The organism is Curtobacterium sp. MCLR17_034 (assembly GCF_003234485.1).
In the GTDB taxonomy this organism is placed as follows: domain Bacteria; phylum Actinomycetota; class Actinomycetes; order Actinomycetales; family Microbacteriaceae; genus Curtobacterium; species Curtobacterium flaccumfaciens.
Window position 1 is genome coordinate 114,812 of record NZ_QKTH01000004.1, and the last position, 57,479, is coordinate 172,290.

Consider the following 57,479-nt stretch of genomic DNA (forward strand, 5'->3'; position numbering starts at 1 on the left):
CTCGTCCGCGAAGGCCTGCGCAACGTCGCCGCCGGTGCCGACCCCGTGTCGCTCAAGCGCGGCATCGAGAAGGCCGTCGCCGCCGTCTCCGACCAGCTCCTCGCCAACGCGAAGGACATCGAGACCAAGGACCAGATCGCCGCGACCGCGTCGATCTCGGCCGCTGACCCGACCATCGGCGCGCTCATCGCCGAGGCCATCGACAAGGTCGGCAAGGAAGGCGTCGTCACCGTCGAGGAGTCGAACACCTTCGGCACCGAGCTCGAGCTCACCGAGGGCATGCGCTTCGACAAGGGCTACCTGTCGCAGTACTTCGTCACCGACCCCGAGCGTCAGGAAGCCGTCTTCGAGGACGCCTACATCCTGATCGTCAACTCGAAGATCTCGAACATCAAGGACCTCCTGCCGGTCGTCGACAAGGTGATCCAGGCGGGCAAGCAGCTCCTGATCATCGCCGAGGACGTCGACGGCGAGGCCCTGGCCACGCTCGTCGTGAACAAGATCCGTGGCATCTTCAAGTCCGTCGCCGTCAAGGCTCCGGGCTTCGGCGACCGCCGCAAGGCCATGCTGCAGGACATCGCGATCCTCACCGGTGGCCAGGTCATCTCGGAAGAGGTCGGCCTCAAGCTCGAGAACGCGACGCTCGACCTGCTCGGTCGTGCCCGCAAGGTCGTCATCACCAAGGACGAGACCACGATCGTCGAGGGTGCCGGCGACGCCGAGCAGATCGCCGGCCGTGTCCGCCAGATCCGTGCCGAGATCGAGGCGACCGACTCCGACTACGACCGTGAGAAGCTCCAGGAGCGCCTCGCGAAGCTCGCCGGTGGCGTCGCCGTCATCAAGGCGGGTGCCGCGACCGAGGTCGAGCTCAAGGAGCGCAAGCACCGCATCGAGGACGCCGTCCGCAACGCGAAGGCTGCCGTCGAAGAGGGCATCGTCGCCGGTGGTGGCGTCGCCCTCATCCAGGCCGGTGCCGTCGCACTCGAGGCCCTCGAGCTCGAGGGTGACGAGGCGACCGGTGCGAACATCGTCCGCGTGGCCATCGACGCGCCGCTCAAGCAGATCGCGCTGAACGCCGGTCTCGAGCCGGGTGTCGTCGCCGCCAAGGTCCGCGAGCTCGAGTCGGGTTGGGGCCTCAACGCCGCGACCGGCGAGTACGTCGACCTGATCGCTGCTGGCATCATCGACCCCGCCAAGGTCACGCGTTCGGCGCTGCAGAACGCTGCGTCGATCGCCGGTCTGTTCCTGACCACCGAGGTCGTCGTCGCCGAGAAGCCCGAGCGCACCCCTGCTGCTCCGGCTGGCGACCCGACGGGTGGCATGGACTTCTAAGTCCGCCTGACGGAAGGGCCCCGCACGCTGCGCGTGTGGGGCCCTTCTGCGTGCGCGGGGGTGGGGTGAGCGGGCGGGGTCGGGGTCGGGGTCGGGAGGTCACAACACCCCGCTCAGGTTCGCCGAGCGGTCACGAACCGTCGGTTGTGCCCGTTCCCGTCGACACATCGTGACCGTTGGCCGGCGCAGGAGCGGGGAGTCGTGGCCGGCTCCCGCGTGCGGCTTGCGCGTGTCCTGGGTCTTCTCTCCCGCACAGGAGGCCGGGCTCACCTCGTTCTCCACAGGTCCCGAGTGCGCGTGGCCGGCTCGCGTGCCCTGCAACGACCATGACGGCATGCCAGCTGCCCGTCGTCTCCCTGCCCCGTTCGACCGAACCACCTTCCGCGTGGCCGATGCGGTCGGTCACGGCATCGATCCGGAACGGCTCCGACGCACCGACCTGGCAGCCCCGGTCCACGGTGTGCGTGCTCCGAGCGACTCGGTGGACTTCATCGACGCCGTCGCCCTGGTCATGCGTCCCGACCAGTTCTTCAGCCACACGACCGCCGCCGCGATCTGGGGTGCGCCACTGCCGCAGTCGGTGCGCTCGGTCGGCCCGGTGCACGTCTCGACCGCGAGGGACGGGAGCCGGATGCGTCGGCCCGGCGTGGTCGCGCACCGGCTGGACCGGCCGAGGACCGTCGAACACCGCGGGTTCCCGGTCAGTGTCCCCGCGCAGATGTGGTTCGAGTGCGCCGGCGTGCTCGCACGTGACGCGCTGGTCGCGATCGGGGACCACCTCGTCGGACCAGCCGGGCTGGCGACGGCGGACGACCTCCGTGCGTCGATCCGCCCCGGCACGCGCTTCGCGCTCGCTGCTCGGCGCGCGCTGGACCTCGTCCGGGCCGGGGCGGAGTCGCCGCAGGAGACCTGGCTCCGTCTGGCCGTGGTCGATGCGGGGTTCCCCGAGCCGGAGCTGAACGTCGACGTGCACGATGCTGCGGGGCGGTTCCTCGGCCGCGTCGACATGGCGTGGCCGGAGTTCGGCATCGCGTTGGAGTACGACGGCGATCACCACCGGGAGCGCGATACCTTCCGACACGATCAGCGTCGGGACAACGGGTTCGTGGTGAACGACTGGCTCGTGATCCACGCGACCGCATCGGACGCGCACCGACCCGCGGTGTTGTTCGAGCGACTCCGCCAGGCGTTCGAGGTCCGAGCGGTCGGAAGTCGTCGGCGGTCAGCGTGACGGCCGTGATCGCCACGCGGAAGAGCACTTCGCCGGGCGGTCACGACATGCCGTCGGCTGTGCGCCAGCCGGTCACGAACTGTCGGTCAGCGGGCGCGCAGACGACAGATCGTGACCACTCGGCGGCGTCGGATGGGGTGTTGTGACCGCCCGGGACGCGGGACGCGGGACGCCCGCGGGACGCGAGCGCCCGGGCCGCACGGCCCGCGCGGGTCAGGCGGAGAAGTCGCGGGGGAGCAGGGGGAGCCAGACGCGGAAGGTGGCGCCGCCGCCCTCGGTGTCGAAGACCTCGACGGAGCCGTGGTGCGCCGCGACGATGCCGGACACGATGGCGAGCCCGAGGCCCGAACCGCCGGTGTCCCGGGCGCGGGAGGTGTCCGCACGCCAGAAGCGCTGGAAGATCTTCTCGCGCAGCTGCGGCGGGATGCCCTCACCGTGGTCGATCACGTCGAGGTGTGCCATGCCGCGCTCGTCGTCCACGCCGATGCCGATCTCGATCGGGTCGTCGTTCGCCGTGAACCGCATGGCGTTGCCCATCAGGTTCGTGACGATCTGGCGGATCTTGTTCTCTTCCGCCAGGACGATCGGCGGCCGCTTCGGCAGCACGACCGTGGGCAGCGGGGTGGTCTCGTCGGTCGGTGCGGCACCGGCGTCGATGTTCATGGCGCGGGTCCGACGGGCCCGCAGACGCGCGATGGTCTGGCGCGAGAACGCGATCGGCCCGGTGGTGTTCGCCGAGGTGGGCGACACGGGCGGTGCTTCGCCGGAGTCCGGAGAGCCGATGGACGACGACGCCGACGGGCGGACGGCCTGGGGCACGCTCTCGCCGGTCAGGGAGTCCTCGACGAGGACCTGGATCTCGCGGTCGGGGTTGGAGGCCATCGTGTCGAGCGCCGAGTCGCGGGCGATGGCGACGAGGTCGACCGGGCCGAGCTCGAGGGGCTTCGACTCGTCGATGCGGGCGAGCTGCAGCAGGTCCTGCACGAGCAGGCCCATCCGCTGCGCTTCCTTCTCGATGCGCTCCATCGCCTGGGCGACGTCCTCTTCCTTGCGCAGGGCACCCATCCGGTACAGCTCGGCGTACCCGCGCAGGGACACCAGCGGCGTGCGGAGCTCGTGCGAGGCGTCCCCGACGAACCGGCGCATCTGGGCGATGGTGCGCTCGCGGTCCTCGAACGCGGAGTCGATCCGCTCGAGCATGACGTTGAGGGAGCGGTTGAGTCGGCCGACCTCGGTGTTCGGGGTGTCGGCCTCGAGGCGCTGGTTGAAGTCACCCGCGGCGAACCGTGCGGCAGTGTCCTCGACGTCGCGCAGCGGGTCGAAGGTCGCGGTGACGAGCAGCCGGGTGAGCATGGCGCCGAGCAGGATGACCGAGGCACCGAACCCGAGGAAGATCGCGGTGAACTTGCCGATCGTCTCGTCGGTACCGGCACTGGAGACCGCGATGAGCACGTAGCCGGTCTCGGTGGTGCCGTCGGACTGGTTCTGCAGCGACGCCGGGATGATCTGCGCACGCCACTCGTGGTTGTGCTGGCTGTCGTAGAGCGAGATGCGCTGGTTCGCCTGCGAGGCTTCGACCAGGGTGGCTTCGCGGACGTCGGGCCGGCTCGACGCCTTCGTCTGGCAGATCCGGTCGCCGTCGGCATCGTACGCGGCGACGTAGGCGCTCTGCGACACCACGACGGACAGCTTGCAGTACTGCTCGCCGTCGCTGATGTTCTGGCCCTCGAGCTGTTCGGTCGTCTGCTTGACCGTGTTGTCGAGCTGCTGCATGAGGTAGGTGGACAGCACGGTCATCGTGCCGAGTCCGGCGACGAGCAATCCGAGCGCGACGAGCAGCACCGTGATCCCGGTGATCTTGGTGCGCAGGGAGATCCCGTCCCACCAGTGGTTCATTCGCGTGTGCATGCTGCCCCAACGATAGACAGCGGCCGCCCGGTGAAACCGGACGACCGCCGTGAAGTCGAGCCCCGCGGGACTCCTGCTCCTACGAAGCCTTGGACGCCTTCAGCATGTAGCCGAAGCCGCGCTTGGTCTGGATGATCGGCTCGGCGGAGTACTGGTCGAGCTTGCGGCGCAGGTACGAGATGTAGCTCTCGACGATGCCGGCGTCGCCGTTGAAGTCGTACTCCCACACGTGGTCGAGGATCTGCGCCTTCGACAGCACGCGGTTCGGGTTGAGCATGAGGTACCGGAGCAGCTTGAACTCGGTGGGCGAGAGCTCGATCTGGGCATCGCCGATCGTGACCTCGTGCGTGTCCTGGTCCATCGTGAGCTCGCCGGCGCGGATGATCGCGTCTTCCTCGTCGTTCATGGTGCGACGGAGGATGGCCTTGATGCGGGCGACGATCTCGTCGAGCGAGAACGGCTTGGTGACGTAGTCGTCGCCGCCGACGGTGAGGCCGGTGATCTTGTCCTCGGTGTCGTCCTTCGCCGTCAGGAACAGGATCGGCGAGGTGTAGCCCGAGGAACGCAGGCGCTTGGTCACGCCGAAGCCGTTCATGTCGGGCAGCATCACGTCGAGGATGATGAGGTCCGGCTCTTCTTCCAGCACGGCGGAGATCGCCTGTGCTCCGTTGCCCACCGCACGCACGGCGAAGCCGGCGAAGCGCAACGAGGTCGTCAGGAGGTCGCGGATGTTCGGCTCGTCGTCGACGATCAGGATCTTGGGGCCATCGCTCATGGTCTTATCTTCTGACTGTTCCCTCGGGGTTTCCTGAGAGCGGTTCGTACGTCAGCCCACGGGCGTCTGGACCTGGTCGGCGTCGAGGATCGTGTACGAGTACCCCTGCTCCGCCAGGAACCGCTGCCGGTTCTGCGCGAAGTCCTGGTCGACGGTGTCCCGGGCCACGAGCGTGTAGAACGACGCGGGCAGGCCGTCCTTGTTCGGGCGGAGGAGCCGGCCGAGCCGCTGCGCCTCTTCCTGCCGGGACCCGAACGAGCCGGAGACCTGGATGGCGACGGTCGCATCGGGCAGGTCGATCGAGAAGTTCGCGACCTTCGAGACGACGAGCACGTCGACCTCGCCGGACCGGAACGCGTCGTACAGCCGCTCCCGTTCGTCGACCGGGGTCGCCCCCGTGATCTCCGCGGCGTCGAGCGACGCGGCCAGTTCGTCGAGCTGGTCGATGTACTGCCCGATCACCAGGATCTGCTCACCGCGGTGCTTCTCGATGAGTTCCCGCACCACGGGGGTCTTGGCCGGGGACGTCGCGGCGAGCCGGTAGCGCTCGTCGTCGCTCGACGCCGCGTACTCCAGGCGGTCCTGGTGCGGCAGGTCGATGCGGACCTCGTAGCAGGAGGCCGGCGAGATGTAGCCCTGCGCCTCGATCTCCTTCCACGGGGCGTCGTACCGCTTCGGCCCGATGAGCGAGAAGACGTCGCCCTCGCGGCCGTCCTCGCGCACGAGCGTCGCGGTGAGGCCCAGGCGTCGGCGCGCCTGCAGGTCGGCGGTCAGCTTGAACACCGGCGCGGGCAGCAGGTGCACCTCGTCGTAGACGATGAGTCCCCAGTCGAGGGCGTCGAGGAGCGACAGGTGCGTGTACTCGCCCTTCCGGCGGGCGGTGAGGATCTGGTAGGTCGCGATCGTGACCGGCCGGATCTCCTTGACGCTGCCCGAGTACTCGCCGATGTCCTCCGGCGTCAGGGTCGTGCGCTTGAGGAGCTCGGTGCGCCACTGCCGCGCGGAGACGGTGTTCGTCACGAGGATGAGCGTGGTCGCCTTGACGGTCGCCATCGCGCCCGCGCCGACGAGCGTCTTGCCCGCACCACAGGGCAGCACGACGACGCCGGAGCCCTGGGCGAAGAACGTGTCGACCGCCTGCTCCTGGTACGGCCGCATGTGCCACTCGGTGGTGTCCAGGTCGATCGGGTGCGGCTGGCCCGGGGTGTAGCCCGCCAGGTCCTCCGCCGGCCAGCCGAGCTTCACGAGCTCCTGCTTGATCTGCCCCCGCGCCCACGGCTGCAGTTCGACCTCGGTCGAGGACCGCATGTCACCGAGCAACGGCTTGATGCGCTTGGACCGGATGACCTCGGCCAGCACCGACGGGTCCTCGGCGGTGAGGAGCAGGAGCGGCAGGCGCTCGAGTTCCTCGGTCGGGGAGTTCGCGATCACGGGCGCGTCGGGCCGTTCCTCGCGACGGATCACGAGCCGGCCGTAGCGCGAGACCGTGTCGCGGATGTCGACCGTGACGCTCTGCGGCACGGGGAACTTCGCGAAGCGTTCCAGGGTGTCGATCATCGCCTCGGCGTCGTGGCCCGCGGCGCGCGCGTTCCAGAGTCCGAGGCGGGTGATCCGGTAGGTGTGCACGTGCTCGGGAGCGCGTTCGAGCTCGGCGAAGGCCGCGAGCTCGTGGCGTGCGTCCTCGGCATCGGGGTGCGCGACCTCGAGGAGCACGGTGCGGTCGCTCTGCACGATCAGCGGTCCGTTCATGACCTGCCAGCCTAGCCGTCGGCACCTGCGTGCGGGTGACCGCGCGGCTCAGGCGTCGCTCTCGACCGACACGACGAGTGACAGCGGCAGGGTGCGCTCGACGTCGACGGCCGTGTCCCGCCCGCGGACGCGTCCGGCCGCGACCGAGGTCGGCACGATCGAGAACGGCCGCTCCGAGCCGTCCGGCATCCGGACGGTCACACGGATCGGCGTGCGTCCGCGCACGGCCAGGTCGATCTGCCGACCGAGCCACTCCTGCTCCGGCTCCGCGTCGCCGCGCTGCGTCGTCAGGCGGAGCCGTTCGACGAGTGCGTGCGCCGACTGCTCCGGCGAGCGTCCGGTGGGGCTGCGCCGGCCGGGAGGCCCGTGGTGCGCCTCGGGGCGGGCTGCGGTCGTCAGGACGGCCGGGTAGCGCTGGTCCTCGAGCGCGGTGTGCACGACGTGCGGCGGGTAGCGCGTGGTCAGCGTCGTCAGGTCGGGCCGCTCCCACGCCAGCTGTCGGAGCTCGGCGTCCACCCCGACGAGGTCGAGCTGGTCGGCGGTGCCGCGGACCTCGGTCCCGACGCCGCCCGGCCCCCGGTCGACGACGATGCTGCCGTCGCGTCCGGCCACCTGGTCGATCAGGTAGGCGAGGGGCTGCGGGATCCCGGTCGCCGACAGTCGTCCGAGCAGGGACAGCAGGTCGTCGCGGGAGTGTCCGGCCCGGAACGCCGCGCGCAGGGTGTCCTCGGAGATGCGGTAGCGCGCCGCGAGGCCCGGTGCCTCGAGCACGGCGACGGTGCGCAGGGCGTCGTCGTCCACCGGCGCGAGCGGCCCCGGTGCGATGACGGTGAGGTCGTGCTGCAGGTAGACCCGCTCGACGGTGCCCGGCAGGTCGTCGGCGGCCTGCTCGGCGTCGCCGTCGAGGAGTGCCCGACCCGTGCTCGTCACGATGCCGTCGACCGCCAGGCCGAGCGACGCCGCGGTGCCGGCGACGTCGAGCAGCAGGGCGTCGAGCCAGCGGGACCCCGCCGGGTACGCCCAGCGCCCGAGCGGCACGAGGTCGCGCAGGTCCCCGTCGGCCAGCTCGAGCACCTGGTGCACGGCGGGCGGGAGCGTGTCCGACCACGCGGCCACCAGCGACACCCAGCGTTCCGGCCAGCTCGCGAGCAACCACGCGTGCCCGGGATCGGTGACGATCCAGCGTCCGGTGTCGGGGTCGGCGAACCCGATGCCGTCGAGCAGCGCCAGGCGACCGGCGACGAGCTCGGCATCGGTGCCGATGCGCTCGGCCAGGGTGCGGGCGAGCGGCATGCCGATCCCGCCCTTGACGAGTTCGCGGACCGCGCCGGCGTCGACCGCCCGCAGCAGCTCGGCGAGCACCGTCATCGTCGCGAACGCCTGCTCCGCGCCGGTGGTGCGCGCACGCTCGAGTGCCGCGGCGTCGAGGGCGGGAGCAGCGGGGCGGACCTGCTCCGGGCCTCCAGGCTGCTCGTCGAGTGAGGTGAGGTCGGGGTGGGCGGCCACGCGCGCGGCGACCGCGTCGTCGACCGCGCCGTCCTCGTCGGCGAGTCCGAGCTCGATCGCGGGGCCGAGCGCGTCGACGGCGCCGCCGTCGCGCAGCGCCAGGATCGTCGCGCGCGGCAGGTGCTCGACGGCGGCGTCCACGGCGTCGTCGCCGCGGAGCGCCTCGGCGAGGTCGAAGAAGTCGGTGATGCGCTGCGGGCCGGTCTCGGCGAGTGCAGCGGTGGGGAGTCGCCTCGCCGCGACGAGGCGCTCGAGCGCATCGTCCGGCATCGCCCGGAGTCGGGCGGCGAGGTCGGCGGTGGTCGTCATCGTCCGGTGCCAGCGTCCGGGGCGGACGTCAGCGAGCCGTCCGGTTCGCTCGTGCGCGACGTGTCCAGGTGATGCCGAGGAGCGTGAAGACCAGCACCATGGCGATCGGGAAGCCGTAGAGCGGGATCGCCATGACCACCGGCCACGGCATCGCACCCTGGGCGCTGGGAGCGGTGAGCCACATGATGATCATCGCGACGAAGCAGAGCAGGCCGAGGATGATGATCCCACCGATCATGAACGCCAGAGCGCGTTCGGTACGATTGAACGTCACCGGGGGTTCTGCGGAGTCCTGCGGGTTCCCGGTTGATCGGGTCGGCTTGGCCATCGACCCAGGATATCCGACGCACCACGGCCGTACCACGACCTCGAGGAGTCCACGCATGCCCACCGGCAAGGTCAAGTTCTACGACGACGACAAGGGCTTCGGCTTCATCACCGGAGACGACGGCGACCAGGTGTTCCTGCACGCGTCCTCGCTGCCCGACGGCGTCGTGACCGTCAAGGCCGGCACGCGGCTCGAGTACGGCGTCGTCCAGGGCAAGAAGGGGTCGCAGGCGTTGTCCGTGCGGCTGCTCGAGCCCCAGCCGTCGCTGTCGCGGATGACCCGTCGCTCCGCGGACGACATGGCCGTGATCGTCGAGGACCTGGTGAAGGAACTCGACCGGATCAGCGGAGACCTCCGCCACGGCCGCTACCCGAAGAACGGCGATCGCATCGCCGCCATCCTGCGGCACGTCGCAGACCAGTTGGAGGCGTGACCCCATGACCGAGTCCGAGACAGCAGGGGCCGAGACGGCTCCCGACGCAGCGTCCACCGACGTAGCGTCCGTCGACGCAGCGTCCATCAACTACACCGACCTGGCGCGCGAGGCGTTGCTCGAGGTCACCCCCGAGTCGACCGTCGGCGCACCCGTCGGCACCGTGGACGAAGGGGACGGCGTCGTGTCCGTCCTGTTCGCCAACCGCCTGCCCGGGTACCCCGGGTGGCGCTGGACCGTCAGCGTTGCGAAGATCGGCGACGACGAACCCACCGTGCTCGAGGTCGAGCTGATGCCCGGCGACGGCTCGCTCGTCGCGCCCGAGTGGGTGCCGTGGTCCGAGCGACTGGCCGAGTACCGGGCCGCGCAGGAGCACGAGGGCGAGGACGCGTCGGACGAGGACTCGGACGACGAGGACTACGACGACGAGTCGGATGAGGACGACGACGAGGACTCGGACGAGGACTCGGACGAGGACGACGACTACGACGACTCGGATGACGACGAGGACGACGACGAGTCGGACGACGACGATGACGACGAGTTCGACGCCGACGAGGACGACCTCGACGAGTCGGACGACGACGACATCGAGCGCGTGGACGTCGATGCGCTCGCCGATGTGAGCGACAGCGACACTGACACCTCCGCCGCCTCGGCCGCCGGCGACGAGGCCCCGCAGCCGCCCCGTCGCCGCCGTGCCCGCCGCGTGCAGCCGTTCGAGCCCGACGCCGATCTCGAGGTCGACCAGCTCGACGCCGGCGAGGCCGATCCGGGCTTCCACCGCGCCTGACCCGGACCGACGAACGGGCCCGGCACCACCGATCGGGTGGTGCCGGGCCCGTCTTCGTTCCGGTGGGTATCCCGACGTCAGCGCAGGGCGTCGATCGTGAAGTCGATCGCGCGCACGAGCTTCGCGACGTCGTCCGGGTCGATCGCGGTGAACGTCGCGACGCGCAGCTGGTTGCGGCCGAGCTTCCGGTACGGCTCGGTGTCGACGATGCCGTTCGCACGAAGGGTCGCGGCCACGGCCTTGGCGTCGATCGAGTCGTCGAGGTCGATCGTGGCGACGACCTGGGACCGAGCGGCGGCGTCGGAGACGAACGGGGTCGCGGAGTCGCTGGCCTCGGCCCAGTCGTAGATCGTCGACGACGAGGTCTTCGTGCGGAGGTCCGCCCACGCCAGGCCGCCGGACTCGTTCATCCACCGCACCTGCTCGTCCAGGAGCAGCAGCGTGGAGATGGCCGGGGTGTTCAGGGTCTGGTTCAGGCGCGAGTTGTCGACGGCGTTCTTGAGCGACAGGAACTCCGGGATGTACCGGTCGGAGGCGGCGATCCGCTCGATCCGCTCGATCGCGGCGGGGGAGAGCAGCGCGAGCCAGAGCCCGCCGTCCGAGGCGAAGTTCTTCTGCGGGGCGAAGTAGTAGACGTCGGTGGCGCTGACGTCGAACAGGGCACCACCGGCGGCGCTGGTCGCGTCGACGACGGTGAGGGCGCCGGCGTCACCGGTCGCGCGGACGACCGGGGCCATGACGCCCGTCGAGGTCTCGTTGTGCGGGTAGGCGTAGACGTCCACGCCCTCCACCGGCTCGAGTGCGGCGAGGGAGCCACCCGGCGCCTCGACGACGTGCGGCGCCTCGAGCCACGGGGCCGCTGCGGCCTTGGCGAACTTCGACCCGAACTCGCCGAAGGACAGGTTCTCGGCACGGCGCTCGATGAGGCCGAAGGCGGCGGCGTCCCAGAACGCGGTCGAGCCGCCGTTGCCGAGGACGACCTCGTAGCCCTCGGGGAACTGGAACAGGTCTGCGAGGCCGGAGCGGACGCTGCCGACCAGGTCCTTCACGGGCTTCTGGCGGTGCGAGGTGCCGAGGATCGTGGCGCCGCGCGTCACGAGGGACTCGAGCTGGGCGCCGCGGATCTTCGACGGACCGCAGCCGAAGCGACCGTCGGTGGGGAGGAGTTCGGCCGGGATGACGATGTCTGCCATGCACCGATCCTACCGACGACGATCCGCCCGCCCGAGCCCGTGTACCGGCCGGACGGGGAGGGTTCGGCCCACCTGTCCACCGCGTCGGATGACCCTTTCTCACGTGCACCCGGGCGCCGGTCGGTGTTCGTCGGTGCGAACAAGTAGTGTGGTCGGCGCTGGGCCCAGACATGAGAGGCGGACCGTGACCGATCTCGTCGACACCACGGAGATGTACCTTCGCACCATCCTCGACCTCGAGGAAGAGGCGATCGTGCCGCTGCGCGCGCGCATCTCCGAGCGCCTCGGACACTCGGGCCCGACGGTCTCGCAGACCATCGCCCGCATGGAGCGCGACGGCCTGGTCGTCGTCTCCGGCGACCGGCACCTGGAGCTCACCGACGAGGGTCGTTCCCGCGCCACGCACGTGATGCGCAAGCACCGTCTGGCCGAACGCCTGCTGGCCGACGTCATCGGACTCGACTGGGCCTTCGTGCACGACGAGGCCTGCCGGTGGGAGCACGTCATGAGCGAGCAGGTCGAGGTCCGCCTGCTCGAGATGCTCGGCAACCCGACGGAGTCGCCGTACGGCAACCCGATCCCCGGACTGGCCGAGATCGGTGGCCCCGCGGCCGCCGGGTTCCTCGACGGCGTCCAGAACATCGTCGCCGCGACCGAGGGCACCGACGCCGTCACGACCGGGGTCGTCCGACGCCTGGGCGAGCCCGTGCAGTTCGAACCGGAACTCCTGCACCAGCTCCGCACCGCCGGCGTCATGCCCGGGCGCGTGGCGAGCGTGCAGCGTGCTGGCGCCTACGTCGCGGTCCGCGTCGAGGGTGAGGACTCGGGCATCGAGCTGCCGATCGAGGTCGCCCAGCACGTCTACATCGAACGCGGCTGACCGTTCCTGGTCGTTCCTGAGAGTCTTTACCGTTTCGTTACCTGCGGGGCGTTTGGTCTCGACTCGGTAACGACGCTTCCGTACACTCGTCCGAGTCGCCGCGCTGCCCCTGAGCCGGAGACCCGTGGCAGGACGTCTCGAACCCGTCTCCTGCCTCGATCGGAAACGATGACGAACGGATGGGGTTGCACACCGCCGGACACCCACGGCGGCGTGATGACGAGACGTTGGAGACACACCTCTTGACGCAGACCGGTACCGCCGCGGACGACCAGACGCCCGCGAACCCGACGAACACCGAGAACGCCACCACCGCCCCGCTCACCCGGCGGGCCGTGCGCGAGACCGAGGGCCGCCCGGTCCGCAAGGTCGTGCCGGTGCGCTCCGCCCCGCTGCCCGGTGGTCGTCGTGCCGCGCAGGCCGCGGCAGCCGCGAGCACCGCGAAGGCCAGCTCCTCGTCGCGCAAGCGCAAGTTCCTCGCGCCGGTCGTCCTCACCGTGGCCGCCGGCATGTTCGGCACGGTCGCGGTCGCCCCGGCCTTCGCGGCGACGACCTCGAGCAACTCGACCGCCGCCGCCGACGCCCAGCGTCAGGTCCGGGCCACGCAGAGCCAGGAACTGTCGGTCTCCGACGCCGTGGCGCTCGCCGACACGAGCCGTGACGGCTTCGGCGCGACGTCCACCGCGACGCTCGACGCCGAGAAGGCCGCGAAGCAGGCCGCCGCCGACCAGGCCGCCGCGGCGAAGGAAGCCGCCGAGCAGGCCGAGCAGACCCAGAGCGCCCGTGCCGCGACCGCGAAGCAGTACTCCTCGTACACCGGGCCCACCGCCGCCGAGTACGCGGCCAGCTCGTCCGCCGCAGACACCCCGTTCTCGCTGCCGGCCGTGGTCGCCACCGGCAAGCAGTACATCGGCACCCCGTACGTCTTCGGTGGCGCGGACCCGTCGGGCTTCGACTGCTCGGGCTTCATCATGTTCGTGTACGCCCAGTACGGCATCAACCTCGCGCACTCCGTGCCGCTGCAGGACCAGGCCGGCACCACGATCCCCGAGTCCGAGGCGCAGCCCGGTGACGTCGTCATCTTCAACAACGAAGCCCACGACGGCTTCTACATGGGGAACGGCATGATCATGGACGCCCCGAAGCCCGGCGGCACCGTGCAGATCCGTCCGATCTGGACCAGCGACTACCACATCGTCCGTTTCGGCATCTAGCGAACACTGCCCCGGGGGAGTGTGAACTTCTCCAGAACCGGCCCGCACACCCTCGTGCCGGGCCGGTTTCTGGGTTAACCTGACGCTGCACCGGTCCGCACCGGCGCGAACAGGAGACCCTCATGTCGATGTTCCGCACGACCCGCACCATGGGTCGGCGCGCGCGCGTCGACATATGGTCGAGCACAGCCTGCGTGCACGAGCACGCCCCTGCATGACGAGAGCACTGCCCATCCGGGTGGTGCTCTTCGTGGTTCCAGGGGTGTGAACAGGTCGTCCTCACCCGTTCGCGTCGTCGGTCCGACGCACCCGCAGCGCCTGGAAGCCGTCCAGGCACGTCGGAAGGGAACCCATGCGCACTCTCGTCCTCAACGCCGGTTACGAGCCCCTCGCGGTGATCTCGTTCCGACGAGCCCTCGTGCTGGTCATGAACCAGAAGGCCGCCATCGTCGCCGCCGACGTCGAACACCCGGTGACCGGGTCGACGTCGAGCTACGACCGTCCGTCCGTCATCATCCTCACCCGCTACGTGCGCATCCCGCACTCCAGGCTCGTGCCGGTGTCCCGTCGCGGTGTGCTGCGTCGAGACGGCAACCACTGTGCCTACTGCGGCCGGCACGCCACCACCATCGACCACGTGCAGCCGCGGTCGCGCGGTGGGCAGGACTCGTGGGAGAACCTCGTCGCCTGCTGCCTGGCCTGCAACAACACCAAGGGCGACCGCACCCCGCAGGAGATGGGGTGGCGCCTCCGGTTCCCGCCGAAGGTGCCGCACGGGTCCTCGTGGGTCGTGCGCGGCATCGAACGTCCGCAGGCGGAGTGGGACGAGTACCTCGTGGCCGCGTAGCGGCCGTCGGTCCGCACCAGGAGACGGACTGGAGGCCCGTGGCGACGCCGCCACGGGCCTCCAGTCCGACGGTCGCACCGCGACTCCCGGCACCGCCGCGGGCGTCCTCGCCTGTCCGGGCAGGTGCCCGCCGAGTTCACGCGCCGTCCACGCCGCGTGCACCGGGACGGAACCCCGGCCCACCGCTGACCTGCGACAGTTGCGGCATCCGCACCGGACCGGCACTCCGCGCCGCCCGAAAGGTCTTCATGCCCCGCTCCGCACGCACCGCACTCGACACCGAGACGGACCACCAGCCGCTGACCGAACGGTACGACGTCGTCGTGGTCGGCGCGGGCATCGTCGGGCTCGGCATGGCCTACGAGGCGCTCCTGCAGGGCGCCCGGGTCGCGGTGGTCGATCGTGCAGGCGCGGTCGTGGGGGCGAGCGTCCGGAACTTCGGTCACGCCTGCGTCACCCCGCAGACCGGCGACGCAGCCGGGTACGCCCAGGAAGCACGCCGCCGCTGGCTCGCACTCGCGCAGCTCGCCGGGTTCACGGCCCGCGAACGCGGTGCCCACGTCGTCGCCCGTCGTCCCGAGGAGCTGGCGGTGCTCGAGGAGTACCGCGACTCCGGCGCGGACCTGCGGCTGGCCGACGCGGCCGAGATCACAGCGGCGGTGCCGGTCGACCCCGGCTCGGCCCTCGGCGGCGCGCACCTCGCGCACGACCTGCAGGTCGACCCCCGGGAGGCGGCACCCGCGATCGCGCGCTGGCTCGCCGGGCAGGGGGTCACCTTCCACTGGCGCACCCCCGTGCTCGAGGTCACCACCGGCGCCGTCCGCACCGGTCGCGGCATCGTGGAGGGGACCCGGATCGTCGTCTGCACCAACCACGACCTCGACCAGCTCTTCCCGGCGCTCGCCGAGTCGATCGGCCTGGTCCGCTGCCGGCTCCACATGCTGCGTGCGACGATCCCGCTCGCCTTCCCGCTCGCCACACCGCTGCTGACCGGGTGGTCGCTGCTGCGCTACTCGGGGTTCGCCGCGATGCCCGGAGCGGGTGCCCTGCGGGACCGGCTCGCCGCCGACCTGCCCGAGGGGATCCGCTGGGACCTCAACCAGATGTACACGTCGCCGGCGGACGGCAGCGTCATCGTCGGGGACACCCACGAGCGCGGGGTCGATGCGCCGCCGTTCCAGGACGAGGACGGCTTCCGGCTGCTCGTCACCGAGACCGAGCGGCTGTTCGGTGCGCCGGTCTCCGTCGTCGACCGGTGGCAGGGCGTCTACGCCTCGGCCCCGGGGCGGGAGTTCCTCATCGACCGACCGGTCCCCGGGGTCGACGTCGTGACGGTCACCACGGGCATCGGCATGACGACCGGCCTCGGCATCGCGCCGACGGTCCTCGGCTGAGGGAGACCGTCAGTCGCGGAGCATGCCACCACGCCGGCGAACGGTGCGACCCCGGCGGCCTCCGGCACCGGTGAGGTCGTCACGCGGTCGTCACGCCCTGGCGGCGGCGTCGTCGACCTCGGCGAGCACCGACGGCAGCTCGGCGACCGAGTCGAGGACGTGGGTGTGCTGGACGGTCGCGAAGTCGGCGTCCTGATGCGTGCCGGTCCGCACGCCCGCCACGACGGAGGCGCCGGCGCGGTGTCCCGTGAGCAGGTCGGCGACGGTGTCCCCGACGACTGCCACGTCACGGACGTCGTCCGTGCCGGTCCGGAGCACGGCGGTGAGCACCATGTCCGGGTACGGGCGCCCGCGTCCGGCGTCGGCGGGCGAGAGCGTGAGGTCGACCAGCGGCCGCCAGCCGAGCAGGTCGAGCACCGCGTCGCGCGTCGCCGGCGAGAAACCGGTGGTCAGCGCGATCCGTCGCCCCGCTGCGCGGAGGGCGACGAGCGTCTCGACGGCCCCGTCCACCGGCCGCACGCCGCGGTCCAGGGTTCGTGCGTAGGCGCGCTCGAAGGCGGTGTTCGCGGCCTCGGCGCGGACACCGTCACCGTCGAACAGCGCCGTGAACACGGCGATCTTCGACTGGCCCATGGTGTCGACCGCGTACTGCACGGCGCGGTCGTGCTCAGTGCTCCCGCGCTCGAGGCCGACGTCGGTGAGCGCGGTGCGGAAGGCGTCGAGGACGACGCCGCCGTCGTCGACGGTGGTTCCTGCCATGTCGAGGCAGACGAGCGAGATCATGGGACTCCTGGGTACGTGCCGTCGCGCCGGGACCGGCGCGGTCCGACCAGCGTCGACGCACCCCGTTGCGGGCAGAGGATGCGCGGGTGTCCGCCAGGTGAACGCCGCCGGGAGGCTCGTCACGGCCTGTGCGGACATGCAGTCGGTCCGCCAGGGGAGCGGCTCCAGTCCGCGCTCGCCGATCTGCGTCGGTGGCGCTGAGTAGCGTCGGCCGCATGGGCGAGACACCGCACATCGACGACGCGACCATCGACGACCTGCGCGCGCGGCTGCGCGCCACGCGCTGGCCGGACGCACCCGCCGGGGTCGGCTGGTCGCTCGGCGTGGACCTCGACGTCCTGCGCCCGCTCGTCGAGTACTGGGCCGACGGGTTCGACTTCGACGCGCACCGCGCCGAGCTCGCCGCGCTGCCCTCGCGCCGCGTCGTCGTCGACGGCATCGGCATCCACGTCCTGCACGCCCGTGCTCCGCAGCCCGACGCCCTGCCGGTCCTGCTCGCGCACGGCTGGCCGGACTCCGGCTGGCGGTACCGCAAGGTGCTGCCGATGCTCGTCGCCGCCGGGTACGACGTCGTCGTGCCGGACATGCCCGGCTACGGATTCTCGGATGCGCCGCCCCAGGTGCTCGACGCCCGGCAGGTGGCCGGCATGTGGGCGACGCTGATGACGGACCTCGGGTACGAGCGGTTCGCGGTGTCCGGTGGCGACATCGGAACACACGTCGCCCGCTACCTGGCGCTCGACCACCCCGACCGGGTCGTCGCCGTGCACCGCATCGACGGCGGGCTCGCCTGGCCGGGGCTGGATGCGTCGACGTTGTCCGCCGCCGAGCGGGAGTTCGTCGCCGCGACCGATCGGTGGCGCACCGCCGAGGGCGCCTACGCGATGCTGCACCGGACGAAGCCGCAGACCGCGGCCGTCGGGCTGAACGACTCACCCGCGGGTCTCGCGGCCTGGATCGTCGAGAAGCTCCGGGCGTGGAGCGACTGCGGCGGGGACCTGTGGTCGGTCTACACGCGCGACGAGGTCCTGGCGCTGCTGACCGAGTACTGGGCCACCGCCACGATCGGGTCGGCGATGCGGATGTACCACGCGAACGCGGCGATCCCGGCGGAGCAGCTGGAACGACGGGTCGAGGTGCCGTCCGGGTTCTCGATCTTCCCCGGCGACATCGTGCGGGCGCCGCGCGAGTGGCTCGAGCGCACCACGAACCTCGTGTTCCACCACGAACTCGACCGCGGTGGGCACTTCGCGCCGTTCGAGCAGCCCGACCTGTTCGTGGATGAACTGCACGCGTTCCTGCAGGGCTTCCGCCGCTAGAGTGGTCGGGCCAGCCTCTGTAGCTCAATGGAAGAGCAGTTCCGTCCTAAGGAAACGGTTGGGGGTTCGAGTCCCTCCAGGGGCACCAGCAGGTGGTCAGCCGTTGCGCCGAGCATCTATGTCAGATGCGTCTGCCTTAGTTGCCCGGCTGGAGTCCTCTCCGGTCGGACCGTCCACGACGGTCTTCACACGCCAGAACGGTACGAAGGTGTCCGTGTATAGCTTGTGCAGCCGGCGAATGCTCAGCAGAAAGTAGACCACCACAAGGGAGCTCAGCGCGACCGTGACGGCAGTGGCGAACGCCGACACGACGTAGCCCTCCTCCGGGATCGACACAGAGACGCCAGCTAGCCAGATGGCGTCCACCCCGGATAGCAGGCCAGCTGCAAGGAGAGTCAGGGCGCTCTCGTCCATGAGTCGAGCGGTACGACGTTCAACGACTCTTGTGGGCCGCGCCGCAAGGTTGATGCGAAGCGAGAACACGAGCGCGAACGCAGAGATGAAGACGCCGGCTAGAAGCCCGAGCGCGCCGACCAGGTCTCCAACGGATTGCATGTGGAGGTCAAGCAGCAACGACAGAACGAAGGCGCCCGGCGCGATCAGGATGACTAAGGCCCGCACGAGCCGTTCTGGTCGATTCGAAGATATATTAGTCAGGTACTTGAACTGGTCTGCGAGGACGCTGAACACGTTCAGGCGCGACAGCCCCTGTAACACTCTCCGGACACGCATGCCTGACCTCCTCTAGTTCGCTACGCGGACTGCCCAATCGTCGTCCAGATCGACCTGGTTCGTGGCCGCCAGGCCTCTCACCACATCGGCAACGTGTGCAACGAAAGTATCGTCGTCGGGTCGGACATTCCCAAGGTCATAGGTGAAGCCGGACGCCATGTCCAGGGGCTTCAGTCTCTTCCGGTGGGTCCCTTCCACAACGACTTCGGCTGTCTCGAACTTCCCGGTGTCGGCGATCTTCGGCCAGAGGAACGTGGCGAGGGCCTTCGCCTCGTCAGCGGCGACAGGCTTTTGCTTCTTGGCCTTGTTCTCCTTGGTGGGAAGCCATCCGGTCAGGCGATCCTTCAAGGACTTCTCTTCGGCCGACCCTGCTCCGATCGAGAACGTGATCTTCGCCGGGATCGTCTTGCTCTGGCTTGAGTCGGTGCTGGGAAGAGTCTGGTAAAGGTTCACCTCGCGGATGCGCCCACCTTTCATGAGGTTGCGCACCGATTCCTCGTCGGCAACGGCACCGAACGTCCGGATCTTGAAATTATGCCCACGCGCGCCCGCATGCAGGCGGCTCGGCAACCGGCTCCCGGCGTGCGAGCGTGAGACCACTTCGACGGCGAGCAACCCGTTCTTTCCGGAAGACGGAGCGATGACGAGAGCGCGGTAATGACGTGTGGTGGCGAGTCTCGTCAGGTCTGTGTCCTCACGCTCTCCCGCGGGATCGATCGCGAGAGCGTGGTCGCCGACGATGCCGTAGACGGTGTCTAGGAGGACCGCCTCTTGGTACCGAATTGCTGACTTGATACGGACGACCGCGAGCTCGCGGTTGCCCTCATCCTCCTCAGGAATCCCGGACTCGGCGTCCTGCGCGACAACGTCCTCCGAGCCGAGCTTTACTTCTTCGACGACGGCGCCGTTGTCCCGAGCAGTGCCAGCTCCAGCGGGCGGCGTCGCCGCATCTTCCCTTGTTCTGCCAGCGAAGTCATCGACGAGCAGATCTAGGTAGCTCTTGGACGGCGTCGACTTGCCGTCTGGTCCACCGAACTCGAGTGCTGTTTGGCCACGCCCTCGAAAGAGCTTAATCTCGAGCAACTTGAAACCGTAGCTTGGCACTGGTTCTCCTGATCATTCCTCAGTCACGGGTTCGGTCATCGTGGCAGATCTGCGAGCAGTGTGCACCTAGCCTCCAGCGTGTCGGTGCGTAGTGGCTCGTGCAGACCGCGGCCCCTAACGGCACTTGTGCATGCCGCGGCTCCTAGCGGCAACTGAACCGGCGGACCGGACGGTAAGCCTCGTCCGGCACACCGTACGATTGACCCCGTGTCCAAGGTCCTGAGCAGTCTCCCCGTCGGCGAACGAGTCGGCATCGCGTTCTCAGGGGGTCTCGACACCTCCTGCGCCGTTGCCTGGATGCGCGAGAAGGGAGCGATCCCCTGCACGTACACGGCCGACATCGGCCAGTACGACGAGCCGGACATCGACGCCGTCCCGAGCCGCGCCCACGAGTACGGCGCGGAGATCGCCCGACTGGTCGACGCGAAGAGCGCCCTGGTCGAAGAAGGCCTGGTCGCCCTGCAGACCGGCGCGTTCCACATCCGCTCCGGCGGCAAGACGTACTTCAACACGACGCCGCTCGGCCGCGCGGTGACGGGCACGATGCTCGTCCGCGCGATGAAGGAAGACGGTGTCGACATCTGGGGCGACGGCTCCACCTACAAGGGCAACGACATCGAGCGGTTCTACCGCTACGGCCTGATGGCCAACCCGCGCCTGCGCGTCTACAAGCCGTGGCTCGACTCCGAGTTCGTCGAGGAGCTCGGCGGCCGCAAGGAGATGAGCGAGTGGCTCGTCGCCCGCGGGTTCCCGTACCGCGACTCCACCGAGAAGGCGTACTCGACCGACGCGAACATCTGGGGCGCGACGCACGAGGCGAAGAGCCTCGAAGAGCTGTCGAGCGGCCTGGACATCGTCGAGCCGATCATGGGTGTCGCCGCCTGGCGTGACGACGTCGAGGTCGCGACCGAGATCGTCAGCGTCCGGTTCGAAGCCGGTCGCCCCGTCGCGATCAACGGCGTCGAGTACACCGACGCGGTCGCCCTGGTCTACGAGGCGAACGCCATCGGTGGCCGCCACGGCCTGGGTGCGTCCGACCAGATCGAGAACCGCATCATCGAAGCGAAGAGCCGTGGCATCTACGAGGCTCCGGGCATGGCGCTGCTGCACATCGCCTACGAGCGCCTGCTCAACGCGATCCACAACGAGGACACGGTCGCCTCGTACCACAACGAGGGTCGCCGTCTCGGTCGCCTGATGTACGAGGGCCGCTGGCTCGACCCGCAGTCCCTCATGCTCCGCGAGTCGCTGCAGCGCTGGGTCGCCTCCGCCGTCACCGGCGAGGTCACGCTGCGCCTGCGTCGCGGCGACGACTACACGATCCTCGACACCACGGGCCCCGCGCTGTCGTACCACCCGGACAAGCTGTCGATGGAGCGCGTCGGCGACGCCGCCTTCGGCCCGGACGACCGCATCGGCCAGCTCACCATGCGCAACCTCGACATCGCGGACTCCCGTTCGCGGCTCGAGCAGTACGCGGCCGCGGGCCTCATCGGTGGCGCGACGGCCGAGCTCGTCGGCGAGCTCGAGGCGGGCGAGGCCGAGGAGATCCTCGGCGGTGCGATCGTCGCCTCCGACGCCGAGGACGCGATGGGTCGTCGCACCGACCTCGCTTCTGAGGGCGCGGCCTTCGACTCCGGCACCGACTGATCGAGCGGATCCGCGCCCTGGGCGCGACCCCCTGATGACGGGAGGCCCGGTGCCAGCTGGCACCGGGCCTCCCGTCCGCCGTCGACCGGTCGGCCGAGAAGCGCACTGCGTTCGACGCGACGCCTTCCAACACCTAGCGTGGAGGTACCGGGTCAGTCATCAGGGACTCGTCGTCACGATGCTCCTCACGATCTGTGAGGTCTGGCACAGCGGGTCGACCCGGACGGATCCGAGATGCGCATCATCTCGACGAAGGGCTGGTCACCATGACCGCCACCATCCAGAACGCCTGGCACCGCCACGGCCTCCGCTCGCCCGAAGACCTCGCCGCCCTCGTCGCCGAACGCCTCGAAGGAACCGGCCACCAGCTCGTCAGCGTCAGCGAAGCGCGCTACGAGCCCACCTACGCGGACTTCCTCGGCGAGCAGCTCTGACCCCCAGCGGGCTGCCGCTCGACCGTCGGTAGAGTCTGCGCATGCGCACAGCTCGAACCACGGCGGCGGCACTGGCGATCGTCGCGGCGGGACTGCTGACGCTCGTCGGTGTCCAGCCCGCGTCGGCCCACTCGGCCCTGACCAGCAGTACCCCGGCGGACGGGGCGGTCGTCACCGAACCGCTCGAGTCCGTCGACCTGACCTTCTCCGAGGCACCGCTCGCCGGCCTCGACGCCGGACTCCGGATCCAGGTGACGGACGCTTCCGGTGCCGACGTCGCCAGGGGTGACGTGACGGTCTCCGGAACGACCATGCGCCGCGCGGTCGACCTCGACCAGGGCCGCTACACGGTGCTCTGGCGGTACGTGTCGCCGGACGGCCACCCGATCGAGGGCACGCTCGCGTTCGAGTACCGGGCCGCAGCGCCCGTGTCGACCCCGAGCGCGAGCGTCACCCCGACCCCGACGGCGAGCACCGCTCCGACGTCGAGTGCCACCGCGACGGCCACCGGAGCCTCGGACGGTGCTCCGTCCTCGTCGCCGGGCATCGCGCCGGGCGTGTGGATCGGCCTCGGCGCCGGGGCCGTCCTGGTGGCCGGCGCGGTCGTCGTGTTGCTGCTGCGGCGCAGCCGCAGCGCGTAGCGCGCGGGCGGCGCCGCGTCGCGCACTTCGTGAGCAGGAACGGTCGGGTCGCACGCACGCACCCGACCGTTCCTGCTCACGAAGCGCACACACGCAGCGAGCCCACGAAGCGCACGCGGCGCACGGAACGTGACCACGCGACGGACGGGAGGCCCGGTGCCGGACCGGCACCGGGCCTCCCGTCCGCACGTGGTGCGTGACGCCGGGGGCGACGCGCCTCACGCCACCGGGGCGGCCTCCAGCGCGGCGTCGGCGCGTGCCGCGCTGCCCTCGGCCAGGCCTCGGGCGATGCGGCCCCGCGTCGCCAGCCAGAGGACGACCGCGGCGACGAACACGATGCCCTCGGTGACGGTGAGCGCCCAGATGATCCCGGCGAGCCCGAACCACACGTTGCCGGCGATCACGATCGGGATGAACAGCACGCCCTGCGCCATCGACAGCACCATCGCGGGCATGACCATCCCGGTCGCCTGGAACAGCGAGGTGAGCAGTCCCGTGAACCCGTTGACGACGGCGGCGACGAGCTGTGCCGTCAGGATCGTCATGCCGATCGCGAGCACGGAGTGGTCACCGGAGAAGATCGTGAAGACCTGCTCGCGGAACACGAACACGGTGCCGGAGAAGACGAGCACGATGCCGCCGACGGTCAGGGCCGCGGCGCGCAGGCCGGAACGCAGCCGAGCTGCGTCACCCGCTCCGAACGCGTAGGCCAGCAGCGGCAGCACACCGATGGTCACCCCCATCACCAGGAACTCCGGCACCTGGGCGATGCGGACCGCGACGCCCATCGCTGCCAGCGGGTCGTCACCGTAGGCGGCGGCGAGGTTGTTGAGGACGAGTGTCGTGACGATGAGGAACGCGGACTGCAGCAGTTCGCCGACGCCGATGCCGAACACGGGCTTCAGGATGTCGGTACGCAGGGTGAACCACTTCGGCGCGAAGCTGACGTTCTCGCTGTTCCGCTGCAGCCACGTCACCCAGTAGGCGATCGAGACCACGTTGGCCAGGCCCACCGCGAGTGCGGCGCCGCCGACACCCCAGTGCAGCCCCAGGATGAACAGGACGTCGAACACCAGGTTGCCGACCGTGGACAGGACCAGGCCGATCATCGCCTGCCTCGCGGCGCCCTCCGAGCGGACGATCTGCTCGAGCGCGAAGGACGCGGCGAGGACGGGGACGAACGCGAGCATCACGGCGACGTACTCGCTCGTGGCGGGGACCGCTGCCGCGTCGGCACCGAGGACGGCGACGAGCGGGCGGAGCAGCAGGAGTCCGACGATGCCGAGCACGGCTCCGGTCACGACGGCTCCCCACAGGGCGAACGAGGCGACGTGCTTGATGTCCCGCGCCTTGTCGGGATCGTGTTCCGAGGCGCCGAGCAGCCGGGACATCAACGCGCTGCCGCCGACGCCGAACACCCCGCCCACGGCCATCACGAGGCCGAGCAGCGGCGTGCCGAAGGTGATCGCGGCGAGCAGGGACGTGTCGTGCTGGGCACCGATGAAGCCCGCGTTGATGACGTTGTACAGGGCGCTGACGACCATCGCGGCGGCCATCGGCACGCACAGGTGCACCAGGGCTCGGGCGATCGGGGCAGCGGAGAGGTACCAGCGGTTCGTCGCCGCAGCGGTGGTGGTGGTGGAGGACATGACGGTTCCCTTCCGGGCATGACGGTGGGCGCGCCGACGGACGCCGGCACGGCAGGGGGGAGCGCGCGACTGGTGGGGTCGCGGGATCGCAGGGTCGCGGGTCGGGAAGGCGCGGGATCGCGGGGTCGCGAGGGCGCGCCGGCGGATCCGGCCGGGAGGCGCGTGGTGCGTGAGCGGGTCGGTGCGGTGGCGCGCGTGGCGCCGGTGGTGCGGTGGTTCGGCTAGCGGGTCGGCGGCGCGAGTTCCGCGGTCACCTTCTGCAGCAGTCGCCGCAGGGTTTCGCGTTCGTCCTCGTCGAGGGGTGCGAGCAGGGAGTCGTCGAGGGCGACCATCGCGTCGGTGAACCCGGCGATGAGGTCGATGCCCGCCTGGGTGGCGTGCACCGTCTTCGTCCGCCCGTTCGTGGCGTCCGGTCGTCGTTCGATCAGGCCACGCCGCTCGAGCCCCTGCAGGAGACTCGAGACGCTGGCCGCGCTGGTCCGGGTGGCCTCGGCGACGTCCCGCTGGATGGCGCCGGGGTGTTCCTGCAGGTACCCGAGCACGAAGGACTGCTCGTGGGTGAGGTCGCGTTCACGGACCCACTCCTCGGCGCCCTTGCGCTGTGCCCATCCGATCCACCGCATGAGCTGGAGCGGTGTCGTGAAGTCCGGTGCCTGCATGATCAGGACTCTAACTGTTAGCCATCGAACTGTCAACGAAGGCAGTCCGAGTCGTGACCCCACAACGGGGGCGTCGAGTGCTGCTCGCATCCTGGTACCTTCCACAGCAAGCGGCCTCACCAGCCGCCCTCAGCCCGTTCGACGGGCCCCACATCCCCTGGCTCACCACCGGGGTCGGATCAGCGGCGGAGACCCCGTCGGGGGAGGAGGCACCGTGCCACACCACGGACCACCCACCGCGATCCCGGCGCGACGGGTTCGTCGCGCCTGACCAGGACGGGCGCCGGCGGGTACCGGCGTCCGCCTCACCGGGTCCGCGACGCGTTCGGGTCGTCGCGGATCCCCGGGGCGGTGGTGATCGGGTCACCGCCGCCCCGGGACCTCCCGGTCGATCCGATCGACGTCTTCGGGAACCCGCCGGTCCACGGAGCCGGATCGGCGTGATACTGGGGTGGTGCGTGAACTCCAAGCCGCCATCGCAGCGGACCTCAACGTCCAGCCGACCATCGACCCGGAGCAGGAGGTCGCCCGTCGTGTCGGGTTCCTGCGCGACTACCTGCTGACGACCGGGGCGAAGGGGTACCTCCTCGCCATCAGCGGCGGGCAGGACTCCACCCTGGCCGGCCGTCTGACCCAGCTCGCGGTCGAGTCGCTCCGCGCCGAGGGGCACCCCGCCGAGTTCACGACCGTGCGCATGCCCTACCGCGTGCAGGCTGACGAGGACGACGCCCAGCTCGCCCTGCAGTTCATCGCGGCCGACCCGGGCGTCACCGTGAACATCGAGCACGGGGTCGACGGGGTCATGCAGGACACCGCGGCCTCGGGCGTCGAGCTGAGCGACTTCGTCAAGGGCAACGTCAAGGCGCGCATGCGCATGGTCGCCCAGTACGCGATCGCCGGGCAGCGCGGCCTGCTGGTGGTCGGCACGGACCACGCTGCCGAGGCCGTCACGGGCTTCTTCACCAAGTACGGCGACGGCGGCGTCGACCTCACCCCGCTCACCGGGCTCTCGAAGAGCCAGGGGCGGCAGCTGCTCGAGCACCTCGGAGCACCGGCCCGCCTGTACGAGAAGGCGCCCACCGCCGACCTGCTCGACGAGCTGCCCGGGCAGACCGACGAGGCAAACCTCGGACTCACCTACGCCGAGATCGACGCCTACCTGCAGGGCCACGACGTGCCGGTCGAGGTCGCCGAGGCGATCGAGTCGCGCTACCGCGCGACGGAGCACAAGCGCCAGGTGCCGGCGACGCCCTTCGACGACTGGTGGCGTGCGGGCGCGTAGGCGCTGACGCAACCCCGGCCTGGAGGCGCGGTGCAGGTGATCCTGCACCGCACCTCCCGTCTGTTGTCCCCAACCCTCCCCAGCGCGGCCCCGCTGTCCGCGCGCGCTCCTAGGATGGGAGCCAACGGAACAACAGATGCGGAATCCAGGCTGGCGCCTGGTCCGGAGGGGGAGTCATGGAAGTCCTGTTCGCGCTCGGAGCCGTCCCGCTGATCATCGTGGGGATCATCGTCCTCGCCGTGATCGCGCTGATCTACGCCAAGGTCGTGTACCGCAACGCCGGTGCCGACGAAGCGCTCATCATCACCGGCAAGCGCTCCCGCAAGGTCAAGAACGCCGACGGCACTGAGACCGTCGAGTCCGGCATCAAGGTCGTGCTCGGCGCCGGCGTGCTCGTCCGCCCCTTCTTCGAGAAGGTCGCGAAGCTGTCGCTCAGCTCGCGTGCGATCGACATCAACGTCAACGCGCAGGACTCCCGCGGCGTCACCATCGACGTCGAGGCCGTGGCGCTCGTCAAGGTGGGCGAGGCCGACGCGTCCATCCGGGCGGCCGCACAGCGGTTCCTCGGCCAGGAGAAGAAGATCGACGACTTCGCGCGCGAGGTCCTGTCCGGCTCGCTCCGTGCCTCGATCGGCGCGACCGACGTCTCGACGATCATCCGGAACCGCGACCAGCTCACCGTCGCGGTCCTCACCGTCGCGCAGGACGCCCTGCACAGCCAGGGGCTCGACGTCGACTCATTCGAGATCAAGGGCATCTCGGACCGCAACGAGTACATCAGCGACCTCGGCCGTGCCGAGCGTGCACGCGTGCGGCTCGAGGCCGAGAACGCCGAGGCCCAGGCCGACCGTGAAGCGCGAGAAGCCCGCGCGACCGCCGACCAGGCGATCGCCGAGGCCGAGAACACCCTGGCCATCCGTCGTGCCGCGCTGCAGCTCGACGCCGACCGTGCGTCCGCCGAAGCCGCTGCCGCCGGCCCGCTCGCCCAGGCGCGTGCGTCCCAGGGCGTCGTCGAGCAGGAGCAGATCACCGCGCAGAAGCGTGCCGAGCTGCGCCGTGCCGAGCTCGAGTCCGAGGTCTCCGCCGTCGCCGAGGCCCAGGCGCGCAAGACCCGCGTCGAGGCCGAAGCCGCTGCTGGGGCCCAGGTCGAGACCGCCCGCGCCCAGGCCGAGGCCCGCCGGATCTCCGCCGAGGCCGTCGCGGCCGAGGCGAAGGCCGAGGCGGATGCCCGCAAGCTCGCCGCCGACGCCTCACGCGCCGAGGGTGAAGCCGCCGCCGACGCGATCCGTGCGAAGGGTCAGGCCGAGGCCGATGCGACCAAGGCGCAGGCCGACGCGCTCGCACAGCACTCCGAGGCCGTCCTGCGGGTCAAGGCCATCGAGACACTGCCGAGCATCGCCCGCGAACTCGCTGCTCCGATGAGCAACATCGACACGCTCACCGTGGTGTCCTCCGACGGTGCCGGTGCACTGTCGAAGAGCGTCGTCAGCCAGTTCAGCGAGGTCGATGCGCTGCTCGGTGCCACCGCCGGGTTCACCCTGAGCGACATCGTGAAGAGCACCACGACGGGACAGGCGGCTGCCCGTGCCGTCGTGCGCGAGCAGTCCGTGCCACAGGTCGAGCCCACCGAGTAACCGATCGGGTGCCTGCAGCGGGCGCGACGGGGGATCAGCCCTCGTCGTGCCCGTTCTCGTTCTGCGGGTCGCGCTGCTGAGCACCGGCGTCCTCACGCTCGTCCGCGAGCCGCTGCTGCCACACGACACTGCGGGCCGCACCCTCGAGCACGTCGTCGACGCTGCGACCGCTCTGGGCGGCGAGGGCACCGCTGAGTCCGGCGGTCAGGGTGCCGCCTGCAGCGGCGAGTCGCTCGACGACCTCCTCCTGCCGCGGGGTCAGGGGCTCGTCGACCAGCTCGTCGATCGTGTCGCGGATGTTCTGCTCGCTCGCGTCCAGTGCCGCCTCGTCGCCGGACTGCAGGGCTGCTGCTTCTCCGACGACGACGAGACCGAGGCGCGCGGCGTCGTCTTCGGGACGCGGGGTGCGGTGCTCATCAGTCATGCGGTGGACCGTACGCTCCGGTGCGCTGCGCTCCCTGGACAGACGCGTCCCCCGCTCGGGCGGGCGCGCTGTCAGGTGGCCCAGCGGCGGAGCAGCCACTCGGCGGCGGCCACGCCCTCGCGCCGCTGGAAGTCGCGGATCGTGGGCATGTTCGGCGGCGCCGGAGGCAGGGCGTGCTCGAAGAACAGCCCGGCGAGCCCGGCCAGCACGGCGTCGATCGTGGTGGCGGACACCCCGGCGAAGACCGGGTGCGTGGCGAGGTGGTGTTCGACGTCGGCGTCCTCGCCGCGGACGAGCGTGTCGAGCAGGTAGGTCAGCGGGTCGAGCCAGTGCGCGCCCACGCTCGCCCAGGGCCAGTCGACCACCCAGACGAGCCCGGCGTCGTCGACGAGCAGGTTGTCCGCGCGGCAGTCGGCGTGCACGAGGTGTTCGCCGTCGACGAGTGCCGCTGCCCCGGATGCCGCGCGGGCGATCGCGGGGCCGGCGTCGAGGACGTGCGAGGGAACGACCTCGGCGACGCGGGCGGCGACCGCGTCGTCGGCCAGCATCCGGTCCCAGGCGCCGAACTCACCGCGCAGGTCCTCGGCGATGCGGGGGAGCGTCGCCAGTCCACCGGTCGCGGGCGGCAGCGTGTGGAGTGCGTCGAGCACGGCCGGCGTGTCCGATCCGTCGAGGTGCCGGCCCGGGTGCTGGCCCGCGACGTCGTCGAGCACGAGCGCGACCCAGTCGTCGCCGTCGACCGTGGCGTGCAGCGCGTCGAGCAGCCGTGGCGCCTGCGCGGTGGTCGGCAGCTGGGCCATGACCGCGGCCTCGCGGCGGTGCAGCTCGAGGGCTGCCTCGTTGCGCGAGCGTGACACGGTCTTCACGAACGCCCGTCGTCCCGCCGCGGTCGTCACCCGGTCGGCGCTGCCGGGAGACCACCCGCTCGCCTGGGACTCGGCGGTCACGACCGGGCCGCCCAGCACCCCCTCCACCTGGTGCCGCAGCGTCGTCGGTACATCGGTCCAGGTGGTTCGCCCCATGCGCCGACGCTACCTGAGAACCCGTACACGAACGTGCATGCTCGGCAACTTTGCGTTGGAAGCAAAGGTGCTGACGGTGTAAAGTTGCAGAGCCTGCAAGGTTGACACCCGTTCGGGGTCCCGACCAGGCCGACGACCACCACGCCACATCCCCTGTGAGGAACTCCGCATGTCCACTGCCACCGCACCCGTCGAGGTGTCGCGCGGACGACAGGACTCCCCGGCGAGCACGCCGGGCAAGCCGATCATGTCGCACCGCCAGATCCTGCTCGTCATCTACGGCCTGATGGCGGGCATGTTCCTGTCGTCGCTCGACCAGACCATCGTCGGCACGGCGATCCGCACGATCGGTGACGACCTGCACGGCCTCGACCAGCAGGCCTGGGTCACGACGGCCTACCTGATCGCGTCGACCATCACCACGCCCATCTACGGCAAGCTCTCCGACGTCTTCGGACGTCGCCCGCTCTACATCTTCGGCATCGCGGTCTTCATCCTCGGATCGCTGCTCTCGACCCTGTCGACGTCGATGACCATGCTCGCCGCCTTCCGCGCGTTCCAGGGCATCGGTGCCGGTGCGCTGATGTCGCTGCCGCTGGCGATCATGGGCGACATCCTCGCGCCCCGTGAGCGTGCGAAGTACCAGGGGTACTTTCTGGCGGTCTTCGGCATCTCGTCCGTGATCGGCCCGCTGATCGGCGGCCTGTTCGCCGGTGCGAGCTCGATCGTCGGCATCACCGGGTGGCGCTGGGTCTTCCTGATCAACGTGCCGATCGGCGTCGCCGCGCTCCTCATGGTGATCGCGTTCCTGCACCTGCCGAAGTTCGGCGAGGCCAAGGCCAAGCCGCGCATCGACTGGTGGGGCGCGACCTCGGTCATCGTCACGCTCGCGCCGCTGCTCCTCGTCGCGGAGCAGGGCCGCACGTGGGGCTGGGGTTCGGCCAGCGCGATCGCCTGCTACGTCATCGGTGCGCTCGGCCTCGTCGCCTTCCTGGTGATCGAGACCCGCATGCAGGACGACGCGATCATCCCGCTCAAGCTCTTCCGCTCGAGCACGTTCTCGATGGCGACCATCCTGGGCTTCCTGGTCGGTTTCGCGATGTTCGGCGCGATGCTCACCATCCCGCTCTACCTGCAGATCGTCACCGGCCTGACGCCGACCGAGTCCGGGTTCGCGACGCTGCCGATGATCGGTGGCCTGATGATCGCCTCGATCGCTTCGGGGCAGATCGTGGCCCGCACCGGCCGCTACCGGATCTTCCCGGTCATCGGCACGGCCCTGGTGTCGCTCGGCTACGTCGTCCTGACGTTCATGACGATCGACAAGCCGCTGTGGTTCCTGATGATCGGCATGTTCCTGATCGGTCTCGGGCTCGGCCAGCTCATGCAGAGCATCACCCTGGCATCGCAGAACTCGGTGGAGCCGCGTGACATGGGTGTGGCGACGTCGTCCGCCACGTTCTTCCGCCAGATCGGTGGCACGCTCGGCACCGCCGTCCTGCTGTCCGTCCTGTTCTCGCTCATGCCGACGAACATCCTGCACGCCACGGCGGATGAGTCGAACCTCAAGCCCGCCCTCAGCGCGGCGCTCGACCCGGAGGTCGCCAGCGCGAGGGCGAACCAGGGCGTCATGGACCAGATCTGGAACCCGATCGTCACCCCGCTCCAGCAGCAGGTGCAGTCCGGACTCGACACCGCCACCGACCAGGTGACCCAGGCCACTGCCGGGGCTCCCGATGCCGTGCAGCAGCAGGCGCTCACCGCCGCCGCCGACAAGGCGCACGCCAGTGTGCAGGACGGCCGGCTCGTCGTCGACTGGTCGGACTCGGGGCAGCGCACCTACTGGGTGGACCAGCTCGCACCGGAACTGTCGAAGCAGATCGACAAGGGCGCGAACGACTCGAGCGACTCGAACGCCGAGACGAGCGACACGTCGTACCTCAACGGTGCGGACTCGGCCCTGACCCGGCCGTTCATGTCCGGGTTCAACGCCTCGGCCGTGACCGTCTACTGGGTCGGCTTCGCGGTGATCCTGCTCGCGTTCGTCCTGAGCTTCTTCTTCAAGGCGCCGCCGCTCCGCAAGAGCTCGGCCCTGCAGGAGCAGGCGGACGACGCCGGCACCGCCGACGACCTCGAGGCGCAGGCCGTGCGGGCCGCGGACACGATGGGCTCGCCCACCGCCCCGGTCACCGGTTCGATCCCCGTCCAGGGCGGTCGGTCGCAGGTCTGAACCACGCCGGGCCTCCCCGTCACACGACGCGGAGGCCCGGCGTCGCACGGACCCGAGAGCAGGACGGAGCGCAGCACGTGCACCAGCCCACCACCACCGAGGACCTCGTCGCGAGCGACTGCGGCCTACGGGAGCGCAAGAAGCAGCAGACCCGGTCCGCCATCCACCGGTCGGCACTCGCCCTGGTCACCGACCACGGGCTCGCCGGGGTGACCGTCGAGCAGATCTGCGCGGGCGCCGGGGTCTCCCCGCGGACGTTCTTCAACTACTTCCCGTCGAAGGCCGAGGCAGCCCTCGGACTGCCGGCGACGACGGTCCCGGACGCGGCACGCACTGCGTTCCTCGGATCCACGGGTCCGCTCGTGGCCGACCTCTGCGACCTCGTCGCGCACACGGTCACCCTGCCGCAGGACCGCCGGCGCATGAAGGAGCTCGTCCGAGCCCGCCCCGAGATGGTCCCGGCGATGATGCAGTGGATGGCGCACGCACGGCAGACCGTGCTGGCGGTCGCCGCCGAGCGCGTCGACGAGGACACTGCGCGGACCGCGACCACCCTCGTGATGGCCGCCGTGATCGAGTCCGCTCACCGGTCGGCGGACGGCTCCCGCGACGAGCTCGCTGCGCGGCTGCGCGCGGTCGTCGCCGAGATGGGGCGGCTCGCCACCGCCTGACCAGCGTGACCATCGCGTCGCCCCCGGCGCGGGGCGACCACGGTCTGGAGGCGCGGTGCGGGTCGGACCCGCACCGCGCCTCCAGGCCGTTGTCGCGTCCACACCGTCGGTCGCGCAGTCATCGGACGGTTGGGCGACCACTTTCGCCAGAACCGCGAGAACAAGGCTCTTGACGCACGAGACATCGGATGTTTTGATTGCACCGTTCGGTCGACGGAGACCGGACGGCAGGAGACACAGATGAGCCGCATCACCGGTCTGCACGTGCACGACATCCGGTTCCCGACCTCGCGGGAGCACGACGGGTCCGACGCCATGAACCCCGCACCCGACTACTCCGCTGCCTACGTCGAGATCACCACCGACGCGCTCGACGGCCTGGTCGGCACCGGCTTCGTCTTCACCATCGGCCGCGGCAACGAGGTGCAGGAGTCGGCGATCGCAGCCCTCCGTGGGCACGTCGTCGGCGCCGATGCCGAGGCGGTCCTGGCCGACATGGGCGGTACCTGGCGCGCGATGGTGCACGACTCGCAGCTGCGGTGGCTCGGGCCGGAGAAGGGCGTCATGCACATGGCGATCGGCGCCGTCGTGAACGCCCTGTGGGACCTCCGGGCGAAGCGTGCGGGGCAGCCGCTGTGGGCCCTGCTCGCCGACCTGCGACCCGAGGAGCTCGTCGACCTGGTGGACTTCCGGTACCTGACCGACGCGATCACCCCGGCCGAGGCGCTCGAACTGTTCCGCGCCGCCGAACCGATGCGTGCCGAACGTCGAGCGCGCCTGGAGCGTGAGGGCTACCGTGCCTACACGACGACCCCGGGCTGGCTCGGCTACGACGACGAGAAGCTCGCGCGGCTGTGCCGGGAAGCCGTGGACGACGGGTTCACCCAGATCAAGCTGAAGGTCGGCGGCGACGTCGACGAGGACGTCCGACGGATGGGCATCGCCCGCGCCACCGTCGGCCCGGACGTCCGGATCGCGATCGACGCGAACCAGCGCTGGGACGTCGACGAGGCCGTGGCGTGGATCGACCGGCTCCGCCCCTTCGACGTCGCGTGGGTCGAGGAGCCGACGAGCCCGGACGACATCCTCGCCCACGCCGAGATCGCCCGGCGCATCGCCCCGATCCCGGTCGCGACGGGGGAGCACATGGCGAACCGGGTGATCGCGAAGCAGCTGATCCAGGCCGGGTCGATGTCGGTGCTGCAGATCGACGCCACCCGGGTCGCCGGGGTGAACGAGAACCTGGCGATCCTGCTCCTCGCCGCCAAGCACGGCGTCCGTGTGTGCCCACACGCCGGCGGTGTCGGCCTGTGCGAGGCGGTGCAGCACCTGTCGATGTTCGACGCGGTCGCCCTGACCGGCGACCTCGACACCCGGTGCATCGAGTTCGTCGACCACCTGCACGAGCACTTCGTGACACCGGTCGACGTCCACGACGGCCGCTACTGGCCGCCGACCACGCCCGGCGCCGGCACCGAGATGCTCGCCGACACCCTGACCACCCACGCGTTCCCGGACGGCCCGGTCTGGGCCGAGTCCGATCCCGATCGGGTCCCGGACGCCGTCCGGGTCGCCTGAACACCCCACCGCACACCCCATCACCACGACGAAGTGGAGACACCGATGCAACGACGACGCACCGCCGGGCTGGCGGCAGCAGCAGCTGCCGTGCTCGTGCTCACCGGCTGTTCCGCTGGCAGCAACGCCAGCGACGGCCAGTCGAAGGACTCCCTCACCTGGGCCATGTGGATCGCCGGGAAGGAGGACAAGGCCGCGTGGCAGAAGGTCGCCGACACGGTCAAGACCGACGACGACGTGGACGTCTCGATCCAGGGCTCACCCTTCAACGACTACTGGACCAAGCTCCGCACCCAGCTGTCCACCGGCACCGCACCCTGCATCGTGAGCATCCAGTCGCTCCGCGCCGCGAACTACACGGACGTGCTCGTGCCGATCGACGACATGGCGAAGCAGGCCGACCTCGACCTGGGTGAGTACGACCAGACCGGGCTCGACGGCATGAAGGTCGACGGCAAGCTCTACGGACTGCCGTACGACACCGGCCCCATGGTCATGTTCTACAACAAGGACATCTTCGAGAAGGCGGGCGTCGACGAGCCGAAGCCGGGCTGGACGGTCGACGAGTTCGAGGACGCTGCGAAGGAGCTCAAGGCCGCGGGCACGCCGATCTGGGGCACGAGCGTCGAGGACATCCCCCTCGAGTCGATGATCCTCGGCTACAACGGCGGCCGGGTGATCGATGCCGACGGCACGCTCGACGCCTCGAACGCGGAGTTCGCCGAGGGGCTCGACTGGATCGGCAGCCTCGTCAAGGACGGCTACGCCACGCAGGCGAGCACCGACGGCTCCACCGACGACAACGCGTTCGTGTCCGGTGACGTCGCGATGTACAGCGACGGCCCCTGGTCGATCATCAGCCAGAAGGCCAAGGTCAAGTTCGACCTCGGCATCACGACGATCCCCTCGGGCACGGACGGCCCCAGCTCGTTCGCCGCCGGGTCGGGCTTCGGCATCTCGAAGCAGTGCAAGTACCCCGAGCAGGCGTTCAAGGCCATCACCACGATGACGAACGAAGCCACCCTCACCTCGCTCGCCGAGCAGGGGCGCGCGTTCCCGGCACGCACCGCGGCGCAGCAGGCCTGGTACGACAACGCCGGCATCGACGGGGTCGAGGACGCCCTGAAGACCGGACTCGAGAACGCCACCCCGTTGCCCGGCAACAAGCAGAGCGACCAGCTCAACCAGCTCTTCGCGCAGTACGCCCTGCAGGCGGTGAACGGACAGACCTCCGGCAAGGAGACGATGTCGTCCATCGCGAGCCAGCTCGGCTCGCAGTGACGGGCGTCACCCCCTGACGGACGGGCGCGGCCCGCTTCGAGCGACGCGAAGCGTTGCGCGGGCCGCGCCGACGGAGCCTGCGGAGTCGGAGGTCGACCCCGCCCCGCGCCTCCCGGTCCGTCCCATCCCCTGACCAGGACCGCGCGAACGACGAGGAGGTCGTCGCATGACCACCATCCAGGACCCACCCGCCGAGGCGGCGCTGCCCGCCCCCGCGGTCGCGGTCGCGACCGGAGCGGCCCCGCGCCGGAAGGACAGCGGCGCCGACGCCGAGCTCGGCCGCCGCTCCTGGTGGGGCGCCGCCTTCGCCGCTCCGCACTCGATCGGCCTCGTCGTGTTCACGGCGTTCCCGATCCTCGCGTCGCTCGTCGTGAGCTTCATGAACTGGCCGATGCTCGGCGAACGCTCGTGGGCCGGCCTGTCGAACTACGCGCAGCTCTTCTCCGACCCGATCTTCCGCACCGTGACGCTGAACACCGTGCTGTTCGTCGTGCTCTACGTGCCGCTCAACCTGGTCGTGTCCCTCGGGCTCGCGGCCTGGCTCACGCCGAAGATCCGCCACCGGCACGTCTTCCGCGTGCTGTTCTTCATCCCGACCATCACGCCGATCGTCGCGAACGTCGTCGTCTGGCGGATGCTGTACCAGCCGGGCGGTGCCATCGACGCGACGCTGCAGTCGACCGTCGGCGTGAACGCCCCGAACTTCTTGGCCGACGACAACTGGGCCATGCTCGCCGTCGTCGCGATGAGCGTCTGGCAGGGGTTCGGCTACAACATGCTGATCTTCTCGGCGGCGCTCGACTCGGTGCCGGAGAACCAGATCGAGGCTGCGCAGCTCGACGGGGCGAACGCCTGGCAGATGTTCTGGCGGATCAAGTTCCCGCTCATCTCGCCGTCGATCTTCTTCGCGACGATGATGACCCTGATCACCTCGTTCCAGGTGTTCGTGCAGCCGTTCGTCCTGACGAAGGGCGGCCCCGGCACCGCGACCGAGACCCTGGTGCAGTACATCTACAACACGGGGTTCCAGACCCAGCAGCTCGGACTCGCATCGGCCGGGGCGTGGGTGCTGTTCGTCATCATCCTCGGCATCACGGCCATCCAGTTCCTCGGACAGAAGCGGTGGGTGCACTCTGAGTGAGCTGACCTCGTCCAACCGGACGATCAACCCGCGGGCGTGGACATACGCACGAAGGGAGCATCCCTCGTCATCCCGGATGCAATAACCACCACGTCCGGCTTACCCTTGCTGGCGACGAAACGGAACAGATCGAGAGCGCCATCCGGATCCGTGATGTCGAATGTGAACGGCTCCACACCCTCGGGAACGCCAGAGCCTCGATGTGTGCCGATGACGTGGCTTCCCTCGTGCATGTATTGGCGAGCTACCGCCGCGCCGATACCTCCTGACGCTCCAATCACAACAACAAGTTGCTTACTTTCGGCCACACCAGCATGCTGGTGATCACTCGACGTAGACATGATTTTCTCCCTGATAAGCGGTTCGGATCACGGCACATATATGGGCGACCCGCGAACCACTCCGGTCGCCGCTGTAGCAGACAAAGCGGCCCCCACCATTCGCACGTGCCACCCATGGTGCACTGTCACGGGAGCGGCGCCATCGGGCCCCCCAGGCGATCGCCTAACGAGCATAGCTCCGCGCCCACACCTCACCCATCCCGCCATTTATGAAGTTGAACGGAATCTCGTTTTCCACAGCACACCGGCATCTCCGGCCGGGCTCGTGTGGAGGAATCGCCTGTTACCGACGGGCCACCTGGGTCATTTCTGTGAAGGACACTGCTCCGAGGCCGGTTTCATCGTCATACCCAGGGGCAGTGGTTAGCGACGTGTCGTGGTCGAGCGTTACGAGGTAGTCCTTGCGGGGCGGCTTGCTCGTGTAGGCAAGCGCGATTGGTGCCGCCGAAGGTCGGACGTCCCTGAACGCGGACGGGGTAGCGCGATACGTCGCGTACAACGTCGGGTTCGCGAATCCTAGCCGCGTATGGGTCGACTGTTGAACCAGAGCCGAGATCGCTGCAGTCACTGGTGCGGCTAGGGAGGTTCCGCCGGTCGTTTCGTTCACAAAGCCACTGGTCGCCAAAGTGGCCTCATTGCTGATCGGACGGTATCCAATTGAGAAGCCGGTGTAGGGGCTTGCAATCGCCGCGATATCAGGAGAGACACGCTTGCCTCCTGCGAGGTACGCGGGCACGATGCCCCGCTGATAGGCAGGCTGATCAAACAAAGTGCTCTGGCCTCCGCCGCCTGCGCCGCTGATGTCGCCGGGCAAAGGCTTGGAGTAGACGTTGCCACGGGGGCTGCTGACAATCGGATTGAGCGCGTCCCCCCACCCGGTCTCGAACGTTCTACGGCCGTTCTTTCCGATGCCGATGCTGGTGCCGCCAACCGACGTCACCCAGGGGCTGGACGCAGGAAAGTCGGGCTGCGCACTACCTAGCGAAGCTCTTTCGTCCCCGTTGTCCCCGCTCGAGAAATACATTCCGATGCCCTCGCCAGCTGCCTGAATGTGCAGGTTCTCTTGGCCCCGAATGACGGAGAGCGCGAGGTTTTCACCCACGTCGCCATAGCTGTTGTTGACGATGTTCGCTAGCCCCTGGTCGAGGATATTCGACACCGCCACGTCCATGCCGCCACCGCAGTTCGTGCCCCCGACGTAAAGAATCTTCGCTGCCGGCGCCACTGCGTGCACGGACTGGACGTCAAGAGTTTCTTCGCCCTGCCAGCCGCTCGGCTGTTGGCACGGCGATTTGTCAGTGAACTCGGACGGCGATGGAATGAGCTGCTGGAACGTTGAACTCGTCAGGGGCGGCTCGCCGTGCTGAGCTGAGTAACTGTTCGTATCGCGGACGATCGTCGGCGAGGCATACGCGCCGATGATCGCCACGGTCTGTCGTTGCCCCTGAACGCCACGCGCGGCCAGAGCATCAAGACCGTAAGCCGACCGAATCTGCTTCGGCACATACCCGCATGCAAAGGTATGCACCCTGGTCTTCCCGTATGCGGCCGGCACCACCGCAGTGTGCTCGCCGTCGTACCGCGAGCACCTCGCCGCGACACCGGTTGCAGCTGGCGACTCCTGAGCGAGCGGACGAGACGTCATCGCCGACGGGGGCGTCTCGCCCTGCCTGACGAGATCCGGGTGGGTCAACAGGCGTCCCTGATCGACGCTAACTCCACTGACGCGACGGGCTATCGACGTCGGCAAACTAGGCACAGTTGACGGCGCGACGAGGGATTGACCCGCGTGCTTGTAGGTGTGAAGTGAGACGCCGAGCGCCGAATTGACAACCGATGCAGGGCCGCGGAATAGAACGAACTGATGGCTTGCCGGCACCGCCGTGATGCGGAGGCCCTTCGCTCGCAGGAAGCCGGCGACCTGGTCGACGGCAGCCCTCGACGGTGCGTACCGCTTGATCCACGCAGCTGGGCTGAGAGGTTTACGGTAGTGGGTACTACCGGGGGTCGACACAGCGGTCGCGAAAGCTTCGGCACCGCGCTGGTTTTGCAGCGGCAGGAATACCTCGCCTTCCACGTCAGTGCTGGCGGTAACCTTGCGTAGCTCGTTGTCCACGGTTGCCCACGAAGGGGTCGAATTGGGCAGCGTTTGACGGACAGCTGCATCAGCGGGGCCAGCGACGAACAACACCGCGCCGATTGTGCACGCCGTGACCGTGAAGGCGATTGCGGTCGTGTGCGATGGTCCGATCCGTCGTGGGACTAGTGGGCGTCGAAGCAATGTGGGTCCTTTCGAGGGAACGTCGTTACTAGCAGAAGCGCTGATCGCGTCATTCCTTGGTTATAGGGCGGCTGAGGCGACTGTAGAGAGGGCGAAATCTAGACCGTCAGCATTTCCCCCGCCGCGCTTGTGCCCTTTACAGGGAAGCACTGTCGCTTCGTACGGCCCGAGCCCTAGTGATCTGCCGGGCCGTGCTTCCAGGTCGGCGGAACGCTCATGCCGGACGGCATGGGGGTTCTTGTGGTTCATCATCGATTACTCCCTCTTGCGGTTGTTGGCCGGCGACGATAATCAATCTGGTAACCATCGGGAAAATCACGAACAGTTAAATCAAGCCGCCTCCGAGCAGCCGATTTGCTAGTAACTCGCTCGGTACAGCTCCGCCGTACTAACGGCCCTCCGCTCGATACAGAGCGGAGTATGGTGAGACCGGTTGCGGCGGCAGGCATCACCTTGATCGGGATCGGGACCTGCAAGCTCAGGCGCCCGATAACTGGTCAAGCAATGCTAAGCAGGTTCCTATACAATCGTCTAGTGAAACTCTTTACAGGAACCAAGAAAGCATTTCGAGCCTGGCCGCCAGCGTTCGCGTCGCGACTGATTCGCATTGGCAAATGGACGGGGCCTTAGGCTGCTTAGCGCCAATCGTTCAAGCAGTCCTCATGCACCCCTGACAAAAGAGGGAACCCCTCACGTGCCCGATCGACGCAGGCCGGGCGCAGCACTCTTCAGGCAAAGTTCGACCGAGGTTGCCCCACGCCCCGCACAATTCACCCACGGTCGGTCGACCATCTGCGACCGTCCCGCGAGGTGGAGTAGAGCCGTCTCGATAGCTCGCGATGAAGCCCTCGTAGATGCCATGTCGGTGTCGCACGAACTGCGCGGAATTTTCCGGGTGCGGAGATAAGCGGTCGACCCTCCGCCAACGTCGGTCGTGATACTGGAGAAGTGATGTCGCAAGCGGATGCGAGCACGCCCGTGTCACCGACCGCGGCAGTGGGCCGCCACCCCCGTCTGAGGAGCGCGCTCGGCGGGTGCGGCTGTCCCGTCACAGTGTGATGGTGAGGGGCCAGGAGACGGGGACGGTTCCTGAGCTGGCGCACTGCTGAGGCTGATCAAACTGGCGGTGACGCAGACCATGGTCACCAGGACGCCGACCACGACGGCAGCCGGAGGCTGGCAAAGGACCGCGACGTGCCGTCGACCGGCGAGCCAGGGCGAGGTAGGTCCGACATCCGGCGCGGTAGCCGTTGCAGGGGGCGTATTGGTACTCATCGGTCTTCGCCTTCGTTTCACAGGCGGCCCGTTCCCCGTCCTCGTCGCAGCCATTCGAACAACCGGGCCACAGCACGAAGGCACGGAAGAGCGATCCGTTCGTACACTGGAAATGGACTGAAGTGGTTCCTGCCTATCTGGCAGACGCACGGTTCCATGATGACTCCGCCGTAATTTGGAAGGAGGTACATGACCAAGTGGCTACCATCCTCCGTCGAGCGCGGAGTTTCCTCGCTCACTGTTTTTCCGTGCGGAAGAACCCGGAAGAGTCAGCACATTTTGCGCGCCGATTCCGGTGAAACGCATGCTGACACCAGGATGCAGACGGCCAGCACTGGACGGTCGAAAATTTCATTTGGACCCTTTCGTGTTGGATGAAGCCATGGAGGAAACATGCACGGGCGACGGCCTTTTTGACATGCGGCCGCAAGCCGTAGCGCTCCAGACCGGTCGACGATTCATCGGACGACCTCTCAATAGCGTCGCGGCGTGATTTCAGATGAGGCCCGCCTGTTTCAAAGAGGAATTTGTAGACGGAGGCGATGCGACCCGTCAGGGAGAATGCTGTTGGTGACTGTGCCATCGAGAAGCTGCGCACGCTCCCTCAAGCCCGTGAGTCCGTATCCGCCGCTCGGCAGGTGGAGGAGGGGTTTGGTGGCGATGCCCGAGTCAACGTCGAGAATGACCTTGCCCGCCTCCAGACGCCCGAACACCGCGACCGACGCGCCGGTTGCGTGCTTACGCGCGTTGGTGAGTCCCTCCTGCACAGTCCGATAGACAGCACGCTGCACAGCTGGGCCGAGACTCGAGGGCAGGTCGATGGCGACGGTGACGTCGATTCCGCTCGCAGTGATGAGCGCTGCGATGTCGTCGAGCGTCGGTTGGGGCGCAATTGCTCCGCCGACATCGCCCGCATGGCGCAATACCCCGACCATCGACCGGAGCTCGTCGAGGGTGGCGGTGCTCAACCCTCGGATGACGCGCGCAACGTCGCGCGACAGAGGATCGTCGGAGGCAAGCTGGAGCGCGCCGGCCTGCACTGCAATGAGGCTGACTTGGTGCGACACCACATCGTGCATCTCCCGGGCGAGCACCGCCCGCTCTCGAGCGAGCGCCATCTCCGCAGCCTGCCGCTGTCCAAGAGCCTGCGCGTCCTGCAACGCGTGCAACTGCGACACCACCAGTCGCCGCTCACGAAGGAACGCGCCGAGCAGCGTAGGCATCGCTGTGTAGACCACGGCGAGGACGAGCGTGTCGATGAAGCCCTGGGGATTGTAAATACCAGCGGTGACCATGTACGCAACGGCGACGCTCGCGCTCACCGCGTAGGAATGCCACCGCTTCGAGCGGGTGAGCCCAATTTGGAATTGGGCCACCATGATCGGCACGAGCGCGGCCCCCGAGAGAAACGCGGGTAGTGCGACCGCCAGGCTCAGCCAGGGCAGCCGACGCGACACGAGAAGGCCCGCGCAGGCCACGACGGCCGCGGCGATCTGCATCGGATTCTGGTCGTACGGCAGGAAGGTGAAAGACACCATGGCGGACGCTGCAACGACGAGCAGGTCGACGAGCACCCCGTGCACTCGGGGCCGCGTCATGAACGCGGCACCAGACCGGCACGATCGGCGACGATCGCTGCCTCGACGCGGGAGCCGACGCCGAGTGTGAACACGATCGAGCTCACCGTCTCTTTTACGGCGCCGAGGGTGAGTCCACACTCCGTGCAGATCTGCGCGTTGGTAAGTCCTCGTGCAAGGGCCCGCAGCACGGTGATCTGCCGTTTGCCCAGCTGAGAAACGAGGTCCGGGCGCGGCGTCTCGTTGGGTGAACGGAACAGACGTCCCGGTCGCAGACCCGGCGCGAGAACGACGCCGCCAGCGGCGAGCGTGAGGACATGACGGGCGAGCTGCTCCGGATCCGTGTCCTTGAGCAGGAAGCCCGACGCGCCCCCGTGCAACGCCTCAAGCACGTGCTCATCCATGTCGAAGGTCGTGAGCATCGCGACGACGGGCGGGGCGGGTTCCGCCATGAGTTCGCGCAGTATGGTCAAGCCGTCCGGCGCTGGCATCCGGATGTCGAGGAGGACGACATCGGGCGCGTATTCGCGAACAGTGTTCACTGCGGTCGGGCTCGACACGGCGGCGACTACCGAGGTCCGAGAGGACGCGTTGAGCACCATCGCGATTCCGGAACGGACCAGAGACTCGTCGTCCACCACGACGACGGTGATGACGGAATCTGCGCTCATGGGCCACCTCAAGACTGCGGACTGCGGACTGCGGACGCGCACGGCCCGATCGTTGCATAGGGGGACGCTAGCGCCTGCGGTGAGGATCAATGCAAGAACGGTCGCATTTCATTCTCAGAGAGTACATATTCCCGACGATCGGCTGGCCCTCTCAGCCAAACGGCGGTGAAATCGATACGCGCGGCCGTTCATCAGCCGTAGGGTCTTTCGTGCGGCCGGTAAGTCGGGCCGGAACGGTCCCTAGATGGGGACAGGGCGTTGTTCTGGCCCCGACGGACCGAGCCGGGACCGAGCGAGAACGCCTCCCGGCTCGATCCGTACCCGCTGGAAGGTGACGTTTCGAGAGCCGGATCGGCTACCGCCCACGTGCGCCGTCTCGGGAGCCCGCGAGGATCCGGGATCTCGGTGTCGGTAGCGCGGACTGCTGGTGGGAGGAGATCATTGGCGACACCGACCGGGGTCTGCTGCGCGCCGCGGGAGAACCGGACGACGGCGTCGTTCTTGCCCGCGACCAGTAGCAGGCCAACAGTGTCCGCGTGCTGAGGCCGGCGGAGCCTGTCATTGACGACCGAAACGTAGAAGCCCCTCACCAGACACCTCGCCGAATCGCCAAGGGGTCAAGGGGTCAAGGGAGCCCAGCACAGCCATCTGCAACACGAACAGCGAGCCCTCACTGATCACAGAGGCGTCGGACGAGAGGGTCCGAGAAACGATCGATTGCGACGTTCGTCACAACGTTCCCCCTGGGTCGCCCAAGACTTCGGAGGGGAGCACGGGTTCCCTGCCCACGTCTCGAGTGAGGTTCAGAGTGACAGTTCGTGGTGCTGCGAATCGCGGCGGCGGCGGTCCTCACGGGCAACGCTGACGATGCTGATGACACACATCACCCAGAGGGCAACCTCAACAGGGACGCCGAGGATGTCGAGGTCGACCGGTGAGCGGTGGTGGTTGGGGCTGTCAGTGAAGTCGGATCCGAGGTATAACACGCAGTCAGTGAGGGCATGGACCGCGATCGCGGCCCAGAGGCGCCCGGTGACGCGCCGCACCCAGTAGCAACCAACCCCGCCGACGAGGAGCGCGCCGATCTGCAGTCCGATCGCATAGGCGGGGAAACCGTTGATGAGACTGATCGGCAGATGTGCGATGGCGAACACGCCTGCGGAGATCGTGAGTGCGTAGAGCTCGCCGTGCCGACCTCGCGCTGCGGTGAGCAGGATGCCGCGGACGTACAGCTCCTCGTTGAACCCGACCAGCGCCGTTCCTACGACGATAACGAGCACGAAGAGAGCAGTCCGGTCGGCCCAGGGGATTTCGGCGACCTGCAGGACGGCGGACATCGTGAGTAGGGCCGGGATCGCGATCAGCCACCGTCGCGCTGGGCGCAGCTTCAAGGTCGGTGTCTCCGCCCAAACGTCACGGCCCCACCGAGCCCATCGGAGAAACAACAGGGCGACAATGATTGTGATCGGAAGGGGAATGAAGTGGCTCACGGCGAATTTCAGGGTGACGTCCGCCCCCGGGATCCCAATTGCCAACAAATTGCCCAGACCCACGTTGATGGCGACCACGACGACGACCGCAATGAGACCCACCCACGTCCGCTTCGGCACGCGAGGCGCGAGTCTTCCCATTGCTGCGTCGTACTGCAGGGCCATGAGGTTTCCAATCAGGTCACAAGGAAAAAGTATCTGCATTCGCCGAATTGCCCCAGCAGCGAAACTATGACATCTCCAGCCACCCCTGCGCTTGAGCGCGGCAAAAACGCTCCCTGTAAAGCGAGAGCCCGGATGACCACAGCGAATGCAAGAGCAATCAGACCCGAAATCGATCACCCCAACAGCGCACACCGAGCGCCTGCGGTAGTGGGATCCGCGGTGGCATCAGCGATGATACGTCGGTCTATTAAAGTGCAAGGTAGTCGCCCGAATACCGCGGCGATACCCGGCGAGTCGCCACCTGACGAGCCCCTCGCCTCCCCACCCTTTCTCTCCCAGACACACCGTGGCAGATAAAGAAAGGAGGGATCGCGGCACTAGCCACGATTGGCGTGCCGTGAATTCATCACGGTCACGTAACGGGGTCGGCGCTTGAATACTAGGAGCCCACTCGCCCGGCGATGCAAAGGGCACCCAAGAGAAGAACGATGGCGACGATACCAAACCAGAGTAAGATACTGAATGCAGCAACAACTACCGATAAAACTGACCAGAGTAGGTTCACCACTATGCCTCCTTCTAGAGCGAGCATTGAATAGTTTCGGCAGGGTGCGCCAGGGAAGGGCCGACATGCCCCAAGAGCCGCTCAACATCCCGGAACCGGTCGTCCAGTGCTGCTCCCGCGGCGACACAACCCACGGGAGCAGCACGGAGAATCAACTCGTCACGAGGCTGTAACGCGGCATCTCCTTAAAGAACTTGGACAGCTTGATGTAGACCATCGTGCTGGGCTGAGTCGTCCTGGGGAGCTGGTCCGTAATGATGCCGTACAGCTTGCCGCTTGACGCGTTGAAGACCGGCCCACCGGAATCGCCGCCGAGGAGGAAAGCAGTATTTGAGCTTGCGGCTTCATCTCCATCGCGCCGGTTCCTAAAATTGGTCGGCCATGCCCGCTCGGAGAGCTTGTTCCATTCGAGCTGCACGCCGGTCGTGCTTCCGCTCGTCGCGAACGTCTCATCCTCGCCGGGGTCACCGGAACCGGGAACAGGCTGCGCGTAGATCGATCGAGTCCGAAGAGACGCCGTAAGAACACGGCCGAGCGCGTTCACGGAGTACGACGTGATCGGGATGCAGGAGGGGCCGCCGTGAGACGTGGTTCCGCAGGCCCTCGTGTTGTGCACGGTCGGGTTGATCTTGACGAGAGCGAGATCGGTGTCAGGTGAACGCCAGACGACATTCCCGACCTCGGCGATACCGCCGCGTGCGCTCTCCGCGTCGCTCTTCACGTAGACCTCTTCGTCCCCCCTGTTTGCACAGTGCTTCGCGACGACCACGTATCGTGTTGCGCGTTCCTTAGCACTGAGGAGGGAACCCCAGGTATTGAGGCGAACAACGGCACCTGCGGTGCACTCTCCGCCATACCGGAATTGCAGGCGAGTACCTACGAGAACCGGCCGCGTTTGACGTTCTGGTTCTACGGCGGAAGCAGGGGAAGTAGAGAGCACTACACCAAAGAGTGATGCAGCAGCGACCGCGACGAGTAGGGCGTTGCGCCGCCCTGAGTTTACGAACATATATAGGCTCCGGACTTTTGATAGTGCAAGATGCAATGTGCAATGCAGTCTTAACTGCGATGTTCTACCCCGCCCTGGCAACTGCCGTTGCAGCCAATGGGCCGCGGACGTTAAGACGTCAATTAGGTTAGGCGATCGCCGAGCGAAAGCAACAGGGTGAGCCTGAGGGTGTATTCAAGGGCTCGTCTTCAACTTGAATTAGGCAAGGTGGACTCCCACGGGAGGCGCCTGCGAGACTGATCCGCTCGCCGTATCGGCCTGATGTTAGTGCCTGCAATCGCGGATCCCTGCAAGAGCAGCTGCACTTCAATCGAGATGACTACGCCAGCCCGCCATTCGGCTGCCCTGTCCAGCCGAATGGCTGCAAAGTTGATACTCGCGACCTATGCCCTGGAGGAGTTCTTCTGCCTACCCTTTCGACATACGGAAACGCAACGTCGACGTGCGAATGGGGCAACTAGTGCCGCCCCTGCACCCTTCGATCTCACAAACTTGGCCTCATGAACGGAACATGCGAAGAGCGCGCCGTATTCCACCGGCACCAGGTGGAGATGTGCCGTTGCCGTGCTACCAAGGTTTCAACGAGAGGTTCTACCGATCATGATCAGGCGAACGCATCATCACGCATTGCTGAGGTACGCAGCCCTCGTCATCGTGGCGCTCGGCGCCTACTTGGCTGGTCTTGTCGTGGCGACTCCCGACGAAGCCGCGACGGGGTCCTACCGCCACGTCACAACCCAGTATCGGATGCCAATCTGTCGGGAACACACTGATAGGGGCCCGCGTTCTCAGCTGGCGTCCGCGCCGATCGGTGACACGGCTGCCGAGCGAGGTGGATCCTTCTCAGTGAATCACCGATCTGCGGCACACGCCGACAGATCGCACATCTCAACCGCAGAACTGGCCCCGTACACAATGCATTGCAAGAACATCTGGCACAAAGGTCCTTCGATCAGAAAGGTTCAGCTCGAGCGCGGCGGTCGTTACGCCGGCGGCAGCGACGGATTCAACCGACAAGGAGTGGCCGCCGTTCCTGGAGGATTGATCACCAAGCCACCGCCCGTTCGGGAAGGGTCTTTCAGGGCAGCCGAGCACGCGCCGTCGGCCCGCCGAAGATCGTCGGAGGTCTAGAATGAAGGCACTTATCGTCGGAGGCGGTATCGCCGGCCTCGCCGCTGCCATCGCGCTCCACCAAGGTGGACATACTCCGATCGTGCTCGAGCGGGGCGAGAAACCGGCTCAGGACGAGGGATCGTGGCTCCAGGTTGCAAGTAACGGCATCCGCGCTCTTCACAATCTTGGGCTTGGGGCCGCGGTGTCGGCAGGGGGATTCCCGACGCCACTGTTGCAGACCTTTGACTTCACGGGCCGCCTGACTGCAACGCTTCCGCTGGGGTCGCAGGAAGAGCAACTCGCGACGCGTTCGATACAACGAGCGTTTCTCTATCGAATCCTGCGAGCAGAAACACTTCGACGCGGAATCACGATCCAACCGGGAACGCGCGTCTTAAGCGTGACCGACGAGGGAGACAAGGCGAGTGTGCTCACAGGATCACTGCAACACTTCGCAGCCGACATCGTCATTGGCGCAGACGGCATCGGTTCTGCCGTCCGACGCAGCTTCACAGCTCGCAACGTCGACGCGAACCGATACACAGCGGCGAAGAAGCTGCCGAACCTCATCAACCTCGGCGGAACGTACACCAGCAGCAAACTATCCGACACTGACGGCGGAGCGACGGGGACGCTGCAGTTCCACTTCGGCAGGGACTGCTTCGTCGGCAGCGTTCGGGTCGATGCTTCAACGATCTGGTGGTTCGCAAACCCCAGGACGGGTGCAGTAGCCGGCGGGATGCGTGCCGCTGCTGGCATGAGGAGCACAGACTGGCAGGCGGCACTCCCGTCACTTCTCGGATCTGACGCTCTTCCAGTGTCGGACCTCCTGGCGGGTTCCGGGCCCCTCGACGTCTCGCATTCCCGACCCCCGCGCCCCACGCTATGGGGCCGCGGGCGTGTCGTTCTCATTGGCGATGCTGCACACGCCATCCCGCCGACAGCTGGGCAGGGGGCGTCGCTCGCACTCGAGGACGCCGTCGTGCTCGGGCAACTCGCGCGCCGAAGCACGCCTGTCGCCATGCTCGCTGCCTCAATGAAGGAGCAACGCGGGCGCCGAGTCGCAAACATCGCCCGACAAGGCGCGCTGCTAGATAGAAGCAAGACGTTGGGCGCAATAGGAGCCATGGTCCGGGACGGGATCGTCCTTCCTTCAGCAGCGAAGCGAGCCCTCCGGAACCCTATTGCCGAGATGTATCGATTCAATCCAACGGATTAAGAAGTAGGCGCACGGCGATCGGCCCGGCGACGGCGCCGCGTGTGACACGGCGGAAGGCATCTGTTCGCACGCGCTCCTAATCAGGACGCGAGGGTGTCAGTCTCCGTCGCCAGGGCGCCTGCGAGATCGTATGCCCGTGGCAGGACCGGCCGCACTGTACGGCAGTCAGCTAGCAATCCCACATTCGTTGGGCCCGGAGCTCCGATGGAACCGAAGGAATACTATGCGTGGAAATGTTGACCACCATTTCGTCACTGTTGCCGAAGTCTCGGCAATCATGCGCGTATCAAAGGCAACTGTCTACAGAATGATCCTGTCGGGTGACCTGCCGGCAGCTCGTTTTGGGAGGTCTTACCGGCTTCCCCAGTCGGTGATCACCAACCTCACGCCTGGGTCCCCAAAAGAACGTGTTGGCACAGAGAACATCCACGACCCACGGAGTAGTCCGTAAATAACACCTCTCGAGTTCTTGTCTCGCTCAGCGCGCGAGCGCGTGAAGCGGTGGGGGGGGGGATACCTCACAGCCAAGGCCACCATCGCCCCATACATTCGCTCCCGATACCGGTCGGAGCGCTCGCGCCGCAGGATGAGCCAGGCAACGCCCGCCGCCACGCCGGCACCAGCAAGCGTCGCGACCAGCGTGGACACGAAGCTCGGCCAATCCCTGCCCCCCCCCACATGGACGCGGTCAGCTGGTCGATCGATTCGCGCAGGTCGCGTATGTCACTCACAGGCGAAAGCTAACGGACCGTTGTGCGCACACGCAGCGACACAACGACAGCAAACTCGATCGCGCCCATCTCGGTAGCCGATCGGCTACCGCACGTGCGTCGACGACACCCACCGCGGGTGAGTTGCGCTCAGTGAACGAACGACTCCGTGGACCCGAAGCAATCGGTTACCGACCTGGGAACTATGCGGCCAGGCGTCAGACCTGGAGCTGCTTCCCCCAGTAGGCGTAGCGCCTGTCGCCGTCAAGGTTTATGCCCTCCTCCCAGCCGTTGCCTGCGGCGAGTCGTTGCGCTGGGAGATTGTCGACGTGGATTGCTGCGGCGAGTTCCAGGGTCTCGCGGCCGTCCGCGTGGGTCCGGCACCAGCTGTCGAAGTCAGCGAGCATGTCGTCGCCAACGCCGGCTTGTGCTACTCGCACGTCTCGGGCCAGGGCAACGATGGCGAAGTCGTACGTGTCTTTGCGGGAGCCGACGGCACCGATGAGGGCCGCCTGGAGGGTCGGGGAAGATGCGTCGTCAGCGAGCAACAGTCTGGTGAACTGGGAACCGCGAGCGGGCAGTCGGGTACTACGGATGACGCCTTCAACGTCGGCTGCCCACGGCTCGGATTGGTAGGGACGAGCCGCGGTTCCTCTGCCGCGCATCACGGCAAGTGGTGCGCAGGTGAAGCCCGGTTGAACAGTCGGTGGACCGCGTCTCCATCGACCCAGTGGCTCAACGAGCAGTCTTGTGCTGTGCGGTCCGAGCGCGCTTTGCCCTCAGCGACGCTGCGGCTGCGTGGTCGTTGCGCAGCAGGGCGAACGCGTGCAGCTGGTCCGAGCCGGAGTCCTGAGAGCGGACTGGGGAGCGGAAGATCCACCGGGAGTGACCTGCGCCGACGCCGTGCGGGCGCAGTTGACTCGTCAAGTGCGCTGCGCGTTGTGCTTTCGTATTCATCGCGATCCTCCTCTGTCGATAGTAGTCAATGACGACTCAAGGCGCCTAGGCGTGGCTGGCGACGCTTCAACGAAACCCTCACCCCGCCGCCTGGCGCCTCGGGCAGCCGATCAACCACGCGCCGGTTGCTCCCAGCTGTGGCGCGTCGGTCCGCATGGCCGTAAGCGGATACGGCCAGGAGGCCTCCATGGCGCTGACCGGTAGCCGATCGTCTAACGGGCGCCCGATCTACGGGTTTCTGGCCGACCGCTCTGACCCTCGGGCCTGTCCACCCAGAATCGATCGTTTTTGACAGCTTTCTGACTCCGATTGCCACCGACAGCCGACGGAGGTGCGCCACACCGGCCAGCTCTCGTTCCTCCAAAAGCTCACATGACAGTCATTTAGATTACGTCGAACCTTAGACTTAGTCCATACCGCTCGACTTAGCGCACGATTTCTGAAAGAAGATCCCGCATGCCCCAGCTGCCTTCCGTCGCCCCGCGCTCGAGCACGCGCTTTCCCCGCCTGTGGACGCTTGCCGCCGTAGTAGCTGCCGCGCTCGGAGTCGTTGTGACACTCTTTGCTGCCGCGAACTTGTTCCCGGCGTCGTCGAACATCTTCACGCTCGCCGGCACCTACGTGTGGGCAAGCGCAGCCCCACACCTGGTCCTCGTCAGCTTGGTCGCTGCGCTGCTGACGATCCCGCTGTGGCGGGCGCGGCGACGACCCGTGCTCCGCGGCATCGCGTCCGGGGCTGCGGCGCTCGCCCTGGCCGCCTCGACCTTCATCACCGGTTCGTTGGCCATGGCCGTCACCTCCAACGGCGGATCCGTGGATCTCGTTCAGGCCGTCACGCTCTCGACGCCGACGGAGCCTCCGACCGAGGTCACCACCTACGTCACCGCCGGCGGCGAGCCGTTAGAGGCACGTGTGTACGAGCCCGAGGGCGGCGCTGCGGGCGCGCCGGTGATGATGTACGTCCACGGTGGCGGTTGGGAGACGGGTTCCGCCAAGGAGTCCGAGTCCACAGCCCAGCACTGGGCGGCGGAGGGCTGGTACGTCGTCAGCGTCAACTACCGCCTCTCCAGCACGCGGCAGCCGACGTGGGACAAGGCGCCGGCCGATCTTGCGTGCGCTCTCACCTGGACCGACCGTCACGCAGCCGAGGCCGGCGCTGACAACGACCGGCTCACTATCATGGGCGACTCCGCTGGTGGTCACCTGGCCGTGCTCCTCGGCTGGTCTGCCGCTGACGGTGCCGCGGCGTCGACGTGCGCCGATCAGGGTGAGGTTCCCGTGCCCGACGCGATCGTGGCGAGCTACCCCGCGATCGACGTCCAATACAACTACGACCACGGCGTCGCCCCGGTTCCGGGGATCGATCCTCAGGAGTTCACGCACCTCTTCCTCGGTGGTACGCCGGCCGAGTTCCCAGACCGCCTGCGGGCCATCTCCCCGCTGGCCTACCTTAGTGCGAACACTCCGTCGACCCTGGTGTTGCAGCCTGACCGGGATGACTTCATCCCGGCCGAGGGTAACTATCGCTCGATCAAGACCGCCCAGCAAGCGGGTGTCGACGCGAGGATCGTCTCCGTCCCGTTCGCGTGGCATGCCTTCGACGCCCTCCAGGGCAGTCTCGGCGGGCAGGTGAAGAACAGCGTCACCAAGACCTGGTTGGAGCAGCGCGACCTCGCACCCCAGCAGCGACAGGGGCCCTAGGCCGCAAGTCGGCCCCGGGTTCTTCTGGAACACGGGGCCTAGCGGGAATCGGCGTCCGGTTCGAGGTGCCTCCATCTCCTGCACCTCTCCGTGCTGTTCGCCGGTGACGCCCCTGCGTGCAGAAGGCGCCGCTCTGGTCGTCGTGACCGAAGCGGCGCCCTGTGCGCGTGCGGAGCTAGGGAGCGAGGTCGAGCCCCTGCAACCAGTTCACGACGATGCTGCTGCGGGTTTGGCCGCCGACGCTGCCCGGCAGGCTGTCGAAGCCGTGGTAGCCGAAGGGGACGCGGGCTACCGTGACGTCGGCCCCGGCCTGACGTGCCTTGTCAGCCACGGCGTAGTTGCCTGCTGCGGGGATGAAGTCGTCCCGCTCGGGCTCGACGATGAGGGTCGGCGGGGTCTTGTCCGAGACGTACGTGAGCGGGGAGACCGCCTCGAGTCGCTCGGGCTGCTCCGCCGGGGAGCCGCCGAGGAAGTCCCGGATGAACTCCTCCGGGTCGACTCCGAGAGGCGCGGTCCCGTTCTCGGACGTGTATGTCAGGTCGGCGACCGGGTAGGAGGCGATGACGGCGTCGGGGACGGGCACGTCTCCGAGCTCAGGGCACGAGGACGCGGCGGCGCCGTCGGCGGCGGACCAGCCGAGGAGCATGGCCAGGTGCCCGCCGGCAGAGTCGCCGATGACGGTGAGCTTGTCGGTGTCGGCACCCGCGGCGGCAGCTTGCTGCCCGGTCCAGGCCAGGCCGCAGGCGACGTCCGCGGGGGCCTTGTCCCAGGTCGGGTCGGTGGCGTCGGAGAGGCGGTAGTCGATGTTGACGACGTAGAAGCCCTTGCTGGCGAAGGAGCGGGCGATCTGGTCGGAGCCTTCCGCGGAGCCCATGTACCAGGCGCCGCCGTGGATGTACATCAGCACCGGAGCACCCTCGGCACCACCCTCGGGCTCGAAGACGCGCGCCTGCTGCTGCTCACCGTCGACGGTGACGTAAGCCGTGACCTCATCCGGCCCCTCGGGCGACGATGAGAGGGTCAACGCCTGCGCGAGGTTGACCGAGCCGCCGTTGTCCGACGCGGCCTTGACCATGATCCCGGTGATGACGGTCGAGGAGACGAGTGCGATGACCACCAGGCCCGAGGCAACGCCCCGCAGCACAGGGCGGCGCCTCGCCCGCCAGAGCGGGATGCACAGCAGAGCCGCGATCACGCTCAGCACGACGAACTGGGGGCCGAAGAACGACCACGCGAAGGCCGATGCCAGGGTCCCGAGGAACTCACCCGGCCCGAACGCGGTCCCGAGTGCGAGGAGGGCGATGATCCCTCCGATGATCGCCGCGACGACAGCGGCAGCGGTGCGCGCCTTGGCGAACCGCGCCGGGTGGGCGCCGGTGCCGCCTTGGTGCTCTCGTGCCGATCGTGGTGCTGCGTCGTGCTCGTGCATGTTCCTGGTGCCTCTCGATCAGTCTGCGGGGTGGGTGGTGCCGGCCCGATGGTGGTGCCAGCAGGTGGTGCGGGTGGTGGTGCGCTGCGGTCAGGGTGCGAGGTTGCGTTCCGCGAGCCAGTTCGTCGTCACGGTCGTCTTGATCTGTCCGCCGATGCTGTCGCGGGTGGCGTCGAACCCGTGCCAGGCGAACGGCACCTGGGCGATCGTGGCGTCGACGCCTGCGTCCTGGGCCTCCTCGATGACCTCGTCGTTGCCCTCGGCGGGGATGAAGTCGTCCCTCTCGGGCTGGAGGACGAGAGTCGACGGGGTGTCCGCGCCGAGGTAGGTGGAGGGCGAGACCGCGCGGGCACGGTCAGGGAACTCCGCCGGTGCCCCGCCGAGGAAGAACCGCGTGAACTCCTGCGGGTTGTAGGCGGCCAGGGGCGCTGCGCCGTCCTCGTACGTGTACTCGATGTTGCTCACGGGGTAGCCAGCCACGACAGCGTCGGGAACGGGCACGTCGCCGAGCTCGGGGCAGGTGGAGGCGGCGCTCCCGGCGGCGGCGGACCACCCGAGGAGCATGGCCAGGTGCCCACCGGCGGAGTCGCCCATGACGGTCAGCTTGCTGGTGTCCGCGCCGACCTTCTCCGCCAGCTGGTCCGTCCAGGTCAGTGCACACGCGACGTCGGCCGGGGCCTTGTCCCACGTCGCGTTCTCGGCGTCTGCGAGACGGTAGTCGACGTTGACGACGTACCAGCCCTCGTCAGCCCACCGCTGGGCCATGCTGTCCGACTCCTCGGCGGTACCGATGTACCAGCCACCACCGTGGATGTACATCATCACCGGCGCCCCTTCCGGGCCACCCGCTGGCTCGTAGATCCGGGCCTGTTGGGGCTGCCCGTCGGCGGTGACGTAGGTCGTGATCTCGGTCGGGGTCACGGGCGGGTTCGTCGTCGCCAACGACTGGGCCAGGTTGACGGACCCACCGTTCTCCATCGCAGCGTTCACCAGCGACGCGGTGATGGCAGTCGAGGCGACGAGCGCCACGGCCACCAGCCCGGAGGCGATGCCCCGGAGCACCGGGCGCCGCCTGGCCCGCCAGAGAGGAATGCAGAGAAGAGCCGCCACGACGCTGACGATCACGAGGTGAGGCGCGAAGCTCGCCCAGGCCATCGTGCCGCCGAGCGTCACAATGTTCGTCGCCGCGGGAACGAGGTTCCCCGCCGCGAGCAGCACCACCAACCCAGCGAGGACCGCCGCAACGACAGCCGCGAGAGTCCACACCCACCGGAACCGTCGGGACCAGTCAGCGCCGGCGCCTGGCTCACGGGTTGCCTGGATCTTGGGCGACTGCTCGTGCGCCTTCATGATGCCCTTCCTTGTGGAGCGACCCACTCAACGAGGAGACTACGTCTAAACATAGATGCCGTCTACCTATAGACGACTAGGCTGAGCGCATGAGTTCCTCTGCTCCCCCTCAAGGTCGTCGCGAGATGTTGAAGGCACGCTCGCGGCGCTCGATCCTCGACGCCGCGACGGCACTGGTCATCGAGCGCGGAGGCCCCACGTTCACCGTCGAAGAGCTCGCGGAGCGAGCCGACGTCTCACGGGCGACGGTGTTCAACTACTTCCCCTCGGTCTCAGACGTGCTCGTGACCGCGAGCGTCGAGCAGTTCGAGAACGCCTGGGCGACCTTCGACGAGGCCACGTCAGCGGCACCGGCAACTGACGGATCGCGTGCGGCCGTGTTCAACGAGGTGTCGCAGTCGCTCCGAGCGACGAGCATGCCCGACGTGATCCTGTCCGTTGGAGCAGTCGTCGGGAGAGGCGACCAAGCATCACCCCGCCACGAAGCCCTCCTCCGACAAATCATGGATCGAACCTCGCTGCACATGGCCGAGCACGTCTCTACCCGCTACCCGAGCTGGAACCGGCTCGAAGTGGATCTGCTCGTCGGCTCACTGATGAGCGGCGTCACCGTCGCCGCGAGCCACTGGCTCCTGAACGAAGGCGGCGACCTCAGCCCAGATTCTCGAGCCATCTGGGCCCGGATGCTCGACAGCGCCATCGAAGGCTCACGATCCGGATACGGCAACAACGACAGGCCCACCTGATCGCAACGCTTTTGTTCGATCAAGAATCCTCTACCGGACATTCGAGCGTTCGATCGAACGCCGCGAGGTATGAGCAGCTTTGCTCGGTGTCGCCCTTTTCGCAGCGCTACATGTCGTGATGGCGTCCCGCATGGGCGCCGCGTTGTCGCTCGAGGAGGGTCGTCCATCCAGGCCCCGGTGGCGGAACGGCTACGTCGAGATCGCTCAGCGCGCTCGAAGTCATGACCAGTCCCGCGAGCTGATTCTCGGCCGGTCTGACCTCGCCGAGTGAAAGCGTCCCTGCGCCCAACTAGTCCGGGTCGTACTGCATGCCGCGGGGCATCGTATGCATCGAGTACGTGGCCTTATGAGAGCGACCTGCTCGATACTGTTCGGCGTAACCGCGGTACTGCCGATCAGCTGGTGACTTCGCGGTGAACGAATCAAGCAACTGCCATTCCACGACGCCTCGGGCCGGCACCTCCACAGGCAGGTCCGGGCCCACGTACTGCGCGCGCTGCTCCGGCCCACCCCTCTCCGCTTGCTCTCGGTTCGTCATCTGCATCAGCTTCAACGAAGTCGAGACTCCCTGCTCGAGTTCGAGGAGGCCGGCGTCGTAGACCGTCACCCCACTGGCTCCTGAATTGGAGATCGTCAAGGTGAACTCGACGATGGTGTCACCCCGTTTCACGAGTGTCTCCTCGTCAAAGTCGAACTGGGTAGCACGAACGAGGCCGACCTTGATCCGGCCTAGCCGCCAGACTGCGGCCCCAATCTGCCAAGCGAGGGACACAACCGACAGCCCAAGAGCCGCGATTGCGACCCAGGTCACTCCCGAACTCATGACTGTGCGGCTCGCCGCCCTGGTGGACGCTCGCGCTCATGGCGAGTGCTGCCGGGCGCAGCTCCGCGCGCCTTGTCGATGTACAGCGTCCCTGCCCAGATGAGCACGATGCACGTGATGACGTTGAGGAGAGCGAGGGCCCCACCAACGAGGACGAGCGTCAGCCCAAAGCCGGTCAGGTCCCCTGAGAAGTCTGTGATCTGCACGGCGCAAGCCTATGAGCAGGCCGCGCAGCGATTGCGAGGAGTAGGGCATCATCACAATCGGCATCGGCTCGTTCGCTTCGCCTGGTGTCGCCCTAGCTTGTTCGGGACTCATCGTCGGGGACGTCGCGCGAACCACTGTCGTCGTGAGGTTGCCGTCGAGGCTGCCGACGGGCGCTCTGCAAGCGCCTGCTCATAGGCACCAAGCCAGACCACGGCGCGAGCGCGGTTCCGGTTGCCGAGCACCGCACGCTTCACTGACGGCAATGCCAGCGCTACGGCCACCGCGGCCAGCACGACACACACGATCGCAAATGCAGCAGTTCCAACCCACCCAGACCCAAGGTTTGCTGTTGCACTCCCGGAGGTCGGGACCCGGGAGAGCATGATTGCGAGGATTGTGACGGTGGCCGCTTCGAGAGCGAGGACCAGCGTTGCCTCCTGGTCCGCAGCTTGCGACCGCAATTCGGCGAGGACCAGCAGCTGCACAGCGTCATCGTCGCTGACGAACGCGTCCAGCTCGTTCCGGGTGACGATGATGTGTTCGTGCAGGTGCCGCGAAACCTCCGGCCGATCCTTGAGTGCCGTCCGCTTGCTCATCCGGCATCACTTGACTGCAGGAGGCGGATGCGCCGGTACAGGGTGGCGCGGGACATGCCGAGGTCGCGGGCGACTTGGGACGCCGACTCGCCGGCATCGAGGAGCCGGATCGCGGCGCGGACCTGGCTGTCGGTGAACACCGCGCGGCGGCCGCCGAGGTCCTGACCGGCGGTGCGGCGCTTCGTCACCGAGTCACGAACCCGTTCACGTTTGATCTCGAGTTCCATCTGCGCAAGCGCCGCCATGACGGAGAACACCATCGACCCCATCGGCGTTGCCGTATCGACATCGCCACCACCGAGATTTAGCACGCGGAGCCCCGCGTTCCGGTCACGGAGCTGCGCGGCGAAGCTGAGCATGTCGATCGTGGATCTGCCGAGCCGGTCGAGTGTGGTGACCGCCAACGTGTCCCCGTCGTGCAGCGCGTCCAGCGCCCGGTCGAACGCTGGGCGCGAGGCACGAGCCCCGGACACCCCCTGGTCGACGTACAGGTCATCCCTGCGCACTCCCGCGGCAAGCAGATCCTGTTCCTGCCGATCGGTGTCCTGCTGCCGGGTCGACACGCGCGCATACCCGATCAGCTTCACCACGATGCGGCAACTGTCTCACAACCAACCTTCATGACAGCGATCATGGCCCACACTTGCGACACATAGTTGCGAGACTCGCCGTCCCACGGACTCTCGCGGAACTCGCTTGCACGATCTCGCCGCCGACGAGACCTCTCGCAACCGTAGGGATACAAGACTTGTCGCGGACCCCGTACAGGCATCAGCCCCCATCGAATTCCCATCAGTGCTACTGATCCCGCTCGTCGACTCAGGAGGAGACCCATGTCGGAACCACAGGACTTTGCATTCACCGCCGGTACAATGCAGGACTCACCGGCGATTTTCGGGCCATCATCCGCGGAGTTGCTAATTTCAGAAGTGCTCCCGATTTTAGTCGCTCCTCGACGGTACCAACCCGTACAACTCACGGCAACAGAACAATACGGCAGCCAGCTCGCGGAGTACGACGTGTGGGGCAAACCCATTGACTGGGGCTTGGCGAGCGGAGGACCGGAACACTGGTGACCTTGATTCCTACGATCCCGCCACACGGGAGTATCGACTGGCGGGAGAGCTG

49 protein-coding genes and 1 tRNA gene (1 of these 50 cut by a window edge) are annotated in these 57,479 nt (G+C 68.0%); 24 read left to right on the plus strand and 26 right to left on the minus strand.

Annotation, left to right across the window (positions count from 1 at the left end):
* Together groL and DEI98_RS06635 are read left to right on the plus strand one after the other, a co-directional pair.
* A protein-coding gene (gene groL, locus DEI98_RS06630) for a chaperonin GroEL (protein ID WP_017888048.1) crosses the window boundary here: on the plus strand, positions 1–1,332 show its 3' portion. Its footprint begins 291 nt before the window's first position; only the last 1,332 of its 1,623 coding nucleotides appear in the window; the start codon falls outside the window, past its left edge; its stop codon occupies positions 1,330–1,332.
* Positions 1,333–1,717: 385 nt separating this feature from the next.
* On the plus strand, positions 1,718–2,563 hold the full coding sequence (locus DEI98_RS06635; protein WP_111100293.1) for a hypothetical protein: 846 nt from the start codon (positions 1,718–1,720) through the stop codon (positions 2,561–2,563).
* A gap of 213 nt (positions 2,564–2,776) precedes the next feature.
* On the opposite strand, the gene DEI98_RS06640 is transcribed toward DEI98_RS06635, so the two are convergent.
* From DEI98_RS06640 to DEI98_RS06660, 5 genes are all read right to left on the minus strand, one after another.
* On the minus strand, positions 2,777–4,471 hold the full coding sequence (locus DEI98_RS06640) for a cell wall metabolism sensor histidine kinase WalK (protein ID WP_111100294.1): 1,695 nt from the start codon (positions 4,469–4,471) through the stop codon (positions 2,777–2,779).
* A gap of 79 nt (positions 4,472–4,550) precedes the next feature.
* On the minus strand, positions 4,551–5,246 hold the full coding sequence (locus DEI98_RS06645; RefSeq protein ID WP_017888045.1) for a response regulator transcription factor: 696 nt from the start codon (positions 5,244–5,246) through the stop codon (positions 4,551–4,553).
* Positions 5,247–5,297: 51 nt separating this feature from the next.
* Positions 5,298–6,995 (minus strand): DNA repair helicase XPB, encoded by a 1,698-nt coding sequence (locus tag DEI98_RS06650; RefSeq protein ID WP_111100295.1) that lies wholly within the window; start codon positions 6,993–6,995, stop codon positions 5,298–5,300.
* A 48-nt stretch (positions 6,996–7,043) separates the two neighbouring features.
* Entirely contained in the window at positions 7,044–8,810 is a 1,767-nt protein-coding gene (locus DEI98_RS06655) for a helicase-associated domain-containing protein (protein WP_110863080.1), read from the minus strand.
* A gap of 28 nt (positions 8,811–8,838) precedes the next feature.
* On the minus strand, positions 8,839–9,138 hold the full coding sequence (locus DEI98_RS06660; protein ID WP_128780559.1) for a hypothetical protein: 300 nt from the start codon (positions 9,136–9,138) through the stop codon (positions 8,839–8,841).
* A gap of 55 nt (positions 9,139–9,193) precedes the next feature.
* On the opposite strand from DEI98_RS06660, the gene DEI98_RS06665 reads away from it, so the two are divergent.
* Positions 9,194–9,571, plus strand: coding sequence for a cold-shock protein (locus DEI98_RS06665; protein WP_017888041.1), 378 nt, complete (start codon positions 9,194–9,196; stop codon positions 9,569–9,571).
* 4 nt (positions 9,572–9,575) lie between these two features.
* Entirely contained in the window at positions 9,576–10,364 is a 789-nt protein-coding gene (locus DEI98_RS06670) for a DUF3027 domain-containing protein (RefSeq protein ID WP_111100296.1), read from the plus strand.
* A gap of 77 nt (positions 10,365–10,441) precedes the next feature.
* Here the strand turns inward: DEI98_RS06670 and serC are convergent, their stop codons facing one another.
* The gene (serC, locus tag DEI98_RS06675) at positions 10,442–11,557 is read right to left on the minus strand and encodes a phosphoserine transaminase (protein ID WP_111100297.1); all 1,116 of its coding nucleotides are present in this window, start codon (positions 11,555–11,557) and stop codon (positions 10,442–10,444) included.
* A 184-nt stretch (positions 11,558–11,741) separates the two neighbouring features.
* Here serC and DEI98_RS06680 point away from each other — a divergent pair, with 184 nt between their 5' ends.
* From DEI98_RS06680 to DEI98_RS06695, 4 genes are all read left to right on the plus strand, one after another.
* On the plus strand, positions 11,742–12,437 hold the full coding sequence (locus tag DEI98_RS06680; RefSeq protein ID WP_071404062.1) for a metal-dependent transcriptional regulator: 696 nt from the start codon (positions 11,742–11,744) through the stop codon (positions 12,435–12,437).
* A 242-nt stretch (positions 12,438–12,679) separates the two neighbouring features.
* Positions 12,680–13,651 (plus strand): C40 family peptidase, encoded by a 972-nt coding sequence (locus tag DEI98_RS18995; protein ID WP_111100298.1) that lies wholly within the window; start codon positions 12,680–12,682, stop codon positions 13,649–13,651.
* A 352-nt stretch (positions 13,652–14,003) separates the two neighbouring features.
* Positions 14,004–14,498: an HNH endonuclease gene (locus tag DEI98_RS06690; protein WP_027466591.1), complete on the plus strand. Its 495-nt coding sequence runs from the start codon at positions 14,004–14,006 to the stop codon at positions 14,496–14,498.
* A gap of 248 nt (positions 14,499–14,746) precedes the next feature.
* A complete protein-coding gene (locus tag DEI98_RS06695; RefSeq protein WP_111100299.1) occupies positions 14,747–15,892 on the plus strand; it encodes a TIGR03364 family FAD-dependent oxidoreductase in 1,146 nt (381 codons plus the stop codon).
* A 90-nt stretch (positions 15,893–15,982) separates the two neighbouring features.
* On the opposite strand, the gene DEI98_RS06700 is transcribed toward DEI98_RS06695, so the two are convergent.
* On the minus strand, positions 15,983–16,675 hold the full coding sequence (locus tag DEI98_RS06700) for an HAD family hydrolase (protein WP_111100300.1): 693 nt from the start codon (positions 16,673–16,675) through the stop codon (positions 15,983–15,985).
* A gap of 215 nt (positions 16,676–16,890) precedes the next feature.
* Here DEI98_RS06700 and DEI98_RS06705 point away from each other — a divergent pair, with 215 nt between their 5' ends.
* Both DEI98_RS06705 and DEI98_RS06710 read left to right on the plus strand, forming a co-directional pair.
* The gene (locus tag DEI98_RS06705; RefSeq protein WP_111100301.1) at positions 16,891–17,994 is read left to right on the plus strand and encodes an epoxide hydrolase family protein; all 1,104 of its coding nucleotides are present in this window, start codon (positions 16,891–16,893) and stop codon (positions 17,992–17,994) included.
* A 13-nt stretch (positions 17,995–18,007) separates the two neighbouring features.
* Positions 18,008–18,082: transfer RNA gene (locus DEI98_RS06710), tRNA-Arg, on the plus strand.
* Positions 18,083–18,090: 8 nt separating this feature from the next.
* On the opposite strand, the gene DEI98_RS06715 is transcribed toward DEI98_RS06710, so the two are convergent.
* Both DEI98_RS06715 and DEI98_RS06720 read right to left on the minus strand, forming a co-directional pair.
* Positions 18,091–18,726, minus strand: coding sequence for a hypothetical protein (locus DEI98_RS06715; RefSeq protein ID WP_146243456.1), 636 nt, complete (start codon positions 18,724–18,726; stop codon positions 18,091–18,093).
* A gap of 12 nt (positions 18,727–18,738) precedes the next feature.
* A complete protein-coding gene (locus DEI98_RS06720) occupies positions 18,739–19,809 on the minus strand; it encodes a hypothetical protein (RefSeq protein ID WP_146243457.1) in 1,071 nt (356 codons plus the stop codon).
* A 228-nt stretch (positions 19,810–20,037) separates the two neighbouring features.
* On the opposite strand from DEI98_RS06720, the gene argG reads away from it, so the two are divergent.
* The 3 genes from argG to DEI98_RS06730 all read left to right on the plus strand — a co-directional run bounded on the left by argG (position 20,038) and on the right by DEI98_RS06730 (position 22,555).
* Entirely contained in the window at positions 20,038–21,480 is a 1,443-nt protein-coding gene (gene argG, locus DEI98_RS06725) for an argininosuccinate synthase (RefSeq protein WP_042540079.1), read from the plus strand.
* Between the two features lie 266 nt (positions 21,481–21,746).
* Positions 21,747–21,914 carry a hypothetical protein gene (locus tag DEI98_RS18610; RefSeq protein ID WP_155896891.1) on the plus strand — a complete coding sequence of 56 codons (168 nt, stop codon included), beginning with the start codon at positions 21,747–21,749 and terminating at the stop codon, positions 21,912–21,914.
* Positions 21,915–21,955: 41 nt separating this feature from the next.
* Positions 21,956–22,555 carry a copper resistance CopC family protein gene (locus DEI98_RS06730; RefSeq protein WP_111100304.1) on the plus strand — a complete coding sequence of 200 codons (600 nt, stop codon included), beginning with the start codon at positions 21,956–21,958 and terminating at the stop codon, positions 22,553–22,555.
* Between the two features lie 218 nt (positions 22,556–22,773).
* Here the strand turns inward: DEI98_RS06730 and DEI98_RS06735 are convergent, their stop codons facing one another.
* Together DEI98_RS06735 and DEI98_RS06740 are read right to left on the minus strand one after the other, a co-directional pair.
* Positions 22,774–24,204, minus strand: a complete 1,431-nt coding sequence (locus tag DEI98_RS06735) for an MATE family efflux transporter (RefSeq protein ID WP_111100305.1) — start codon at positions 24,202–24,204, stop codon at positions 22,774–22,776.
* A 221-nt stretch (positions 24,205–24,425) separates the two neighbouring features.
* Positions 24,426–24,863: a MarR family winged helix-turn-helix transcriptional regulator gene (locus tag DEI98_RS06740; protein ID WP_111030686.1), complete on the minus strand. Its 438-nt coding sequence runs from the start codon at positions 24,861–24,863 to the stop codon at positions 24,426–24,428.
* 454 nt (positions 24,864–25,317) lie between these two features.
* On the opposite strand from DEI98_RS06740, the gene nadE reads away from it, so the two are divergent.
* Positions 25,318–26,145, plus strand: coding sequence for an ammonia-dependent NAD(+) synthetase (gene nadE, locus DEI98_RS06745; protein WP_110863289.1), 828 nt, complete (start codon positions 25,318–25,320; stop codon positions 26,143–26,145).
* A 176-nt stretch (positions 26,146–26,321) separates the two neighbouring features.
* Positions 26,322–27,779, plus strand: coding sequence for an SPFH domain-containing protein (locus DEI98_RS06750; protein ID WP_111032363.1), 1,458 nt, complete (start codon positions 26,322–26,324; stop codon positions 27,777–27,779).
* Positions 27,780–27,813: 34 nt separating this feature from the next.
* Here DEI98_RS06750 and DEI98_RS06755 read toward each other — a convergent pair whose 3' ends face one another.
* Entirely contained in the window at positions 27,814–28,203 is a 390-nt protein-coding gene (locus DEI98_RS06755; protein ID WP_071244081.1) for a hypothetical protein, read from the minus strand.
* 71 nt (positions 28,204–28,274) lie between these two features.
* A complete protein-coding gene (locus DEI98_RS06760; protein WP_111100306.1) occupies positions 28,275–29,225 on the minus strand; it encodes a phosphotransferase in 951 nt (316 codons plus the stop codon).
* Between the two features lie 169 nt (positions 29,226–29,394).
* Between DEI98_RS06760 and DEI98_RS06765 the strand changes: the two genes are divergently transcribed.
* The 5 genes from DEI98_RS06765 (at position 29,395) to DEI98_RS06785 (ending at position 36,126) form a co-directional block, all read left to right on the plus strand.
* Entirely contained in the window at positions 29,395–31,455 is a 2,061-nt protein-coding gene (locus tag DEI98_RS06765; protein ID WP_111100307.1) for an MDR family MFS transporter, read from the plus strand.
* A 77-nt stretch (positions 31,456–31,532) separates the two neighbouring features.
* On the plus strand, positions 31,533–32,126 hold the full coding sequence (locus DEI98_RS06770; protein ID WP_111100308.1) for a TetR/AcrR family transcriptional regulator: 594 nt from the start codon (positions 31,533–31,535) through the stop codon (positions 32,124–32,126).
* 240 nt (positions 32,127–32,366) lie between these two features.
* Positions 32,367–33,704 (plus strand): enolase C-terminal domain-like protein, encoded by a 1,338-nt coding sequence (locus tag DEI98_RS06775; protein ID WP_111100309.1) that lies wholly within the window; start codon positions 32,367–32,369, stop codon positions 33,702–33,704.
* Between the two features lie 45 nt (positions 33,705–33,749).
* Positions 33,750–34,985, plus strand: coding sequence for a sugar ABC transporter substrate-binding protein (locus DEI98_RS06780; RefSeq protein ID WP_258370756.1), 1,236 nt, complete (start codon positions 33,750–33,752; stop codon positions 34,983–34,985).
* Positions 34,986–35,151: 166 nt separating this feature from the next.
* Positions 35,152–36,126: a carbohydrate ABC transporter permease gene (locus tag DEI98_RS06785; RefSeq protein ID WP_110863059.1), complete on the plus strand. Its 975-nt coding sequence runs from the start codon at positions 35,152–35,154 to the stop codon at positions 36,124–36,126.
* 23 nt (positions 36,127–36,149) lie between these two features.
* Here DEI98_RS06785 and DEI98_RS06790 read toward each other — a convergent pair whose 3' ends face one another.
* The 6 genes from DEI98_RS06790 to DEI98_RS06820 form a co-directional block, all read right to left on the minus strand.
* Positions 36,150–36,434, minus strand: a complete 285-nt coding sequence (locus DEI98_RS06790) for an SDR family NAD(P)-dependent oxidoreductase (RefSeq protein ID WP_181422558.1) — start codon at positions 36,432–36,434, stop codon at positions 36,150–36,152.
* A gap of 316 nt (positions 36,435–36,750) precedes the next feature.
* On the minus strand, positions 36,751–38,658 hold the full coding sequence (locus DEI98_RS06795; protein WP_258370757.1) for a protease pro-enzyme activation domain-containing protein: 1,908 nt from the start codon (positions 38,656–38,658) through the stop codon (positions 36,751–36,753).
* A 1,880-nt stretch (positions 38,659–40,538) separates the two neighbouring features.
* Positions 40,539–41,597, minus strand: coding sequence for a sensor histidine kinase (locus DEI98_RS06800; RefSeq protein ID WP_258370428.1), 1,059 nt, complete (start codon positions 41,595–41,597; stop codon positions 40,539–40,541).
* A 20-nt stretch (positions 41,598–41,617) separates the two neighbouring features.
* Complete coding sequence (locus DEI98_RS06805) at positions 41,618–42,271, minus strand: response regulator transcription factor (protein WP_110863287.1); 654 nt, start codon at positions 42,269–42,271, stop codon at positions 41,618–41,620.
* A gap of 803 nt (positions 42,272–43,074) precedes the next feature.
* On the minus strand, positions 43,075–43,926 hold the full coding sequence (locus DEI98_RS06815) for a CPBP family intramembrane glutamic endopeptidase (protein WP_181437969.1): 852 nt from the start codon (positions 43,924–43,926) through the stop codon (positions 43,075–43,077).
* Between the two features lie 716 nt (positions 43,927–44,642).
* Positions 44,643–45,260 carry a S1 family peptidase gene (locus DEI98_RS06820; RefSeq protein ID WP_258370427.1) on the minus strand — a complete coding sequence of 206 codons (618 nt, stop codon included), beginning with the start codon at positions 45,258–45,260 and terminating at the stop codon, positions 44,643–44,645.
* Positions 45,261–46,632: 1,372 nt separating this feature from the next.
* Between DEI98_RS06820 and DEI98_RS06825 the strand changes: the two genes are divergently transcribed.
* Entirely contained in the window at positions 46,633–47,832 is a 1,200-nt protein-coding gene (locus DEI98_RS06825; RefSeq protein ID WP_110863053.1) for an NAD(P)/FAD-dependent oxidoreductase, read from the plus strand.
* Between the two features lie 223 nt (positions 47,833–48,055).
* Positions 48,056–48,283: a helix-turn-helix domain-containing protein gene (locus DEI98_RS06830; protein WP_110863052.1), complete on the plus strand. Its 228-nt coding sequence runs from the start codon at positions 48,056–48,058 to the stop codon at positions 48,281–48,283.
* A gap of 477 nt (positions 48,284–48,760) precedes the next feature.
* Here the strand turns inward: DEI98_RS06830 and DEI98_RS06835 are convergent, their stop codons facing one another.
* Positions 48,761–49,090: a hypothetical protein gene (locus DEI98_RS06835; protein ID WP_110865405.1), complete on the minus strand. Its 330-nt coding sequence runs from the start codon at positions 49,088–49,090 to the stop codon at positions 48,761–48,763.
* Between the two features lie 865 nt (positions 49,091–49,955).
* Between DEI98_RS06835 and DEI98_RS06840 the strand changes: the two genes are divergently transcribed.
* Positions 49,956–51,200 carry an alpha/beta hydrolase gene (locus DEI98_RS06840; RefSeq protein WP_111100312.1) on the plus strand — a complete coding sequence of 415 codons (1,245 nt, stop codon included), beginning with the start codon at positions 49,956–49,958 and terminating at the stop codon, positions 51,198–51,200.
* Positions 51,201–51,375: 175 nt separating this feature from the next.
* On the opposite strand, the gene DEI98_RS06845 is transcribed toward DEI98_RS06840, so the two are convergent.
* Complete coding sequence (locus tag DEI98_RS06845; protein WP_110865407.1) at positions 51,376–52,629, minus strand: alpha/beta hydrolase; 1,254 nt, start codon at positions 52,627–52,629, stop codon at positions 51,376–51,378.
* 90 nt (positions 52,630–52,719) lie between these two features.
* The gene (locus tag DEI98_RS06850) at positions 52,720–53,979 is read right to left on the minus strand and encodes an alpha/beta hydrolase (RefSeq protein WP_110865408.1); all 1,260 of its coding nucleotides are present in this window, start codon (positions 53,977–53,979) and stop codon (positions 52,720–52,722) included.
* Positions 53,980–54,068: 89 nt separating this feature from the next.
* Here DEI98_RS06850 and DEI98_RS06855 point away from each other — a divergent pair, with 89 nt between their 5' ends.
* Entirely contained in the window at positions 54,069–54,725 is a 657-nt protein-coding gene (locus DEI98_RS06855; protein ID WP_110865409.1) for a TetR/AcrR family transcriptional regulator, read from the plus strand.
* A 289-nt stretch (positions 54,726–55,014) separates the two neighbouring features.
* Here DEI98_RS06855 and DEI98_RS06865 read toward each other — a convergent pair whose 3' ends face one another.
* The 4 genes from DEI98_RS06865 to DEI98_RS06870 form a co-directional block, all read right to left on the minus strand.
* A complete protein-coding gene (locus tag DEI98_RS06865; protein ID WP_110865411.1) occupies positions 55,015–55,536 on the minus strand; it encodes a hypothetical protein in 522 nt (173 codons plus the stop codon).
* 8 nt (positions 55,537–55,544) lie between these two features.
* Positions 55,545–55,754 carry a hypothetical protein gene (locus DEI98_RS18320; protein WP_146237763.1) on the minus strand — a complete coding sequence of 70 codons (210 nt, stop codon included), beginning with the start codon at positions 55,752–55,754 and terminating at the stop codon, positions 55,545–55,547.
* A 108-nt stretch (positions 55,755–55,862) separates the two neighbouring features.
* Positions 55,863–56,351: a hypothetical protein gene (locus tag DEI98_RS18325; RefSeq protein ID WP_146237764.1), complete on the minus strand. Its 489-nt coding sequence runs from the start codon at positions 56,349–56,351 to the stop codon at positions 55,863–55,865.
* Entirely contained in the window at positions 56,348–56,941 is a 594-nt protein-coding gene (locus tag DEI98_RS06870; protein ID WP_110865412.1) for a recombinase family protein, read from the minus strand. Before DEI98_RS06870 ends, DEI98_RS18325 begins: the two co-directional genes overlap by 4 nt.
* Positions 56,942–57,479: the final 538 nt, after the last annotated feature.

What these genes read in the sequence shown, in the direction of transcription:
- DEI98_RS06640 (WP_111100294.1), bottom strand. Translation starts at nt 4,471, where the DNA reads ATGCACACGCGAATGAACCACTGGTGGGACGGGATCTCCCTGCGCACC.
- DEI98_RS06705 (WP_111100301.1), top strand. Translation starts at nt 16,891, where the DNA reads ATGGGCGAGACACCGCACATCGACGACGCGACCATCGACGACCTGCGC.
- DEI98_RS06830 (WP_110863052.1), top strand. Translation starts at nt 48,056, where the DNA reads ATGCGTGGAAATGTTGACCACCATTTCGTCACTGTTGCCGAAGTCTCG.
- DEI98_RS06840 (WP_111100312.1), top strand. Translation starts at nt 49,956, where the DNA reads ATGCCCCAGCTGCCTTCCGTCGCCCCGCGCTCGAGCACGCGCTTTCCC.
- DEI98_RS06750 (WP_111032363.1), top strand. Translation starts at nt 26,322, where the DNA reads ATGGAAGTCCTGTTCGCGCTCGGAGCCGTCCCGCTGATCATCGTGGGG.
- DEI98_RS06730 (WP_111100304.1), top strand. Translation starts at nt 21,956, where the DNA reads ATGCGCACAGCTCGAACCACGGCGGCGGCACTGGCGATCGTCGCGGCG.
- DEI98_RS06695 (WP_111100299.1), top strand. Translation starts at nt 14,747, where the DNA reads ATGCCCCGCTCCGCACGCACCGCACTCGACACCGAGACGGACCACCAG.
- DEI98_RS06850 (WP_110865408.1), bottom strand. Translation starts at nt 53,979, where the DNA reads ATGAAGGCGCACGAGCAGTCGCCCAAGATCCAGGCAACCCGTGAGCCA.
- DEI98_RS06815 (WP_181437969.1), bottom strand. Translation starts at nt 43,926, where the DNA reads ATGGCCCTGCAGTACGACGCAGCAATGGGAAGACTCGCGCCTCGCGTG.
- DEI98_RS06715 (WP_146243456.1), bottom strand. Translation starts at nt 18,726, where the DNA reads ATGCGTGTCCGGAGAGTGTTACAGGGGCTGTCGCGCCTGAACGTGTTC.
- DEI98_RS06735 (WP_111100305.1), bottom strand. Translation starts at nt 24,204, where the DNA reads ATGTCCTCCACCACCACCACCGCTGCGGCGACGAACCGCTGGTACCTC.
- DEI98_RS06645 (WP_017888045.1), bottom strand. Translation starts at nt 5,246, where the DNA reads ATGAGCGATGGCCCCAAGATCCTGATCGTCGACGACGAGCCGAACATC.
- DEI98_RS06785 (WP_110863059.1), top strand. Translation starts at nt 35,152, where the DNA reads ATGACCACCATCCAGGACCCACCCGCCGAGGCGGCGCTGCCCGCCCCC.
- DEI98_RS06775 (WP_111100309.1), top strand. Translation starts at nt 32,367, where the DNA reads ATGAGCCGCATCACCGGTCTGCACGTGCACGACATCCGGTTCCCGACC.
- DEI98_RS06670 (WP_111100296.1), top strand. Translation starts at nt 9,576, where the DNA reads ATGACCGAGTCCGAGACAGCAGGGGCCGAGACGGCTCCCGACGCAGCG.
- DEI98_RS06655 (WP_110863080.1), bottom strand. Translation starts at nt 8,810, where the DNA reads ATGACGACCACCGCCGACCTCGCCGCCCGACTCCGGGCGATGCCGGAC.
- DEI98_RS06700 (WP_111100300.1), bottom strand. Translation starts at nt 16,675, where the DNA reads ATGATCTCGCTCGTCTGCCTCGACATGGCAGGAACCACCGTCGACGAC.
- DEI98_RS06690 (WP_027466591.1), top strand. Translation starts at nt 14,004, where the DNA reads ATGCGCACTCTCGTCCTCAACGCCGGTTACGAGCCCCTCGCGGTGATC.
- DEI98_RS06855 (WP_110865409.1), top strand. Translation starts at nt 54,069, where the DNA reads ATGAGTTCCTCTGCTCCCCCTCAAGGTCGTCGCGAGATGTTGAAGGCA.
- DEI98_RS06660 (WP_128780559.1), bottom strand. Translation starts at nt 9,138, where the DNA reads ATGGCCAAGCCGACCCGATCAACCGGGAACCCGCAGGACTCCGCAGAA.
- DEI98_RS06780 (WP_258370756.1), top strand. Translation starts at nt 33,750, where the DNA reads ATGCAACGACGACGCACCGCCGGGCTGGCGGCAGCAGCAGCTGCCGTG.
- DEI98_RS18610 (WP_155896891.1), top strand. Translation starts at nt 21,747, where the DNA reads ATGACCGCCACCATCCAGAACGCCTGGCACCGCCACGGCCTCCGCTCG.
- DEI98_RS06650 (WP_111100295.1), bottom strand. Translation starts at nt 6,995, where the DNA reads ATGAACGGACCGCTGATCGTGCAGAGCGACCGCACCGTGCTCCTCGAG.
- DEI98_RS06755 (WP_071244081.1), bottom strand. Translation starts at nt 28,203, where the DNA reads ATGACTGATGAGCACCGCACCCCGCGTCCCGAAGACGACGCCGCGCGC.
- DEI98_RS06825 (WP_110863053.1), top strand. Translation starts at nt 46,633, where the DNA reads ATGAAGGCACTTATCGTCGGAGGCGGTATCGCCGGCCTCGCCGCTGCC.
- DEI98_RS18325 (WP_146237764.1), bottom strand. Translation starts at nt 56,351, where the DNA reads ATGAGCAAGCGGACGGCACTCAAGGATCGGCCGGAGGTTTCGCGGCAC.
- DEI98_RS06740 (WP_111030686.1), bottom strand. Translation starts at nt 24,863, where the DNA reads ATGCAGGCACCGGACTTCACGACACCGCTCCAGCTCATGCGGTGGATC.
- DEI98_RS06665 (WP_017888041.1), top strand. Translation starts at nt 9,194, where the DNA reads ATGCCCACCGGCAAGGTCAAGTTCTACGACGACGACAAGGGCTTCGGC.
- serC (WP_111100297.1), bottom strand. Translation starts at nt 11,557, where the DNA reads ATGGCAGACATCGTCATCCCGGCCGAACTCCTCCCCACCGACGGTCGC.
- DEI98_RS06760 (WP_111100306.1), bottom strand. Translation starts at nt 29,225, where the DNA reads ATGGGGCGAACCACCTGGACCGATGTACCGACGACGCTGCGGCACCAG.
- DEI98_RS06805 (WP_110863287.1), bottom strand. Translation starts at nt 42,271, where the DNA reads ATGAGCGCAGATTCCGTCATCACCGTCGTCGTGGTGGACGACGAGTCT.
- DEI98_RS06765 (WP_111100307.1), top strand. Translation starts at nt 29,395, where the DNA reads ATGTCCACTGCCACCGCACCCGTCGAGGTGTCGCGCGGACGACAGGAC.
- DEI98_RS06845 (WP_110865407.1), bottom strand. Translation starts at nt 52,629, where the DNA reads ATGCACGAGCACGACGCAGCACCACGATCGGCACGAGAGCACCAAGGC.